This window comes from Paracoccus sp. (in: a-proteobacteria) (genome assembly GCF_030538695.1).
Lineage (GTDB): Bacteria > Pseudomonadota > Alphaproteobacteria > Rhodobacterales > Rhodobacteraceae > Paracoccus.
Genome location: NZ_JAUNTN010000015.1, coordinates 56520 through 97165, shown reverse-complemented (window position 1 = coordinate 97165; position 40646 = coordinate 56520). Strand labels below are relative to the sequence as shown.

Genomic DNA, 40646 nt, shown 5'->3' with positions numbered 1-40646 from the left:
GGCTTCGGCCGCGGCGACGGCAGCGGCCTCGGCCGCTGCGACGGCTGACATTCCGGTGTCTGGCCCCGTGCGGGCCAGCATCCAGAACGACAGTAGACAGGATCAGAGCAATGACCATCCACCCCCGCACCGCCGCCGACGCTTTGGAGGTCGGCATCATCCGCCAGCGCGGCTATCCGCTGACCGCTGACGATCAGGCCGATTTTGCGGCCTTTGACGACCCATGGGCTTACGCCCGCGCCGAAATGGTCCGCGCCCATCAGGCGCAACACGAGGTCCAGCAATACCACGCCGAGGCGGGACGCCAGACCCATGCCAACGACCCGACCGGGCTGGACTGGGTGCCGGGCAACGGCTGGCTGGCAAAGGCGGGCTACATCGCCGCCGGGATCACCCTTGGCCTGCTGTTTTTCCCGGCACTGACCGTCCTGTTCGCGGCGCTGGAACTGATCCGGAGTGCGCAATGACCACGGACCCGATTGCCCTGATCCTGATCAGCACCGTCGCCGCATCGCTTGTCGTGATGCTGCTGATGGTCCTGACGGACCGAGATTAACGGACCCTGCGTGGATCACCCGGCCTGTCCTGTGCCGCACTGCCCCACACAGCACCTGCCGCCCCGGCGCACCCCTCAATCAGCCGGGGCGGCCCTTTGAAACACCCATTCGCCGCACGGTGCGGCGGATCGTGGGGCGCAGCGGTCAGGTTGCAGGCTGCGTCCCGCGCGGAAATCGAGAGGATCGAAAGATGAATGATCAGACGCCAGTGCAAGAGGTCGATGCCGCAGAGGCACCGCGTCACGCGTCCATTGCCGCTGCGCTTGCGGCTGACCCGGCTTTATTCAACCGGCCTGTTGGCCGTGAAAGGAGAACCACAATGACCGACAGTTACAGCATCCCCGCCGATGAGTTGCGCCAGTTCATCGAACGATACGAACAGCTTGAGGCTGAAAAGCAGGACATTGCCGAGCATCAGAAAGAGGTCATGGCCGAGGCGAAGGCGCGCGGGTTTGATGCCAAGGTGATCCGCAAGATCATCGCCCTGCGCAAGCGCGACGGCGACGACATCGCAGAAGAAGAAGCGATTCTGGAAGTGTATAAAGCCGCCTTGGGGATGGAATGGTGACCCGCCACCCTGAACGCATATGGCTCCTGCCGGGCGCAGGCGGTGAGACGCTTTGGTGCGACAATCCGGCCCCAGGCATCGAAATGGATGAAGCTGACGCCGTCGAGTATGTGCGGGCCAATCTCCAAGCCACCCTCCGCGGATTGCAAGCCAAGAACAACCGCCTGCGCGACCTGATGCGGCAGGCTCATGCCGTGATGCGCGCAACCGGCTAGCACGAGGCCAGCCAGCACCAGACGTCAGAGGATGGCGTGATCGAGGCCGCCGCGACCGAGACCGAAACAAAGTTTGCGGCGGAATTGGATGGTAAAGATGACAAATAACCCCGAGACCAAAGCCATACAACTTGCACACGCCAATGCAAACCTGACCCTATGGTGTGTCCATGTTTTGGGCGAGGACGGCGTTTATGCAACAACCAGCTACGAAGCTGCGGTGGATCAAGCCGCAAAAGCTAATGCGATTTTGTTTAACCACATCCGCCGAAAAACGGACGTCCTGTGCTTTGCCTACGCGGCCCCATGGCCGCACAGCAAAGAAAGCCACGCGCAAGACCTTAAAAAACACCACCGCGAATGGCGCGAAGAACAGATAAAAGCGGCTACTGGTCCTTATCCCCGCTTTTGCGATCTGTGCGGCAACCCCGTCACGCCAGATAATTTAGCTGGATGGGACGATGACGGCCACCTGTATTGCACCTGCCACGGCCCCCTTATCACCCCGGAGATGGTCAATGATTGATTACTGCCGCTGCCCCTACTGCAACAAAAAGCTGCCTTTGCCCCGCATCAGCCTGTCGTGGGCGCTATACCTATGCGGGGCCGCTTGCGGGGCGCTGGCCGCATGGATTGGTTATGGGGCCACAACCGGGCTTGGCGTGGCGGCAGTAGAACTCATGGGCGCGGCTTTTTTTGCGGCGATTGAGGGGGTGTGATGACCAAAATCGACCTGACATTCGCGCCGCGCCTGATGGGCGCGACGGACGCCGCAGCATACATCGGCGTCAGCACCAGCACCTTGCGCGGCCTGCCGATCCCGCGCAAGGTCATGGGCGGGCGGCGGCTGTTTGATCGGCTGGACCTTGACGCCTACGCCGCAGCCCTGCCCTATGAGGGCGGGACCGAGGACGAGGCGGCATCATGCGACAAGGCGTTTGGGCTGTGAGGCTAAAGGGGATCAGGCGGCAAAAGCGCGGCGGGACGGTGATCCGCTATCACCGCGCGACCGGCATCCGCCTGCCGGACGGGATCCCCGAGACCCACCCCGATTTTGTCGCCGCATGGGCCAAATGCGAGGCCGGGACTTACCACCCGCCCGCCAAGCCCGGCACCGTCGCCCGCGGATCGCTGGCCGCCGCCTGCATCGCGTTCAAGGGGTCAGCCGCGATCCGGGGGCAATCACGATCCCATCGCGCCGCCCTGATCCGGCATACCGAGGCGATCATGACCGATTACGGCCACGTCTCGCTGCAAAGCATCAAGGCGCGGCACATCGCCGCCGATCTGGCAAAGCTGGCCGGGACACGCCCGCTGGCACGGCTCAACGCGTGGAAACGGATCATGCGCCATGCGGTCGCAATCGGGCTGATAAACGACGACCCGACCGCCACCGTAAAACGCCCGACCCTGCCAAAAACATCAGGATACATCGTCTGGTCAGCCGACGATCTGGCCCGATACCGCGCCCGCTGGCCGATCAGCAGCGTCCAACGCGCGGGCTTTGAATTGCTGCTCTGGACCGGGGCGCGGACGGTTGACGCGGTTAAAATTGGCCGCCAGCACATCGACCGCGACGGCATCCTGACGTTCCGCCAATCCAAGACCGGAGGTCCCGCCTACATCCCGTGGACCGCCCCCCTGCCTGCATGGGCAGAGGCATGGGCGGATGAGCGCCGCCAGATGATCGAGGCGTTGCAATGCCTGACCGGCGGACTGACATTTTTGCACACCGCCCAAAATCGCCCCCGGACCCCGCAGGGCCTATCCCGCATCATCAGCCTTGCCGCCCGCGCCGCCGGACTGACCGACCGCACCGCGCACGGCCTGCGCAAAGCCCGGCTGACGATGATCGCCGAGGCGGGCGGGTCTGCGCACGCAATCATGGCATGGGGCGGCCACGCCAGCCTGACCGAGGCCCAGCATTACACCCAAACCGCCGATGCAAAACGTCTGGTTACGGGGGCGGAACAAGAACAGAACAGTGTATCACCCGCAAGTCATGATACAAAAACGGCGAAAAACTAAATAAAATCAATTGCGAAAATAGCGGGCGCAAGTTTGCGCTGAACTTCTGCCGGGGCAGCATTATCGGCATTTGGGATGCCGAGGACCGGCCCGAGCCGGACCAGCTTCACAAGGTCGCCCACCGCTTTGCCGAAGCCCCCGCAGATGTCGCCTGCCTGCAAGGTGTGCTGGACTATTACAACCCGCGCACCAACTGGCTGGCGCGCTGTTTTACCGTCGAATATGCATCATGGTTCCGCGCCTGGCTGCCCGGCGTGGCGCAATTGGGGCTGGTGGTTCCGCTTGGTGGCACGACGTTGTTTTTCCGCCGCCCGATGATCGAGGCGGCAGGCGGCTGGGATGCGTGGAACGTGACCGAGGACGCCGATCTTGGCGTGCGTCTGGCCCGTATGGGCTGGCGAACCGAGATCCTCGACACCACGACCCACGAAGAAGCCAACTGCCGCACCCTGCCATGGATCAAACAGCGGTCGCGCTGGATCAAGGGTTATGCAATGACATGGGGGGTCCATATGCGCGACCCCGTGCGACTGTGGCGCGAGATCGGGACCAAGCGTTTCATCGGCTTTCAGCTTCAGTTTCTTGGTGCGCTCAGCCAGTCCCTGCTGGCCCCGACCATGTGGAGCTTCTGGCTGATCGCCTTTGGTCTGCCGCATCCGTTGTCCCCTGCCGGCGACTGGGGGCAAGTGGCGCTGCTTGGCCGGGTGGGTTAACAGGCTGCGCCGGTGGTTAGCCGCCCTCACCCGGCGCATCATCGCCCGGCGCGGCCTCGGGCAGCAGCGCCGCAATCAGATCTGCGGCCTCAGTGATGCGCTGGTGCAGCGTGGCGGCCAGCATCTCGATACTGTCCGCGCCGGTCTGGCGCAGCAAAAAGTCGCAACCACCCCGGCCCAGCGTTTCAGGTGTCAGGGCGCGGTCGCTCAGCAGACGTGCTGCAGCCTGAACCTCCCACAACTGGCGGCGGGTAGCGGCAAGCTGATCCGCTGTCGCCGCTTCCATCAGGCCGTGGCGCTTGCCTGCACGAAGCTGCGCATTGGCGGCGCGGGCAGGCTCGCCCCCGATCAGGGCGCAAGCCTGTGCCAACAAGTCAATGTCTTGCAACCGGCCCGGCCCGATCTTGACCTCGAACGGGCCTTCCGGCGATTTCGCCGCAAAAATCCGTGCCCGCATCTCGGCCAGATCAGGCAGCACCCGCTTATCCCCCCCGCGTGTGCGCAGAACCTCGACCCGCAACGCTTCCAGATCATCGGCCAGCGTGTCGCCATCAGGGCCGCAAACCGCCACCACACGGGCGCGGGTCAGGGCCAGATGTTCCCATGTCCAGGCCTCATCCATCTGATAGGCGCGGAAAGATTGCAGCGAGGTCGCCACCGGCCCCTGCCGCCCCGAAGGGCGCAGGCGCATATCCACCTCGAACAGGCGGCCTTCGGCGGTCGGTGCCGACAGGGCCGTAATGATCGCCTGCGTCAACCGGGCATAGTAAACCCGCACCGACAAAGGCTTTTTCCCATCCGATTCGGCGCTGGCATCGGCATCGTAAATCACGATCAGATCAAGGTCCGAGGCCGCATTCAACTGCCGCGCACCCAGCGAGCCCATCCCCACGACCACCGCCCCACGACCTGGCGGGGTGCCGTGGCGTTCCGCAAAATGATCGCTGACCAGCGGCAGCAGCGCCCTTATCGCGGCATCGGCAATATCGGCATATTGCCCACCCGCCTCCTCGGCCCCGATAAGCCCGCGAAGGTGGTGAACCCCGGTGCGAAACTGCCATTCATGCGCCCAGCGCCGGGCCGCATCCAACGCCTGTTCATAACCGCCGCCCGCACTGTTCAGCGTGGTTTGCAAAACCTGCGCCAGAGCTTCGGTCAACGCCGCGACACCGGGCCATGCGTCAAAGAAACTGCCGCCCAGGACGGCATCCAGAACCCCCGGATGGCGCGACAGATAGCCCGCCAGCCCCGGCGCAGTTCCGCATATATCAACAAGCAATTCAACCAGTTGCGGGTTCGCTTCGAACAGCGAGAAAAGCTGCACCCCGGCAGGCAGACCAGCCAGAAAGGCATCAAACCGCGCCAGCGTCTCATCCGGGTTGGCGCTGGCGGCAATCCGCCCCAGCAGGCTGCCCTCGATCCGGCGGAAAATCTGCTGCGCCCGCGCCGAGCGCAGCGCCGGATAGCGCAGCCAGCCGGTGATGATTTCCTCGCCATGCGCATCAAATTGCGGCCGTTCCGCCACGCTGTCTTCGGGGGTGAAAAAGTCGCTGGTCAGCGCCTCGACCTCGGCCAGCCTCTCACGCAGGCGGGTGGCCCAAGCGGCCGTATCGGCCTGCCCCATCATCCGGGCAATGCGGTCCAGCCCCTCGGACGAAGTCGGCAGCAGATGGGTTTGCGCATCATTTACCATTTGCACGCGATGCTCGATCTCGCGGTGTTCGACATAATGATCGGTCAGCCGGTCCGCGACCTCTTGTGGAACCCAACCCTTGCGGGCCAGCACCGCCAGCCCCTCGACCGTGCCGCGCAGGCGCAATTCCGGGTCGCGCCCGCCCGCGATAAGCTGGCGGGTTTGGGTGAAAAACTCGATCTCACGAATACCACCCTGCCCCAGTTTCATATTATGTCCGGGGATATCCAGCCGCCCATGCAGGCCCTTATGGTCACGGATGCGCAGCCGCATGTCATGGGCGTCCTGAATCGCCGCGAAATCCAGATGACGGCGCCAGACAAAGGGGCGCAGCTCGTCCAGAAACCGCTGCCCGGCCTCAATATCCCCGGCGCAGGGGCGGGCCTTGATATAGGCGGCACGTTCCCAGGTGCGGCCCTCGGCTTCATAATAGGCCAGCGCGGCGCTGGCCGAAATACAGACCGGCGTCACCGACGCATCCGGGCGCAGCCGCAGATCGGTGCGGAACACATAGCCATCTGCCGTAATATCCGACAACGTTGCCGCCATTTTGCGGGTGGCACGGATCAGCGCGGCGCGGGCTTCCATCCGGTCGGCTGCGTCATAGGCCGCATCGTCAAACAGCACGATCAGGTCAATGTCGCTGCTGTAATTCAGCTCATAGGCACCCATTTTGCCCATCGCCAGCGCAAAAATCCCGCCAGCATCGGCATCACTGGCGGGCAGCTTGCCGCGCCGCGTTTCGGCGGCGACATGCAGGCGCAGCGCCAGATCGGTGGCCTGCTCCCCCAGCAAGGTCAGCGCAGTCGTGACCTGATCCAGCGACCAGACGCCGCCAAGATCAGCCAGCCCGGCAAACAGCGCGACCCGCCGCTTTGCCTGCCGCAACAAGCGGCCAAGCGCATCCGCATCTTCTGCATCGCTGGCCGCAGCAAGGCTTTGCGCCACCAGCCGCCGGGCTGCGGCCGGCCCGATCAGCGCCGGATCGGCCAGAGCGTCGCGCAGCCAGTCGGCCTCCCGCTCGGCCAGACCCGACAGATAGGGGCTGCACCCACCCATGCCCTGAACCAGACCACGCAAGCTCGGGTCAAGGTCGGCAAACAGCGCAGCCAGATGCTGACCGCGTTCGGTATCATAGGGAATCGGCTGGCGGGTGATCTGATCGGCAAAGCTCATGGTAATAGGGTTAACGCAGCCATTTGCGCCGTCAATGGCGTAAAATACTGTTTCAACAGGCGCTAACAATGCTTGGCGCAGGTAAAATCGGCTGTTACCTTTTGAACAAACAGTCCAGCCAACCGAAAGTCAGCGATGCTTCACCCTACCGCCGCAATGCGCTGGAAAAAAGGTTAACGGATGCGCCACAGCCTGCCTCATGCGCCGCAATTCTATGTCACCGCGCCGCAGCCCTGCCCCTATCTGCACGGCCGGGCCGAGCGCAAACTGTTCGCGGCCCTTCAGGGCGAAGGCGCGGCGGCGCTGAACAATGCGCTGTCACGGCAAGGATTCCGGCGCTCGCAGAACGTGGTGTATCGGCCAAGCTGCGAAAGCTGCATGGCCTGCATGTCAGCCCGAATCCGGGTAGCAGATTTTCAGCCCAACCGGGGGCAGCGCCGGATCATGCAGCGCAACGCCGATCTGCACCGCCTGACCACCAGCGCCTGGGCCACCGAGGAACAATACGACCTGTTCCGCGCCTATCTGGGCCAGCGCCACGCCGATGGCGGCATGGCAGATATGGATGTGTTCGAATTTGCTTCGATGATTGAGGAAACCCCGGTGGTCACGCGGGTGGTCGAATACCGCCGCCCCGATCCGGTCCGCGACGCAGACTGCCAGCCACCCCCCGGCGGAGGCGCATTGCTGGCGGTCTGCCTGACCGATGTTCTGGATGACGGGCTGAGCCTTGTTTACAGCTTTTATGACCCCGATCAGGCCCGGCGCAGCCTTGGGACACATATCATTCTGGATCACATCCGCATGGCACAGGAAAATGGCCTGCCCTATGTCTATCTGGGCTATTGGGTGCCGGGCAGCCGCAAGATGGACTATAAGGCCCGGTTTGACGCGCTGGAAATCTATAAGGGCGGCGTCTGGCGCGACATTGGCAATCCGGCAGATCACGCGGGCGAAACGCACCCGCTGGCGGTGGACCCGATCGTTGAGCAGGTGGCCCGGATCAGCCTGCCGAAATAATTTATTGCGACATTCTGTCCGTTAGGGAAATATAATTTCAATTTTTGTGATTTTTCTTTCGGAAATTACGAAAACCCCCCGTTGACGCTGCGGCGCTGCCAGCCTAGTAAGCTGCGATGCGGCATGGTTTTTGCGCCATGCCGGGATGTCGCAACAGGTGGAGAAGTCGGATGTCCCCAGAGATGACGGGTGCAAGAATTGTGATCGAGGCGCTGCGCGATCAGGGCGTCGATACCGTATTCGGCTATCCGGGCGGGGCGGTTCTGCCGATCTACGATGAGATTTTCCAGCAGAACGACATCAAACATATTCTGGTGCGCCATGAACAAGGCGCGGTGCATATGGCCGAGGGCTACGCACGCTCGACCGGGAAACCGGGGGTGGTGCTTGTGACCTCTGGTCCCGGCGCGACCAATGCCGTGACCGGGCTGACCGATGCATTGCTGGACTCGATCCCGCTGGTGGTGCTGTCGGGGCAGGTGCCAACCTTTATGATCGGCACCGACGGCTTTCAGGAGGCCGACACCATCGGCATCACCCGCCCCTGCACCAAGCACAACTGGCTGGTGAAGGACACCGACAAACTGGCCGAGACCATTCACAAGGCATTTCACGTCGCCGTAACGGGCCGCCCCGGCCCGGTGCTGATCGACATTCCCAAGGATGTGCAATTCGCCACCGGAAAATATATCGCCCCGCGCCAGCTTGAAGCGCCGCGCTATCAGCCCGCGAAAAAGGGGGATCTGGCGGCCATTACGCAACTGGCCGAGCTGATCGAAAAGGCAGAACGCCCGATTTTCTATACCGGCGGCGGGGTGATCAACTCTGGCCCCGGTGCCAGCCAGCTTTTGCGCGAACTGGCCGATGCAACGGGTTTTCCCGTAACGTCGACCCTGATGGGGCTTGGTGCCTATCCGGCCAGCGGCAAGAACTGGCTGGGGATGCTGGGGATGCATGGGCTGTATGAAGCCAACATGGCCATGCACGGCTGTGACCTGATGATTAACGTCGGCGCACGTTTCGACGACCGGATTACCGGGCGGGTGGCGGATTTCAGCCCCGGCTCGATCAAGGCGCATATCGACATTGACCCCTCCAGCATCAACAAGGTGATCCACGTTGACCTGCCCATCGTGGGCGACGTCGGGCATGTGCTGGAGGATTTGCTGAAAGTCTGGAAGGCGCGCGGGCGCAAGACCAACAGCGCCGCGCTGGCGCAGTGGTGGGCGCGGATCGAGGAATGGCGCAAGGTGAATTGCCTTGCCTATCAGCCCTCTGGCGACACCATCAAACCGCAATATGCGCTGGAACGGCTGGAGGCGCTGACCAAGGGCCGCGACCGCTATGTGACAACCGAGGTCGGCCAGCATCAGATGTGGGCGGCCCAATTCCTGCATTTCGACGCACCGAACCGCTGGATGACCTCGGGCGGGCTTGGGACCATGGGCTATGGCCTGCCGGCCTCAATCGGGGTGCAGGTCGCCCATCCCGATGCGTTGGTGATTAACGTCGCAGGCGATGCAAGCTGGCTGATGAATATGCAGGAAATGGGGACAGCGGTTCAGTTCCGCGCCCCGGTCAAGCAATTCATCCTGAACAATGAACGGCTTGGCATGGTCCGTCAGTGGCAACAACTGCTGCATGGCGAGCGTTACAGCCAAAGCTGGTCCGAAAGCCTGCCCGATTTCGTCAAGCTGGCCGAGGCTTTCGGCTGCAAGGGCCGCGTGGTCAGCGATCCGGCGGAACTGGACGCCGCCATTCAGGAAATGCTGGATTACGACGGGCCATTCATTCTGGATGTGCTGGTGGAACGGCATGAAAATTGCTTCCCGATGATCCCCTCGGGCAAGCCGCATAATGAGATGCTGCTTGGCGATGCCTCGACCGAGGGCGCGATTGAATCGGGCGGCGCGGTGCTGGTGTAAGCGGGGGTGCGGCCCCCGCGCCTTTGGGATATGTTTGGATAAAAGATAAGGGACGATCATGGCACTGACGATTGACAAGGGCGCCTCCAGCCATTCCGCCTATGATCTGCGCGACCCCAATGCCGATGTGGCCGAGCGGCACACGCTGGCGGTTCTGGTCGATAACGAGGCCGGGGTTCTGGCCCGCGTGATCGGGTTGTTTTCGGGGCGCGGTTACAACATCGACAGCCTGACCGTGGCCGAGGTCGATTACACCGGCCACCGCTCGCGTATTACCGTGGTGACGCGCGGCACGCCCGAGGTGATCGCACAGATCAAGGCGCAGCTTGGCCGCATCGTGCCGGTGCATGAGATCCACGACCTGACCGTAGAGGGACCAAGCGTCGAGCGTGAGCTGGGGCTGTTCAAGGTTGCAGGCGCGGGCGACAAGCGGGTCGAGGCGCTGCGCATTGCCGAGATTTTCCGCGCCAATGTCGTGGATTCAACGCTGGAAAGTTTCGTGTTCGAGATTACCGGCGCGCCTGAAAAGCTGGACGCCTTTGCTGATCTGATGCGCCCGTTGGGGCTGGTCGAGATGGCCCGCACCGGGGTCGCAGCACTGGCGCGGGGGCTGTAAGCCCCCTCCTGTGCCTGCGCCTCTCACTATGCGCTGGCAGCGACAGCCCGGCGGTGAATAGGCTCCTGCCATTCGTTATCCGCGATTTCGGTGCGGCTGCTGACCACACGCAGGTGGCCACCGCCTTCTTGCGGAGCATGACGGCGCAGGAATTGCGGCAAATCCGGGCAAGAGCTTTCCCGATACATCCGCACTTGATGCGCAATGCGCAAACCATCCTGAAAATGCGTGTCCAGTTCCAGCATATCCCCCGGTTGTGGCCAGCACGCATGATCCAGCAGGCCGTCTTGCCCGCGCAGATAGGCCAGCGCCCCCTGATCTTCACACCAGATCACCGCCTTGTGCCGACGGTCACAACTCCAAACGACCACACCGATCATTCAGTCCTCTCAGTCTTTCGCCCGAACCACAGTGCGGGAATATCAATTGGCGGATTTCCGCTTAACTGACGTCAACCATAGGTGGTTAACTGCCTGTGGCAAGCACGAATTAGCAGAAAACGGAACCGTGGCGGAAAAGGCACAATTATCCATGAAAATCAAACGGTCTGGTATAAAATAAAGTAACAACGCATAGAAACCCGAGGCATACCGTTCGATAGCACATTCACAAATCTGGAATATTCAAGAGCGCCAATCCTGAGAGGGTAAAAACAGAATCCGGGCCTGTCGGACAAAGCAGCCCACCGCCGAATCTTGGCAGGCGGATTTGCGCCACAACCCTTAGCTGATCCGACCGCTGCGGTAGTCCTCGACCGCACGGCGGATTTGCATTTGCCGCTGCGCCCGCGACGGGTGGGTGCCAAGCATATGTTCGCCCGGATCGGGGATGCGATCAAAGAAGCGTGACCCGTTCACCGGATCAAAGCCCGAGTTCAGCACCAGAATCGCACCCAGATAGTCGGCCTGAAGCTCCCAGTCCTTGCTGTAATAGCGGGTTGCGAACTCGGCTCCCATGTTCTGCACACCCCGCACGGTGCGCTCATCCGCCCCGCCAGCCGTCGCCAGACCGCCCAGGATAATCGCGCCCATGCTGGCGGCACTGGATTTCTGGTCAAGGTGATTCAGGATGTGATGCGCAGCCTCATGCCCGACGACCAGCGCCATTTCATCGGCATTGCGGGCCTCGGCAATCAGGGCCAGCGTAAAACCAATCACCGGACGACCGCTGGAATCGAGTGACTGGAAGGCGTTGACGCCCTGCCCCGGACGGTCATCAACGACGAACTGATAATCGCAGTTGATCGCCTGCGTGCGGCGCTGAAGGCATTGGCGTTCAATGATCGGTTCCATATGCCGGACCAACTGCGCAAAGGACTGCGCCTGTGCGCGCGGCGTCGCCTGAACATTCGGCGAAGGCTGCGGCATCGGCACCGTGGCTGGCGTTGGCGCGGGGGTCGTTGCAATCGGACGCCCGGCTTCATCCACCGGCACGATCACGCAGCCCGACAGGGCAAATGCCATCACAACCGCTGCAAGACGTGCTTTCATAGCCAGAACCTTTCCTGTAACCGCGCCAATTTAACGGCAGCGGCGTGCAGATGCTACCGCCAGCCGCGCCGGTCACGCAAAGTTTGTCACAAGATGGTAAATACCTTGTCCCGCCCGGTCTCGCCCCGGATCAGGCGCAGCCGCGATTTGGCGATACCCAGCGATTTCGCCAGCAGCTTTTGCACCGCCGCATTGGCTTTGCCACCTTCAGGAACCGTTGTGACATAGACGCGCAGCCCGTCCTCGCCTGCCTCGACAGCATTGCGTGAGGCTTTCGGCGTCACCCGCACCCGGATTTCTGCGCCGGACGTGGCCATATGTGACAGATCAACCATACCCTTCTGTCGACGAAAGGGGCCGGGTGGTCAAGCGGGGGTGCAATCGGCGCCTGTCGCGCTTATCTGGTAGGCGTATAACCGTTACGAGGCCGCCATGACCCAATCCGCGTTCGATTTTCTTGCCAGCCGCCGCTCGGTTCCGCCCAAGATGCTGGCCGCGCCCGGCCCCGAAGGCCCCGCCTTGCGCGATTTGTTACGCCGGGCCGTGCGCGTTCCCGATCACGGCAAGATGGAGCCATGGCGGCTGATCGTGCTTGGGCCACAGACCCGCGCCGCACTGCAAGCACCGCTGCGCGAACATGCGCTGGCCCTTGGCGCCGACGCAGCCAAGGCGGATAAGGCGGCCGATGCGCTGAACTCTCCGACCATCGTGGCGGTGGTCTCGGCCCCGCGCCCCGATACCAAAGTGCCGGAATGGGAACAGGTGCTGTCGGCCGGGGCGGTCTGCCTGTCGCTGGTCAATGCCGCGCTGGCCGATGGCTGGGGCGCCTGCTGGCTGAGCGGCCCTGCAACCGCTGGCGATTTCGCGCAGGTCCACCTTGGGCTGAGCGCCGGGGAAAAGCTGGTCGGGCTGGTCCATATCGGCACCCGGACTGGCGATGTGCCAGACCGCCCGCGCCCGGATGTCGGGGCAATCACCACGGCTCTGCCTTGATCCTGCGGGCGATTTCCCGCGCCCTTGCCGATATGCTGCGGCCCCGGCTCAGCGGCACGGTTGCGCTGGCCGCCGGGCTGACCTTTTTGCTGTTTGCTGCATTCATGCAGGGTTTCTTCTTTTTGTTCGGGGAAATCATCCCGAACACGATCAACCTGCCGTTCCTTGGCGAAACCTCGCTGGCAGGTGGCCGGGTGCTGATCTGGCTGGCCGGGTTGCTGACATTGCTGCTGTTCCTGTGGGCACCCGTTGCCGCCGCCATCTGCGGGCTGTTCAGCGACCGCATCGCGCGTGAGATCGAGGCCGTTCATTACCCCTCCCGCCCCGGCAGGGATCTGCCGCTGGCCGCCAGCCTGCGCGAGACGCTGCAACTGGTGGCAATGCTGCTGGCGGTGTCGGTCTTTATGCTGGTGGCAACACCCGCACTTGGGCTGCTGGCACCGCTGATCGGCATGGCGCTGAACGGCTGGCTGCTAGGGCGAGAGTTCTTTCAGATGATCGCCCTGCGCTATCTGCCCCGCACACAGGCCATCGCGCTGCGCAAATCGCACAGCGTTACCCTGACCCTGACGGGCATCGCGGTGACGGCTATGCTGTTCGTGCCGTTAATGAATATCGCCATGCCCGTCTTCGCGACGGCGGTGTTCACCCATCTTGTGCAGATGGCGCTGATGCAGGACGGCCAAAGTTCAGAATATCGTCGCGCGTAATGATCCCGCTTTGCAGGAACCAGGCCGCGCCCAGCCAGATCAGCGCCGAAATCACCGTGGCCCAAAGCGCCTGTTTGCGCAGCCAGGTCCGCGCCGGGGCGCCCGCAGGGGTGCCCGGTGTGACCTCGCCCATGTCCGCCTGACTCTGGCGGCCAAAGGGAATCAGCAGGAACATCACCAGAAACCAGACGGTCGCGTAAAGGACGATGGCCCCGGTTATCGTCATCAGGCTTGCTCCAGCTCGATCAGGCAGCCATTGAAATCCTTGGGATGCAAGAACAGCACCGGCTTGCCATGCGCACCGATTTTCGGTTCGTCATCGCCAAGGATACGCGCACCTTCGGCCTTCAGCTTGTCTCGGGCAGCCAGAATATCATCAACCTCATAGCAGATATGATGAATCCCGCCCGAGGGGTTCTTGTCCAGAAACGCCCGAATCGGGCTGTTTTCCCCCAGCGGATACAGCAACTCGATCTTGGTATTGGGCAGTTCGATGAACACCACCGTCACGCCATGATCCGGCTCGTCCTGCGGGTCGCGGACGGTTGCGCCCAAGGTGTTGCGATATTGCGCGGCGGCTGCCTCAAGGTCCGGCACGGCAATGGCAACGTGATTCAAACGACCAATCATCAGATTTCCCCTCTCCTGTTAACCGCTTCTTAGGACATCTGCGCTTAGGTGGAAAGCGAGGTGATTCCTTTTGGATGGGACGGAAACATGAACGGCACTGAAGAATTCGCGCTCGATACAGCCACCCCGGTGTGGAAAGGCGCCCCTGCAACACGCCCGCTGACCGGGCTGACCGTGCTGATGGTCGAAGATTCCCGCTATGCATCCGAGGCCGTGCGCCTGCTCTGCCTGCGTTCCGGCGCACGCATCCGGCGGGCCGACAGCCTGCGCACGGCGGCACGACATTTGCAGACCTATCGCCCGGCGGTGATGATCGTCGATATGGGCCTGCCCGATGGCGACGGTGCGGAACTGATTCGACAGGTGGCGCAAGCCGCCCCGCGCGTGCCGGTGATCCTTGGCATCTCGGGCGACCCCATGCGCGAGGATGAGGCGATTGCCGCCGGGGCTGACGGCTTTCTGACCAAACCGCTGGAAAGCCTCGCGGCCTTTCAACAGGCAATCCTAGCCGCGCTGCCCGAACAGGCCCGCCAGCTTGGCCTGCGCGCCCTGCCCGACGACCTGATCGCGCCGGACACCACGGCCCTGCGCGACGATCTGACCCATGTGGCGCAAGTTCTGGACGCGATGGAGGATACTTCTGCCGTCGATTACATCGCCCGGTTTCTGGCCGGGGTGGCACGGTCCAGCCATGATCACGGGCTGGCCGATGCGGCGGAAACGCTGGCCCGCGATCATGCCGAGGGTCGGGCGCTGGCAGCCGATCTGGCCCGGATCAGCGGACTGGTTCAGGATCGGCTGATGGCCGCTGGCGGCAGCGCCTGACCCCACGCCCCGGCAGGGCAGCATCCGTCAGCGCCGACAGGCTGCGGCGCTGCTGACCGCTGGCGTCGAAATTATCCGGCGCCAGCCATGCGTCATAGGCATCCCGCAAGGCAGGCCATTCGCTGTCCAGCATCGAGAACCAGGCCGTATCCCGGTTGCGGCCCTTATAGATCATATGCTGACGGAAAACGCCTTCGAACGTGAACCCCAACCGCTGCGCCGCCCGACGCGACGGCCCATTGAGCGCATCACATTTCCATTCCAGCCGCCGATAGCCGGCCTCCATGGCCCAACGCACCATAAGAATCAACGCCTCGGAAGCCTCAGGCGTCCGCTGCAAGGGCGGGGTCATCAGCACGTGGCCGATCTCGGTGCTGCCATTGGCGGTATCCGTGCGCAAAAGCGACACGACTCCAAGCGCCGCCCCGGCTTGCGGGCGGATCGCATAGAAACAGGGATCAGCACCGGCCTGCATCCGCGCAACCCATTCCGCATAAGCCGCAGCTTCAGGAAACGGGCCATAGCCCAGATAATCCCAAATCCAATCCGCCCCCTGCGCCGCCTGCCAGATGGTTTCGCCATGACGCGCCGCATCCAGCCGCTCCAGCACGACAAACTGTCCCGCAATCCGATCGGGGCCGGGCGCCGACGGCGCGACATACCCGACGGCCTCACCAACAGGCCGCAAATCATTCTGGTTCATCCATCCCACTCCACGCAAACCGCCGTTACACACGCATCAGAGCAAACCGCCAGCCCCTTACCTATAGGGCGCTCTGCCCCCGTGCCATTACCGACCGAATATCGCACCGCAGGACGGCGCGCACCAATCCCCCGGTCACAACACCATCCCCCGCATCACCACCTTCACCGGGACGTCATGCAGCGCCTCAAAATGCAACGCTGCAAGACTCCAAACACCAGCCCCAACGCCCTAAACCCGCGCGACGCCCCCACCGGCGGCCCGAGGCTGCATATCCCGCATCTTTTGTCCATAAATATCCCGGGGGAATTGTCCGGCACGGACAATGGGGGCAGCGCCCCCAAACAACGCCCCCCCAAAAGCAACGGGCGGCCCATCGGACCGCCCGCAACCATTATTCCTTGGGCATCGCCCGCAGCCGCAACTCCCGCAACTGCTCATTCGTGGGTTCGGACGGCGCGCCCATCATCAGATCCTCGGCCCGCTGGTTCATCGGGAACATGATAACCTGCCGGATATTCGCCTCATCGGCCAGCAGCATCACGATCCGGTCGATCCCTGCCGCGCAACCACCGTGGGGCGGCGCACCATAGCGGAACGCCTTGACCATGCCACCGAACCGCTTTTCGACCTCATCCGCGCCATAACCGGCCAGCTCGAACGCCTTGAACATGATGTCGGGCTGGTGGTTGCGGATCGCGCCCGAAACCAGCTCATAACCATTGCAGGCAAGGTCATACTGATAGCCTTTGACCGCAAGCGGATCGCCGTTCAGCGCCTCCAGCCCGCCTTGCGGCATCGAGAACGGGTTGTGGCTAAAGTCAATTTTGCCCTCGTCGGTCTTCTCATACATCGGGAAATCGACGATCCAGGCGAACTTGAACTGGTCCTCATCGGTCAGCCCAAGCTCGCGCCCGATCTCATTGCGGGCGCGACCGGCGACAGCCTCGAACGCCTCGGGCTTGCCGCCGAGGAAGAACACGGCATCGCCTTCGCCAAGGCCGAGTTGTACACGGATGGCCTCGGTCTTTTCTTCGCCCAAAGCCTTGGCGATGGGGCCGGCGGCTTCCATCCCCGCGTCAGCCTTGCGCCAGAAAATATACCCCATCCCCGGCAGGCCCTCACGCTGGGCAAAGGCGTTCATGCGGTCAGCAAACTTACGCGAACCACCCGTCGGCGCGGGGATGGCGCGGATTTCGGTTCCTTCCTGCTCCAGCAGTTTCGCGAAAATCCCAAAGCCCGAGCCGCGGAAATGGTCGCTGACCACCTGCATCTCGATCGGGTTGCGCAGGTCGGGCTTGTCGCTGCCGTATTTCAGCATCGCCTCGGCATAGGGGATGCGCGGCCAGTCGGCATCAACGCGGCGGCCACCGCCGAACTCCTCGAACAAGCCCTGAATGACCGGCTGAATGGTGCGGAAAATGTCCTCTTGCTCGACAAAGGACATTTCGATGTCGAGCTGGTAAAAGTCGGTTGGCGAGCGATCAGCGCGCGGGTCTTCGTCGCGGAAGCAGGGCGCAATCTGGAAATACTTATCGAAACCCGCAACCATGATAAGCTGCTTGAACTGCTGCGGGGCCTGCGGCAACGCATAGAACTTGCCCGGATGCAGGCGGCTTGGCACCAGAAAGTCGCGCGCCCCTTCGGGGCTGGACGCGGTGATGATCGGGGTCTGGAACTCGGTAAAGCCGCTGTCCCACATCCGGTTGCGCAAGGACCGCACCACCTGCGACCGCAGCATGATATTATTGTGCAGGCTTTCCCGGCGCAGGTCGAGGAAGCGATAGGTCAGGCGGGTTTCCTCGGGGTATTCCTGATCGCCAAACACCGGCAAAGGCAGCTCATCCGCAGGGCCAAGAACCTCGAGATCGGTGGCGTAAACCTCGATTTCGCCGGTCGGCAGCTTGGGATTCACCAGCGCCGCGTCGCGCAGCTTCACCCGCCCGTCAATGCGGATCACGGTTTCCGCCCGCAGCTTTTCCATCGCCGCAAAAGCCGGGCTGTCGCTGTCAGCCAAGACCTGCGTCATGCCGTAATGGTCGCGCAGATCGACGAACAGCACACCGCCGTGATCGCGGACACGGTGAACCCAGCCGGCAAGACGGACGGTTTCCCCGGCATGGCCGGCGTTCAGATCGGCGCAGGTATGGCTGCGATAGGCGTGCATGGTCAGATCCCCTTGGTTCAGGCCCTGCATCAACCGCGCGGGCCGCGCAAAGTCAAGCGATCAGAACGGCCGCACGACATTGCCGGAATAGAAATAAATCCCCATACCGACCAGAAACAACATGTTCCCGGCCAGCGCATGAGCCAGAAAGGCCGATGGAAAACCACGCATCAGATAGGCCCGCGCAAAGATCAGCCCGCCCGCAAAGGTCAAGACTGCGACGATCAGGTTCCAATACATCAGATGCGCCAGCGAAAACATCGCCGCATTGGTCACGACCGCCGCGCGGCGGCTGTTGAACAGAATCCCATAGCGGTAAAAGAACAGCGCCCGGAAGATCAGCTCTTGCGGCAGCGCCGACAGGATCGGGTAAAGCAGCCAGACCATCAGCATCATGCCGGGATTGCTGCGGGCGAATTGGAAAATCTGATCCGGGGCGGTGAACCACAGGATCACCAGACTGACCGCACCAACCGACAGCGCAAAGGCAATCTGTTCAGGCCAGCGCACCAACTGCCGCCCGCGCCACAGCCGCCGCCAGTCGAACCCGCCGGTGCGGAACAGCAGGATGATGCCAACCACGGTAAACCCGGCCAGCGCCCGGAACATGGCGCTGGACGGCAGACAAAGTGCCACAAACAGCGGCGCACCGATGAACAGCACCGTGAACTCGGCCCACAGCAGCGGGCGGTTTATTGCAACCGTCGGTTCAGCCACTGGCGCCATTGCAACTGGTTCCCCGCAAATGCGTTCAGATCAACGTCACCCTTGATGCCCGGCACGATGCCGGTGCCGCTGTATTGCCAGAAGGTCCAGCGTTGGCCCGGATAGACCTCACGCGGGTGGCCCGCCACGCTGCGCAGCCAGAACTCCTCGGGCCAGGACCCCAGGTTGTTGTCACGGTAGAAGTCAACCGTCGTGTAGATGATCGGGCGCTGGCCATAATGCTGGTGCAGCATATCCTTGAAAATCTTGGCTTCGCGCAGGACTTCATGGCTGGGCGGGCGGCGCGGGCAGGTTTTGGACGCCGTCCATTCCAGATCCAGCACCGGCGGCAGGGCGCCACGTTCGCGCGGCACATTGGCGATAAACCAGCGCGCCTGCTGCGCCCCCGAGCGGCAGAAGTAGAAATAATGATAGGCCCCGCGCGGGATACGGGCCTGCGCGGATTCGGCCCAATAGCGGCGGAAGCTGGGGTCGGAATGGTCCGCGCCCTCGGTCGCCTTGATGAACACAAAGCTGACGCCCGAGCCGCGCACCTGCGCCCAGTTGATGTCCCCTTGCCAGCGCGAGATGTCGATGCCGTGGACCTGATGACCATAGGGATGCCCGCCAGTCCATGTATGGGGCGCACGATCCCCGAAGCGGGTCGGGCCGCCGCCGAAATCGGCCGAGGTCACACCGCCGCCACCCCGGTATCCACCACCACAAGCCGCCAGAGCCGCCACCGCCAGCACGGAAAGAAGTTTCGTCAGCCGTTTCATCCTGCCCTCGCAAGCCCGTTTTGTGCGCCTTATGCCAGCATCTTGCGGCAAAGTCACGAAACCGCGACGGGTTCAGACGCGGGCAGCGGTCACGAATCTGTCAGCCGGGGACAATCGGCGGCAGGTCGCACGGGTTGACCGGCAATTGGTCCAGAACCTGCGCGGCAGCCGGATCAAGGATACAGTATGACGGCTGGCCCGCATCCTCATGCGCGTTCCGATAGCGGATGGCCGTCAGCCCAAGGTGCGAGATTGCAGCCAGAACCATGCCCCGCGCCTCTGCCTCATTTTGCCGGGCCGCGTCATTGATACGACGCATCAGCAGATAGTATTCGTCATCCTCCAAAGACAGCCGCCCGTGCTTACGCAACGCCAGCACACCCCCGACGCGGATGCTGCGTGCCAGTCGGGCAGGTCGATCACATGCACCCCACAATCGACCCGGCAGCGATACAGCATCCAATCCTGCTGTTCCCACGGCAGGCTGTCCTCATACATCTGCCGGATGCGGTGCAGGGCCGCCCGACGCGAGCCGAAATGCGTCAGGGGCCAGAACTGCGTCTGGCCCCGCAGATTGCCGCCGTGGAACAGGATCAATTCCGGTCCGGCACCAGCTTGCCGGGGTTCAGGATGTTGTTGGGGTCCAGCGTCGCCTTGATCGCGCCCATCAGCGCCCAAGCCTCGCCATGCTGCTGCTCCATCAGGTCGCGCTTGCCGATGCCGATGCCATGTTCGCCGCTGATGGTGCCGCCAACGGCCAGCGCACGTTCAGCCATGCGGCGGGCAACCGCCTTGGCCTGCGCCAATTCCTGCGGGCTGTCGGGGTCGATCAGCAGCAGCGTGTGGAAATTGCCGTCGCCCACATGGCCAACGATGTCACCAATAATCCCGGCCTCGGCCATATCCTTGGCGGCGGCGCTGACGGCGGCGGGCAGTTCGGACATCGGCACGCAAATATCGGTGACAACGCCGGTCGCGCCGGGGCGCAGGCGCAGCGTGGCCCAATAGGAATTGTGCCGTGCCTCCCACAATTTCTTGCGCTCGGCCTCGGATGTGGCCCAGGCGAAGCCTTTGCCACCACATTCCGCCGCCAGTTCGCCAAAGGCTTCGGCATCCGCCTTGACCGAAGCAGGTGCGCCGGTGAACTCGACCATCAGATGCGGTTCTTCGGGATAATCGGTGCCTGCGAACTGGTTCACGGCACGCATCGCCATCGGGTCCATGAACTCGATCCGGGCCATGGGGATGCCAGTCTGCATGGTCATGGCGACACATTCCACCGCCGATTCCAGCGTGGGAAAGGCACAGACGGCGGCGGCGACCTCCTCGGGCTGACCATGCAGGCGCAGGGTCAGCTCGGTGATGATGCCCAGTGTCCCCTCGGACCCGACCATCAGCCCGGTCAGGTCATAACCGGCGCTGGATTTCGCGGCACGGGTGCCGGTGCGGATGATGCGGCCATCGGCCAGAACCACCTCCAGCGCCAGAACATTGTCGCGCATGGTGCCATAGCGCACCGCCGTCGTGCCGCTGGCCCGCGTCGCCGCCATGCCGCCCAGCGTTGCATTCGCGCCGGGATCAATGGGGAAAAACAAGCCCGTCGCCCGCAGATCGGTGTTCAGTGCCTCTCGGGTGACGCCGGGCTGGACAATGGCCAGCATATCCTCGGGGCGGATGTCCAGCACCCGGTCCATGCGGGTCAGATCCAGCACAAGACCACCTTTGACCGCCAGCGCATGACCCTCCAGCGAGGTGCCGGCCCCCCAGCCAATCACCGGCACACCATGGCTGTTGCAGATTTTCAGGATGGCCGAGACCTCCGTCGTATTCAGCGGCCAGGCCACCGCATCGGGCGGCGGTGCGCGGTGGAAGGTCTCGGATGCCGCATGTTGGCTCAGATCACCCGGCTTTTGGGAAAAACGCTCGCCCAGCAACGCGGTCAGGTCGGCAAGAGCAGTTTCGGGCAGCGGCATGGCAGGCGTCCTTTGCAATGGTTCCGGCGCAGGTTAAGCTGGCGGCGCGTCCCCTGCAACGGCAGGATGATGGCGTGGGCAGATGCCTCCGGCGGGGATATTTGGGGACAAAAGGTGCACTGGTTCGAAAGAATCGCCAACCGTCAGATTGACGCCGCCGAAGCACGGGGCGAGCTGCGCGGGCTGGCCGGAGAGGGCAAGCCGCTGGACCCCGAGCGCCTGCGCGAGACGGCGGATGATGTGCTGCATCGGCTGATGGCGGATGGCGGCTATCTGCCGCCGGAAATCGAAATCGCCAAAGAGGTCGCCGCCATGCGCGCCGCCTTTGCGCAGATCGAAGACGAGGACGAACGCCGCGCCTTGCAACGCCGCATCGCCATGGCCGAGTTGAAGCAGAACATTGCCGCCGACGCGCGGCGGCGGTTCATGCGTTAGGTCGCATCGTTCAGGTCGTCGCGCCAGCGGTTGACCAGCGGATAGCGCCGGTCCAGCCAGAACGCCTTGGTGCTGATCCGCGGCCCCGGCGCGGCCTGATAGCGTTTCCATTCGCTGATATACAGCAGGCGCTCGACCTTTTTCACCGTATCGGGATCAAAGCCCTGCGTCACCAGCTCCTTTAGCCCGAGGTCTTTTTCGACCAGCCCTTCAAGGATAGCGTCCAGCACCTCATAGGGCGGCAGGCTGTCCTGATCTTTTTGGTCGGGGCGCAGTTCGGCGCTTGGCGGCTTGTCGATGATCTGCTGCGGGATGACCGCGCCAGCAGGCCCGGCCATCCAGTTGCGATGGTTTTCGTTGCGCCAGCGGCAGGTTTCGAACACCCGCGTCTTATACAAGTCTTTCAACGGATTATAGGCCCCGGCCATATCGCCATAGATGGTGGCGTAGCCCACCGCGACCTCGGATTTATTGCCTGTCGTCAGCAGCAATTCACCAAACTTGTTGGAAATCGCCATCAGCAGCAGCCCGCGCAGGCGGGACTGGATGTTTTCCTCGGTCGTGTCGGGTGCAGTGCCGGCCATCACCCCGGCCAGCGCCGCACCAACGGCATCTTTCGGGCCGTCAATCGGGATCGTATCCATACCACAGCCCAGCAGCCGGACCAGTTCCGCCGCATCGTCCAGCGAGCCTTGCGAACTGTATTCCGAGGGCAGCCGCACACAGCGCACGTTCTGCGGCCCCAGCGCATCGGCCGCAATCACCGCCACCAGCGCCGAATCAATCCCGCCGGACAGGCCCAGCACGACCTTGGAAAAGCCCGATTTGCGGACGTAATCGCCAAGCCCCTCGCACATGGCGCGGTAGTCCTGTTCCCACACGTCAGGCTGCGCCGCGATCGTGCCGGGGGTGCAGCGCCAGCCGTCAGCAGTCCGGGTGAAATCCAGATGCACCACCGCCGGATCAAAGGGCGCAAGTTGTGCCGCCACCTGACCGTCCGGGTTCAGCACAAAGCTGGCGCCGTCATAAACCTGATCGTCCTGCCCGCCGATCATGTTCAGATACACCAGCGGCAGGCCCGTTGCCCGCACCCGATCCTGCATATGCCGCATCCGCAGCGCCAGCTTGTCGCGGTGATAGGGGCTGCCATTCGGCACCAGCAGGATCTGCGCCCCACGTCCCGCCAGCGTCTCCGCGACCCGAGGCCACCACGCATCTTCGCAGATAGGCGAGCCGATCAGCACCGGGCCAATCTGATAGGGCTGGCCGATCTCGCCCGCCGCAAACAGGCGCATTTCGTCGAACAGTTGCACATGGGGCAGTTCGTGTTTCAGCACCCGCGCCTTGATCGCGCCACCTTCCAGCACGAAATAACAGTTATACAGCTTGCCATCCTGCATCAGCGGCCCGCCGATCCCAAGCGCGGGGCCGTCAGCGGTCTGCGCCGCCAGCGCCTGAACCGCCGCCGCGCAATCAGCCTGAAAGGCGGGTTTCAGCACCAGATCCTGCGTCTGGTATCCGGTCAGGAACATTTCCGGCAGGGCCACCATCTGCGCCCCCGCCGCGCGGCCCTGCTGCCATGCCTCCAGCGCCAGTGCCGCATTGCCGGGCAGATCGCCCACGGTGGCGTTCAGTTGCGCGATGGTCAGGCGAAACGTATCGGTCATGGCGGCCTCTGCTGCGGTTTACGGCAACATTAAGCCAGCCGCCACGAAAGGAAAAGCAGCAGGCTTTGCGCAAACCGCCCGCATAGGGTAAGCAGGCAAAAAACAGGCAGGTGGCGATGATGAAACCGGCAAGCATCCTGACGGCATTGGTCCTGACAGCCTTTGCACAAGGCGCGACAGCGCAGGTTGTCACCAAGGAATATGACGATGGCGGGGTTTATGAAGGCACCTTCCGCAACGGTGTCCAGCACGGGCGCGGCACCTATCGCCTGCCGTCCGGGTTCAGCTATGAGGGCGACTGGCTGGACGGGCAGATTCAAGGCACCGGACGGGCCAGCTATCCCAACGGATCGGTCTATGAAGGCCAGTTCAAGGCGGGCAAGCCGGACGGGCGCGGCAAGATCACCTATGCCGACGGCTCGACCTATGAGGGCCAGTGGGCCGCGGGCGAGATGACCGGCGAGGGCGCGGCCACCTATGCCAATGGCAGCAGCTATACCGGCGGGTTCCAGCGGGCCTTGCATCATGGCAGGGGCGTGCTGACGCAGCCAAACGGCTATCGCTATGATGGCGACTGGGTGCAGGGCCAGAAAGAGGGTCAGGGCAAGATCACCTATCCCGATGGCTCGGTCTATGAAGGCGGGATGCTGGCCGGACAACGCGCGGGCAAGGGACGCCTGACCATGCAGGACGGGCTGGTTTATGACGGGATATGGGCATCCGGGCAGATGAATGGTGCCGGGCGGCTGGCCCAGCCCGGTGGCGACATCTACGAAGGCGGAATGCAGAACGGCCAGCGCCACGGGCAGGGCCGCGCATCCTATGCCAATGGTGACGTTTACGACGGCCAGTTCCGCGCCGACAAGCGCCACGGTCAGGGGACGTTCACCGGTGCCGATGGCTATGTCTATACCGGCGAATGGGCCGATGGCCGGATGCAGGGACAGGGCCGGATCACCTATGCCGACGGTTTGGTTTATGAAGGCCAGCTTGCCGCTGATCTGCCAGAAGGACGCGGCAAGATCACCTATCCCGACGGGGCCAGCTATGATGGCGAATGGTCAGGCGGGGTGATCTCGGGTCAGGGCCGCGCCACCTATGCCAACGGGATGGTCTATGAGGGCGGCTTTGCCAATGCCCGCAACGAGGGTCAGGGGGTTATGACCTATCCTGACGGCTACAGCTATGACGGTGCGTGGAAGGACGGTCAGCGCGAGGGCGAGGGCCGTGCCACCTATGCCGATGGCACGCTCTATGAGGGCGGCTTTGCCGGTGGGCTGCGGCAGGGTCAGGGGGTGCTGACCACGCCGGACGGGTTCCGCTATGAGGGCGGTTGGTCGGGCGGCGAGATCGACGGCGAAGGCGTGGCGACCTATGCCAATGGTGATGTTTACGAAGGGTTCTTCAAGGCAGGCAAGCGACAGGGCCAGGGCGTGATGCGCTATGCCACCGGCGAGGTGGCCAGCGGCGAATGGGACGACAACCGGCTGGCGACGGAAGCCCCGGCACCGGGCGACACGGATGCGGATGCCGCCCCCGCACCTGCGCCCGCCGAACCCGAGGCCCCGCAGGCGCAGACCCCTCCGCCCGCACAGGCCGCACCGGATGAGACGTCCGCAGCGGATGCAGAAGATGGGGCGGGCAACTGATGCGCGTGATTTTCATGGGAACGCCGGACTTCTCGGTTCCGGCGCTACGGGCGCTGGCCGCGCAGCATGAGGTGGTGGCGGTCTATTCGCAGCCACCCCGCGCCGCCGGTCGCGGCCAGCACCCCCGCCCCGGCCCGGTCCATGCCGCCGCCGAGGCTTTGGGGATCGAGGTCCGCACCCCCCTGCGCCTGCGTGATGCGGATGAACAGGCCCGCTTTGCCGATCTGCACGCCGATGTGGCGGTGGTTGCCGCCTATGGGCTGATCCTGCCGCAGCCGGTGCTGGACGCGCCACGGCTGGGGTGCCTGAACATCCATGCCTCGATCCTGCCGCGCTGGCGAGGTGCGGCCCCGATCCATCGCGCGATCATGGCAGGCGATGCGGAAACCGGCGTGGCGATCATGCAGATGGAGGCCGGGCTGGACACCGGCCCGGTGCTGGCCGAGGCCCGCACCCCCATCGGCCCGACCGACACCACCGGCGACCTGCATGATCGGCTGGCGGCAATGGGCGCTGATCTGATGCTGGATGTGCTGGACCGCCTGCCCCTGCCCGCTCTGCCGCAGACCGAAGATGGCGTGACCTATGCCGCCAAGATCGACAAGGCCGAGGCCCGCATCGACTGGACCCGTCCCGCTGTTCAGGTGGACCGCCAGATCCGGGGCCTGTCGCCCTTTCCCGGCGCGTGGTGCGAGATTGCAGGGGAACGGGTCAAGCTGATCCGCTCGCGCCTCGTGGATAGTGCGGGACAGCCGGGGCAGGTGCTTGGCGGGTTCACCGTGGCCTGCGGCGAAGGCGCAGTCGAGGTGCTGGAGGCCCAGCGCGCCGGCAAACGCGCCATGCCTGCTGATGAGGTTTTGCGCGGCCTGACCCTGCCCGATCGGCTGACATAGCAGCGGGGGCTTCACACCCCCGCACCCGCAGCTTTTTGTGGGGGTTTCACACCCCCACACCCGCAGCTTTTTGGGGGGGTTTCACACCCCCACACCCCCGTGGGATATTTAAGTGAAGAAGAAATCGCCGGAAGGTCAGGGCTTAGGCCCCTTTGGGGCGGAACGCCTTGATCCTTGCCGGGTCAGTCTCGATCCGCGCCGCGCCGATCAGGTCAAGGCAATAAGGCACCGCCGCAAAGACCGCGTTCAGGCAGGTGGCGATGGCCGAGGGTTTGCCGGGAATCGTGATCATCAGGCTGGTATCACGGATCGCCGCCGTCTGGCGCGACAGGATCGCCGTCGGCACCTCGGCCAGCGAAGCGCGGCGCATTTCCTCGCCAAAACCGGGCAGTTCCTTGTCCATCACATCGGCCACGGCTTCGGGGGTCTGGTCGCGCGGAGCGGGGCCGGTGCCGCCGGTAATCAGGATCAGGTCAGCGCCCTGCTCGGTCAGTTCGATCAGCTTGGCGGCCACGACCTCGCGTCCGTCGGGTATGATATGGCGGGTAATCTGCATCGGGCTGGTGATGGTGTCACGCAACCACGCCTCGGCACCGGGGCCGCCCTTATCCTCATATTCACCGCGGGCAGCACGGTCGCTGACGGTAACGATGGCGATGCGGGCGGAACGGTCGGTCATGGCATTTGTCCTTTGAGGGGGTCCGCGAAGGCTATACCGGATTCATCAGATCCTCAACAAACCAAGCGGCGAATTGGGCGCGGCCCGACACCCCCGCCTTGGCATAAATCCGGGTCAACTGCGCCCGCACCGTGCCATGCGCCGCCGGGCGATGTCAGCGCCACGTCACGCTCGGCCGGGGTCAAACCCCAGCGTTCGAACTGATCCTGCGCCGTGGCATTCCTTTTGTGTCGCGGTCCGGGCGAAATGCGCGGGCCATGACCGGAACATGAGGTTATCCGTAGCGCCGGTTGACTGCAGCAACGCTTACGGACGATTTGCTGCGGTTGGGCATGTTCCAAGCCGGACGCCCCCCAACGACGCACCCATGGCTTCGGCAGCGGCGGATTCGGAGATCAGCACATCCATAAGATTACTGCGCGGGCACCAGTGGATCAGGGCCTGAGGCCCCCCTCAGACCACGGCTTCAGGCTGCTGAAATCCTTGTCCATCGGCCGGATAAAGGACCAGGTGGAATGGATGACGCTCCATTCACCATCGGGTTCCTTCTGGAACACCTCAATGACATTATATTCCATGTCGATCAGGTTCGTTTTGGCAAAAAGCTGATAGGTCAGCACCGCCATATCCGTGCCAAACTGCACACGCGGATGGCGAAGATCGTAGCTGTCGGCATGAAGCGCCCCGTCGATGGATTGCAGAAACCTGCCGATGCTTTCATGGTCGTCCGTGCGCGTCTCTACCGCCGCGTCGAAATAGGAAAAGCTGCGTCTGGACCAAAGCTGCGCATAGCCCGACGTATCGCCCCGGAACCATTTGTCCAGCGCGGCTTTTTCAAGCCCGATCAGGTCATCGGCAAGCGCGCGTTCGTCGTCACTATAGTCACGTTCATATTGCGGTTCAGTCATCGGTTCGTCCTTTCGTTTTCCCCCACCCAGATGTGCAGCAGGCCGCCCAAGCGCAACGGCTTAGCGGGCATGGCAGGTTCCCAGAGGGTTCAGCACGGTCAGCGGCTCAGCGCGCGCAGTGGCGGCGGCTGTCTGGGAAATGACCCCATCTTCCAGCAGGTTTCTCAGAACATAATTGCGTCGTTCCAAAGCCTTTTCCGGGTTTCGCCTTGGATTGAGGTCGGCTGGCGCAACTGACAAAGAGGCCAGCAGTGCAGCCTCTGACAAAGAAAGCTGCGTCATGTCCTTGCCGAAATAGGCCCCTGCCGCGCCCTGGACGCCGTAGCAGCTTTGGCCAAGGAAAACCCCGTTCACGAACCAGTTCAGGATCTCATCATGGCCAAGCGCCTGCCCAAGCGCCATTGTCGCGGGAAGGCTGGCGGCCGGAACCTGATTATGCGCTGGCGAATACCAGCGCGTGATCTCGCGCGTCAGCGTCGAGAAACTGGGGGAACGACGGTAAAAACCACGATCCTGAGCGACCATGAACGCCTGAAGCACAACCTCTGGAACCGGCCGCCAATCCTTGCTGGCGGCCTGATAATCCGCGCGAATGCTTTCGCGGGACGGAAGTTCCTGCGCCCCCGCCGAAAGGGCTGAAAATATCAGCCCGGCAAGGGCGAACCACCTGCCGGGCCGGGGTTTCATCACTTCACCCGCGCGTTGCGGTTCGCCACCAGTTTCAGGCGCAGGGCGTTCAGGCGGATAAAGCCTGCCGCGTCTTTCTGGTCATAGGCGCCGGCGTCGTCCTCGAAGGTCACATGGGCTTCGCTGTAAAGCGAATGATCCGACCAGCGGCCTACGCAATTCACGCTGCCTTTATAGAGTTTCAGCCGCACGGTGCCGGTCACATGCTCCTGCGATTTGTCGATCAGGGCTTGCAGCATCTCGCGTTCGGGGCTGAACCAGAAGCCGTTATAGATCAGTTCGGCGTAACGCGGCATGATGCTGTCTTTCAGGTGGCCCGCGCCGCTGTCCAGCGTGATCTGTTCGATCCCGCGATGTGCTTCCAGCAGGATCGTGCCGCCGGGGGTCTCGTAAATCCCGCGCGACTTCATACCGACAAAGCGGTTCTCGACGAAATCCAGCCGCCCGATGCCGTGACGCCCGCCATATTCGTTCAGCCGCGTCAGGATGGTCGCGGGCGACAGCGCCTCGCCATTGATCGCCACCGCATCGCCGCGCTCGAACGTCACCTCGATATATTCGGGCGTGTTGGGCGCGTCCTCGGGGTTGACGGTTCGCTGATAGACGTAATCGGGGGCCTGTTCGGCGGGGTTTTCCAGCGCCTTGCCCTCGGACGAGGTATGCAGCAGGTTCGCATCGACGCTGAACGGGGCCTCGCCGCGCTTGTCCTTGGCGATGGGGATCTGGTTCTGTTCGGCAAACTCGATCAGCTTGGTGCGCGAGGTCAGATCCCATTCGCGCCAGGGCGCAATGACGCGGATCGCCGGGTCCAGCGCATAGCAGGACAGTTCGAACCGCACCTGATCGTTGCCCTTGCCGGTCGCGCCATGGGCCACGGCATCGGCGCCATGTTCATGCGCGATCTCCACCAGACGCTTGGAAATCAAGGGCCGCGCAATCGAGGTGCCCAGCAGATACAGCCCCTCATAAACCGCATTGGCGCGGAACATCGGAAAGACGAAATCGCGCACAAATTCCTCGCGCAGATCGTCGATATGGATGTTTTCGGGACGTATCCCCAGCAGCTCCGCCTTGTGACGTGCCGGTTCCAACTCCTCACCCTGCCCCAGATCGGCGGTGAAGGTAATGACCTCGCAGCCATATTCGGTTTGCAGCCATTTCAGGATGATCGACGTATCAAGCCCCCCGGAATAGGCGAGGACAACTTTCTTTGGCGCGTCGGACATGCGGACCCCCTTTGGATTTTGCGCAGGGATAGGACGGAAACGCGGTTGTCACAAGGGTTTCCCGGCGGATAATAGGCAAAACCCGAGCCAAGGCTGCAATCTTGACCAATCCGCCCCTGATCCGCGAAACCCTGCGCCAGATTTGCCTCTATCGCTGACAGATTCTGCCGGTTGCCGGGCTGATCTGGCTGGCACAATACCCGTCACGCCGCAGCGAGCGGGACTTCTATTGATGCGATGGCCTTGTCCGGCGGGCATGGCACCGTCGTCTGGCTGGCGGCGGTGATCGTCGAGGTCGCAGTTTACCCTGGGACCGCGTGTATGGCGGTCGGCTGGCGCTGATGGATGAGGCACCGGGGCGCTGACTGGCGCGCTGGCATTGGCGGCCGATATTGTCCTGTTTTACCCTGTCGCGGCTCCTGCCAATGCTGACGGTGGACCAATGCTGACGGGGGCTGCCAGCCTTGGGCTTTTTTCTGAGCGTCAACCTGCTGCGGCCTTGATCGCCACATAGCTGTTCCTGCGCCTGTCGCCCATACAGGTCAGTCGGACGCTGGGCCGCAATATGGCTAACCGAAGCGTGGCGGGCAACTGCTCCCTTCTCGCGCCCGTTCCAGCGGCTGAGCCTTGTCATTCAGCTTGCAATCGCCCTGCTGATTGGGGCAGGCGCACCTATCAGTATGATGCTGACCGATGACCAAGGCTATTATATCAGCACCCCTGCCCCTTTCATGGCGGCCCTGCTGTCCTGCCTGATGATGCTGCGGTTCGAACGGTTGATCCTGTCGGCCATGAACAGCGTTTATCACCGCGCAAACCTACTGCGGGTATGATTCCATCAACGGCCCCTTGCTTGCCTGCGCATTTCCCGGCATGGCTGGGGCATGAAAAACTTCACCGCCTCTGTCCGTGACGCCGAACGCGCCCTGCGCGAGCTGTTTCAGCCTACGCCGCTGCAACGCAATGATTTCCTGTCCACACGTTATGGTGCCGACATCTGGCTGAAACGCGAGGATCTGACCCCGGTGCGCAGCTATAAGCTGCGGGGGGCGTTCAACGCCATGCGCAAGCTGGAGGGCGGGCAGCAGCATGTCGTCTGCGCCAGCGCCGGGAACCATGCGCAAGGCGTGGCCTATGCCTGCCAGCATTTCGGCGCGCGCGGCACGATCTTTATGCCGGTGACGACGCCGGGGCAAAAGATCGACAAGACGCGGGCCTTTGGGGGCGATGCGGTCACGATCCGGCTGGTCGGCGACTATTTCGACCAGACCCTTACAGCCGCGCAAGAGTTCGCACGGGCCGAAGGCGCGGTATTCCTGCCGCCCTTCGATTCGCTGGACGTAATCGAAGGTCAGGCCACCATTGCACAGGAAATCATGGAACAGATGGGCGGCGCACCCGACCTGATCGTGCTGCCGGTGGGCGGCGGCGGTCTGGCGGCCGGGGTGACGGCATGGTTCGCGGAAAACGCCCCTGCGACCCGTTTCGCCTTTGCTGAGCCAGAGGGCGGCGCCAGCCTGATGGCCGCGCTGCGGCAAGGCGGGCCAGTCACCCTGCCCCGCGTAGACAGTTTCGTGGACGGTGCCGCCGTGGCCCGCATCGGTGATCTGCCCTTTGCGCAACTTGCGGGTTTCAAGCCCGGACAGGTGTTTCTGGCCCCTGAGGACCGCATCTGCATCACCATGATCGAGATGCTGAACACCGAAGGCATCGTGCTGGAACCCGCCGGTGCGCTGGCCATCGACGCCCTGCGCGACATCCCCGATCTGGAGGGGCGCCGCGTCGTTTGTCTGTGTTCGGGCGGCAATTTCGATTTTGAACGGCTGCCCGAGGTCAAAGAGCGCAGCCAACGCTTTGCCGGGCTGAAGAAATATTTTATCCTGCGGATGCCCCAGCGTCCCGGTGCATTGCGCGAGTTTCTGGCCATGCTTGGCCCGGATGATGACATCGCCCGGTTTGAATATCTGAAGAAATCAGCCCGCAATTTCGGCTCGGTGCTGATCGGAATTGAAACCAGCGACCCGATGAACCTGCACAGGCTGATGAACCAGCTGGAAGCCGCCGGTTTCGCATATCGTGACATCACCCAGGACGCGATTCTGGCAGAGTTCCTCATTTGACCGCAACCAGAGGCGCAAGCCCAAGCTCTTGCCCCATGGCCGCCTGCATCTGCTGTTTGCTGGCGGCATAAAGGTCGATCACCGCGGAAACCGTTGCCTGATCTGCGGTGCCAGCAGTTGCCAGCCGCTCGCCCGCCTCACACAAGGCGGCGAAATCCCGAAAACCAAGGTTCAGCCCGCTGCCTTTCAGCCCATGAAACTGTCGCCCCAACGCCGCCGGATCATCCAGGGACAGGCGGTAAAGGCCGCTTTCGACCTCATCCAGAAACAGCTCCAGCACCATAAAGAAATCATCCCCGCCAAGGTCGCCATAAAGTTCCCGCAAACGCGCCCAATCAATCATTGCAACCACCCCGAATCGCTTCGCATCCCGGTTTAGCAGACAGGGCTTTCCCAAAGATTAACGGCGGCCATTAACGGCCTGTTCAGCTTTGCCTGTTATGCAGGCGGCATGACATTGACGAATCGCCCCCTTGAAGCCTCAGCCCCCGCGCCGCAACAGCCGCGGCTGGTTCTGGTCGTTGACGACAGCCCAGCACAGCGCCGCGTGGTAACGCTGCAACTGGCCCGCGCGGGTTATCAGGTCACAGAGGCCAGCAGCGGAGAGGAGGCTTTGCGGTTGTGCGCCACGCAGGAACCGGACTTCATCCTGTCGGACTGGGTGATGCCGGGGATGAGCGGGCCGGATTTCTGCCGCGCCTTTCGCGGGCGCAAGCGCAAGAAATACGGTTATGTGATCCTGCTGACCTCACGCAGCGGCACGCAGGACATCGTGCATGGGCTGCAAAGCGGGGCGGATGATTTTCTGGCCAAGCCGGTTGCAACCGCCGAACTGGTCGCCCGGCTGGCCGCTGGCGAACGTATCCTGTCCATGGAGGAGCGCCTGCGCGCCAGTAACGCCCGGCTGAAAGAAACGCTGGAGGATCTGCGCCGCTCACAAGAGCTGATCGACCGCGACCTCAAGGACGCACGCGCCCTGCAAGAAGGACTGATGCGCCAGCGCAAGGGCCTGATGGGGCAATTGTCGATCTCGTTGCTGCTGCGGCCTGCGGGGCAGATTGGCGGCGATCTGGTCGGGTTCTTCCCCATCGACAGCCGCCGCGTCGGGATTTTCGCCACCGACGTCTCGGGACATGGCGTTGCTGCGGCACTGTTGACGGCGCGGCTGGCAGCTTATCTCAGCGGCGCGGGCGAACAGAACATCGCCCTGCGTATGACGCCCATGGGGCTTTATGATGCGCTGCCCCCCGCTGAACTGGTCAGCTATCTGAACCGCTTGCTTATCAAGGACATGCGGACGGACACTTACCTGACCATGCTTTACGCCGAGGTGAACTTCCTGACGGGTGAAGGCCGCTTGGTGCAGGCCGGGCATCCGCATCCGCTGATCCAGCGTCAGAATGGCTCGGTCGAGGTGGTCGGCCATGGCGGTTTGCCGGTCGGCGTATTCGAAGGCGCCAGCTATGATGAGGTGCCGTTCCGTCTGGCCCCCGGTGATCGCATGTTCATCGCCTCGGACGGGATCACCGAAGCCACGTCGCCGCATGGAACGCTGCTCGGGGAACAAGGGCTCATGGATATTCTGCGCACCAATGCCAGCCTGCATGGTGACGGGCTTCTGGAATCGTTGTCCTGGTCGGTATCCAATTTTGCCCAAGGCAGACGTGATGATGATATCTCTGCTGCGCTGCTGGAATATGGTGGTTCGGGCTGGCCCCTTGGGCCGGGCGGGAAAATACCTATATAGGGCGGCAAACGCGGCCGTTTCCGGCCGCAGACATCCCGAAAGGACACCCATGCCCACCTCCAGCCAGATCACTTGGGACGACACCGTTCTGCCGTTCCAGCTTGACCGTTCCAGCATCCGGGGTCGCGTTGCGCGGCTTGACGGCGTTCTGGATCACATCCTCAGCCGCCATGACTACCCGGCCCCTGTCGCCGCGATGGTTGCAGAACTGGCGCTGCTGGCGGCGCTGATCGGCCCGACCGTCAAGCTGCGCTGGAAGCTCAGCCTGCAAGTGCGCGGCAAGGGCGCGATCCGAACCATTGCCGCTGATTATTATGCCCCGGCCTCGGAAACCGAACCGGCCCGCATCCGGGCATGGTCCAGCTTTGACGCCGACCGGCTGGATCTGAACCAGCCCGGCTTCGACCAGATTGGAGAGGGTTATTTCGCCATCCTGATCGACCAGGGCGAAGGCAACCTGCCCTATCAGGGCATCACCCCGCTGGCGGGTGGTGCGCTGGCGGCCTGTGCGCAGGCATATTTCGCGCAATCGGAACAGCTTCCGACCCGGTTCGCCCTGTCTTATGGCCATTCGCAGATGGCAGGCGGCGCGGCAGGCTGGCGGGCGGGCGGCGTCATGCTGCAAACCCTGCCCGCGCAACCGATGGCCCCGGCCGAAGGCGGCAGCGGCACGGACGGGCTGATCGAGGCCGCAGACATCCTGCAAGGTGCGGAATCCGAGGATTGGAACCGCGCCAATCACCTGCTGGACACGGTCGAGGAGATTGAGCTGATCGGCCCTTCGGTCTCGCAGACCTCGTTACTGACACGGCTGTTCCACGAGGAATCGCCCCGCGTCTTCGACCCTCAGCCGGTGCGCTTTGGCTGTTCCTGCTCGGAAGATCGGGTGCGCGGCACCATGTCGATCTATTCGGCCAAGGACATCGCGCATATGACCACGCCCGAGGGCAAAGTCACCGCCGATTGCCAGTTCTGCGGCGCCCATTACGAGATGGACCCGGCAAGCCTGGGATTTGAGGCAACCGTGGACGCGGACGGCAACCCTCTGCCGCAAGAGGCCGGTTGAACGGGCTGCGCGACAAGCTGCTGGCTGCGCTGAACCAGCCGTCCGGGGACAGTTCGGATTTCGACCTGAACCCCGGCGTAACACCGCCCGGCACACCCCTGCGCGACGCGGGGGTGCTGGCGGCATTTTACCCGGACGGGCAGCTGATCCTGACCAAACGATCCAGCGCGCTTCGCCACCATCCGGGCCAGATCGCGCTGCCCGGTGGCAAGGTCGAACCCAGCGACGGCGGCGTGATTGGCGCGGCGCTGCGCGAGGCGCATGAGGAAATCGGCCTGCCCCGTGATGGCGTTGAAATCCTTGGCACCCTGCCCGCGCATCGCACCGTGACCAGCTTTCGCATGGTGCCTGTTCTGGCGCTGGTGACAGCCCCATTCACGCCCATGCCCGAGCAGGGCGAGGTGGACGAAATCTTCACTCTGCCCTTTGCTCATATCGCGGATCCCGCGCGCTATCGGATCGAGCGGCGGATGTGGGGCGGACAATGGCGGGCCTATCGCGCCGCGCCTTTCGGGCCTTATTATCTGTGGGGCGCGACGGCACGGGTGCTTTACGGGCTGGCGGAAAGGCTAAACCGATGACCGACCGGATCAACGCTGATTTCCTGACACGCCCCGGCTTTCGCGCCTTGGCCGCACTGTTTGCGGCGCAGGGCTGGCGGTTATGGGCCGTCGGCGGTTGCGTGCGCGATGTGCTGCTGAACCGCCCCGTCGGGGACATCGACCTGTGCAGCGACGCGGCCCCCGATCAGGTTATCGCGGCGGCGGAAACCACCGGGATGCATTGTATCCCAACCGGGCTGGCGCATGGCACGGTAACTGTTATTTTTGGTGATGAACCCTATGAAATCACGGCGCTGAGGCAGGACACCGAAACCTTTGGCCGCCACGCCACCGTCACCTTTACCGATGATCTGGCCCAAGACGCGGCACGGCGCGACCTGACCATGAACGCGCTCTACCTGACGCCCGACGGCCTGCTGGTGGACCCGCTGAACGGACTGCCGGACCTGTTGGCGCAGCGGGTGCGCTTTGTGGGCGACCCCGCGCGGCGTATTGCCGAAGATTACCTGCGTATCCTGCGGTTTTTCCGCTTTTTCGCATGGTATGGCCGCCCCGGTCAGGCCGATGCCGCCGCGCTGACCGCCTGCGCCAAGGGGCGCGCCGGGCTGGCACAACTGTCGCGCGAACGGATCGGACAGGAAATCCGTCGCCTGCTGGCCGCGCCGGACCCTGTGGAAACCCTGAATCTGATGCAGGAAACCGGAGTCCTGCAAGACATTCTGCCCGGTGCCGACCCTGCCCCGGTGACGCAGCTTGGCGCAGCAGGCTGGCAGGCGCGACTGGCCGCACTGGCACCGTTTTCCGTGACCGACGCCCTGCGTCTGTCCAAAGCAGAATCGCGGCACCACGATCAGATTTTGCGGGCGGCAGAACAGGGCTGGTCGCTGGACCGGATCGGCTATCACCTGCCCCCTGACACCGCTGTGGATGCCGCCGCGCTTGCCGGTCTGCGCGAACCGGGCTGGCAGGAGCGGCTGACCCGCGCCGCAGCCGCGCGGCTGCCGATCAGTGCCGCCGAGCTGCCCGACCTGTCCGGCCCCGCGATCGGCACCGGGCTGCGCGCTGCTGAAACCGAATGGATCGCTTCGGGGTTTAACATATCGAAACAGGCACTTATCCAAATCGCAAAAGGGCAGACATGAGCATCCATCACCGCTTTGGCCGCATGATTGACGCCTTTGCCCCGGCCGAAGGCGACCCGCCGCGCAGCTTGCTGGCCTTTATCGCCTGGTGCCTGCGTGGCGCCTGGGGCGGGCTGGCGGTGGCCGGCGCGACCTCGGCGCTGGCCGGGGTTGCAGATGTGATCTCGGCGGTTTTGCTGGGATGGGTGGTGGATGCCGTCACCAATTCCGCCCCTGCAACGTTGCTTGGCGATGCAGGCTGGCTGATCGCAGGATTCGTGCTGTTTTTTGTCGTCGTCCGGCCAGCGATTTTTGCCCTGTCCACGGCCAGTTCCAACGTCATTATCGGGCCAAATGTCCTGCCGCTGGTGCTGTCGCGGCTGCACCGCTGGACGATGGGCCATTCGGTGACGTTTTTCGACAACGACTTCGCAGGCCGCATCGCCCAAAAGCAGATGCAGACTGCGCGGGCCGTGACCGATGTGGCTTCTGAAATGGTGAACGTGGTCGCATTTGCACTGGCCTCGATCCTGGGATCAGCAGCGTTTTTGCTGATGGTGGACGGATGGGGCGCGGTGGCGCTGATCGTCTGGATGTTTGCCTATCTGGCGCTGATCCGCTTTTTCCTGCCGCGTATCCGCTCGCGCTCCAGGGAACGGGCCTCGGCACGGGCGATGGTGACGGGGCATGTCGTTGACACGATTACCAATATCAAGACCGTCAAGCTGTTTGCCCATGCCGCGCATGAGGATCGCTCGGCACTGAACGCCATGTCCGGCTTCCGCAACGCCGCGCTGGAGTTCGGGATTACCTCGACCCATTTCCGCCTGACGCTGATGTTCATTGCCGGGCTTTTGCCGGTGATTCTGGTCGGCGGCAGCATCATGCTGTGGCAGGATGGACGCGCCACGGTGGGCGATATTGCCGCCAGTGGGGCAATTTCGATGCGGCTGGCGCAGATGACCGGCTGGGTTTCGATGGCGCTGATGGGCCTTTGGGGCAGCGTGGGTGAGATTGAGGACGGGATGCAAACCCTTGCGCCGCCGCATGACCTGACCGATGCCCCCGACGCGGTGGCCCTGCCCCCGGTCGCCGGGCGGGTGGATTTCGACGATGCCGGCTTTGCCTATGGCCGGGGCGCGAGCGGGTTGCAAGGCATTGATCTGCATATCGCACCGGGCGAGAAAGTCGGGATCGTAGGGGCCTCGGGTGCCGGAAAATCGACACTGGTAGCACTGCTGCTGCGGCTTTACGACGTGGAAAAGGGCGCAATCCGCATCGACGGGCACGATATTCGCGGCGTCACGCAGGAATCCCTGCGCCGTCAGATCGGCATGGTCACGCAGGAAACCGCGATGTTCAACCGCTCGGCCCGCGACAATATCCGCTATGGCACGCCCGACGCGACCGAGGATCAGATCATCGCCGCCGCCAAAGCCGCCGAGGCACATGAGTTCATCCTGAACCTGCGCGACCATCAGGGCCGGACCGGCTATGACGCGCATCTTGGCGAACGCGGCGTCAAGCTGTCGGGAGGTCAGCGCCAGCGCATTGCCCTGGCACGTGCCTTCCTGAAAGACGCCCCTATTCTGGTGCTGGATGAGGCCACCAGCGCGCTGGACAGCGAGGTCGAGGCCGCGATCGGGGACGCGCTGACCCGTGTCATGGCTGGGAAAACCGTGCTGGCGATTGCGCATCGCCTGTCCACCATCGCAGAACTTGACCGCATCATCGTGCTGGAAGATGGCCGCATCGCGGAACAGGGCAACCATGCTGACCTGTTGGCGAAAGGCGGGCTGTATGCGCGCTACTGGAACCGCCAGTCGGGCGGATTCCTTGGCACCGAGGATGACGAATGACGCTGACGATTCAACGGCTTGGCCGTCGGGGCGATGGCGTGACTGACGGCCCGGACGGTCGGGTTCTGGTGCCGCTGACCCTGCCCGGCGAGGTGATCGACAGGGCAATTGCAGATGGTCGCATTGCTGCCCCGCGTATCCTGACACCCTCACCGCAGCGGGTGCGCCCGGCCTGCCCACATTACAGCGCCTGCGGCGGCTGTCAGCTCCAACACGCCAGCGATGATTTCGTCGCCCGCTGGAAGGCCGGGGTGATCGAGACCGCACTGGCCGCGCAGGGAATCACGGCGCAGGTCGCCACCGTGCAGACTTCGCCCGAACGCTCACGCAGGCGGGCGGTGATCTCGGTGCGGCGCACGAAAAAGGGGGCGCTGGCAGGGTTTCACGCACGGGCCTCGGATCAGGTGATTGATGTCAGCGACTGCCCGGTGATCCGCCCCCGGATTCAGGCGGCGCTGCCTGCGCTGCGGGCCATGGCGGGGATTGGGGCATCACGTCAGGGGGAATTATCGGTGGTGGTGACGGACAGCGCCGCCGGGCTGGATCTGTCCGTGCGCGGCGGCAAACCGGCAGATGCGGCGCTGTTGCAAGATATGGCGGCGCTGGCTGCGGAACAGGATTGGGCGCGGCTGGTGTGGGGCGACACACCGCTGACCCGCCGCCCGCCCGCGCAGGTCTTTGGCCGGGCGCAGGTCACGCCGCCTCCCGGTGCTTTCCTGCAAGCCACGGCCGAGGGCGAGGCCGCGCTGTTGGCCGCCGTGCGCCATGCCGTCGGGGATGCGGCCCGGATCGTCGATCTGTTCGCAGGCTGCGGCACCTTTACCCTGCCACTGGCCGAGCAAGCCGAGGTCCACGCCGTCGAGGGCTTGCCCGAACCCTTGGCCGCACTGGATGCAGGCTGGCGGCAGACCAAAGGACTGCGGCGGGTCACGACCGAATCGCGCGACCTTGCCAAACGCCCGCTGATGGCGGACGAATTGAACCATTATGACGCCATCGTGATCGACCCGCCCCGCGCCGGGGCCGAGGCACAAGCCCGCGAAATTGCTGCCAGCCAAGTGCCGCGCGTGGGGTTTGTGTCTTGCGATCCGGTAACTTTTGCCCGCGATTGCCGGATTCTGACCCAAGGCGGCTATGTTCTGGATCAGATTCTCGCCGTCGATCAGTTCCGCTGGTCGGCGCATGTGGAAATTGTCGCCAGCCTGCGCCGAAATCTGGCCTGATTAACGGTTTCGTGGTAATTCCCTGCTAAATTGCGTGAACAGCAATAATGAGGCAGAGATGATTCGAGCAATGCGCGCCCTCGCGGCGACAATTCTGGTGGCTGTTGTGGCGTCCTGCGGCGCACCGCCGAGCAAGTTCAAGACTTATGACGGCCCCCCGATCACTCAGGTGGTGATCGAAAAGGGCAAGCGTGAGATGTATCTGCTCAGCGGCAATCAGGTTGTGAAGGCATATCAGGTCGGACTTGGCACCAATCCCGTCGGCCATAAGCAGTTCGAGGGTGACGGCAAAACGCCCGAAGGCATTTATTATATCGACCGGCTGAACCCGAACAGCCGCTATCACCTGTCGCTTGGGATTTCTTATCCCAACCCGCTGGATCGCGCTGCAGCAGAACCCTACGGCATCAGCGCCGGCAGTGACATCATGATTCACGGTCGTGGCCCCGAGGGCAACGTGCTGGCCAAACAAAAGCGCGACTGGACGGTGGGCTGCATCGCTGTGACCGACAAGGAAATCGAGGACATCTTTGCCATGGTTCCCGTCGGCACCCCGGTGATTCTGCGCCCGTAACCGGCAACCTTAACGAAGGCCCTGCCTGCGCGGGGCTTTCGTCATCCGCACGGGCGGATATTTTGGGATCGCCGCGAAGCCAAAACTGTCCGTGATGCAGGGTTGGAATTGAACCAACATCGCCTCCCCATACGGCAAGCAACCTTTTCCAATCGGGCGACACCACATCACGGACGCAAAATCATGCGCATCCGCCAAGCTGAAATCAAGACTGTTCAGCCGCCCGGCACCCCGGCGGCGGTCTGAAAACCGCCAGCCGGATTTCTTTTACACCCAGCCCGCAAGGTTCTCGGCAATCACCGAAACCAGCGTGTCGATATGCGCCTGATCGTCATTCAGGCAGGGGATATAGATGAATTGCTGACCGCCCGCATCCTCGAAGGCGTGGCGGATCTCGCCGTTGATTTCCTCCAGCGTTTCGATGCAATCGGCTGCAAAAGCGGGGGAAATCACGGCAATATCGGTGATGCCGCGCTGTGCCAGATCGGCCACATGCTCAACCGTATAGGGGCGCAGCCATTCCTCGGACCCGAACACCGACTGGAAGGTGGTGTCGATGGCATCTTCGGGCCAGCCAAGCCGCTCGCGCAGCAGGCGCGTGGTTTTTTGGCATTGGCAATGATACGGGTCGCCTTCCATCAGATAGCGGCGCGGCATCCCGTGATAGCTGGCGACCAGCTTTTGCGGACGGTGACCATTCAGCTTGCGCAACACCGATTGCGCCAGCGCCTCGATATAGTCGG

44 protein-coding genes and 1 pseudogene (1 of these 45 only partly in view) are annotated in these 40646 nt (G+C 63.3%); 25 read left to right on the top strand and 20 right to left on the bottom strand.

The genetic code is table 11. From position 1 onward, the window contains the following. Positions 1-110 precede the first annotated feature (110 nt). The 7 genes and pseudogenes from Q4G24_RS10195 to Q4G24_RS10165 all read left to right on the top strand — a co-directional run. Positions 111-467 carry a hypothetical protein gene (locus tag Q4G24_RS10195; RefSeq protein ID WP_303366420.1) on the top strand — a complete coding sequence of 119 codons (357 nt, stop codon included), beginning with the start codon at positions 111-113 and terminating at the stop codon, positions 465-467. Positions 468-876: 409 nt separating this feature from the next. After that, positions 877-1125: a DUF2312 domain-containing protein gene (locus tag Q4G24_RS10190; protein ID WP_303366425.1), complete on the top strand. Its 249-nt coding sequence runs from the start codon at positions 877-879 to the stop codon at positions 1123-1125. Next, complete coding sequence (locus Q4G24_RS10185; protein WP_303366419.1) at positions 1119-1340, top strand: hypothetical protein; 222 nt, start codon at positions 1119-1121, stop codon at positions 1338-1340. Before Q4G24_RS10190 ends, Q4G24_RS10185 begins: the two co-directional genes overlap by 7 nt. A gap of 97 nt (positions 1341-1437) precedes the next feature. Then, positions 1438-1866, top strand: coding sequence for a hypothetical protein (locus Q4G24_RS10180; RefSeq protein WP_303366418.1), 429 nt, complete (start codon positions 1438-1440; stop codon positions 1864-1866). A gap of 192 nt (positions 1867-2058) precedes the next feature. Further along, the gene (locus tag Q4G24_RS10175; RefSeq protein WP_303366417.1) at positions 2059-2289 is read left to right on the top strand and encodes an AlpA family transcriptional regulator; all 231 of its coding nucleotides are present in this window, start codon (positions 2059-2061) and stop codon (positions 2287-2289) included. 38 nt (positions 2290-2327) lie between these two features. After that, positions 2328-3368 (top strand): tyrosine-type recombinase/integrase, encoded by a 1041-nt coding sequence (locus tag Q4G24_RS10170; protein WP_303366416.1) that lies wholly within the window; start codon positions 2328-2330, stop codon positions 3366-3368. A gap of 35 nt (positions 3369-3403) precedes the next feature. Continuing rightward, positions 3404-4036 (top strand): annotated as a pseudogene (locus tag Q4G24_RS10165) (glycosyltransferase family 2 protein); the annotation flags it as partial. A 61-nt stretch (positions 4037-4097) separates the two neighbouring features. On the opposite strand, the gene Q4G24_RS10160 reads toward Q4G24_RS10165, so the two are convergent. Then, positions 4098-6950 carry a bifunctional [glutamine synthetase] adenylyltransferase/[glutamine synthetase]-adenylyl-L-tyrosine phosphorylase gene (locus Q4G24_RS10160; protein WP_303366415.1) on the bottom strand — a complete coding sequence of 951 codons (2853 nt, stop codon included), beginning with the start codon at positions 6948-6950 and terminating at the stop codon, positions 4098-4100. 180 nt (positions 6951-7130) lie between these two features. Here Q4G24_RS10160 and Q4G24_RS10155 point away from each other — a divergent pair, with 180 nt between their 5' ends. From Q4G24_RS10155 to ilvN, 3 genes are all read left to right on the top strand, one after another. After that, the gene (locus tag Q4G24_RS10155) at positions 7131-7970 is read left to right on the top strand and encodes an arginyltransferase (RefSeq protein WP_303366414.1); all 840 of its coding nucleotides are present in this window, start codon (positions 7131-7133) and stop codon (positions 7968-7970) included. A gap of 170 nt (positions 7971-8140) precedes the next feature. Next, positions 8141-9895 (top strand): acetolactate synthase 3 large subunit, encoded by a 1755-nt coding sequence (locus Q4G24_RS10150; RefSeq protein WP_303366413.1) that lies wholly within the window; start codon positions 8141-8143, stop codon positions 9893-9895. A gap of 55 nt (positions 9896-9950) precedes the next feature. Further along, entirely contained in the window at positions 9951-10511 is a 561-nt protein-coding gene (gene ilvN, locus Q4G24_RS10145) for an acetolactate synthase small subunit (RefSeq protein WP_303366424.1), read from the top strand. Positions 10512-10537: 26 nt separating this feature from the next. On the opposite strand, the gene Q4G24_RS10140 is transcribed toward ilvN, so the two are convergent. The 3 genes from Q4G24_RS10140 to Q4G24_RS10130 all read right to left on the bottom strand — a co-directional run bounded on the left by Q4G24_RS10140 (position 10538) and on the right by Q4G24_RS10130 (position 12336). After that, complete coding sequence (locus tag Q4G24_RS10140; protein ID WP_303366412.1) at positions 10538-10891, bottom strand: hypothetical protein; 354 nt, start codon at positions 10889-10891, stop codon at positions 10538-10540. Between the two features lie 342 nt (positions 10892-11233). Next, the gene (locus Q4G24_RS10135) at positions 11234-12001 is read right to left on the bottom strand and encodes a M48 family metalloprotease (protein ID WP_303366411.1); all 768 of its coding nucleotides are present in this window, start codon (positions 11999-12001) and stop codon (positions 11234-11236) included. A gap of 86 nt (positions 12002-12087) precedes the next feature. Continuing rightward, positions 12088-12336 (bottom strand): DUF167 domain-containing protein, encoded by a 249-nt coding sequence (locus tag Q4G24_RS10130; protein ID WP_303366410.1) that lies wholly within the window; start codon positions 12334-12336, stop codon positions 12088-12090. Positions 12337-12433: 97 nt separating this feature from the next. Here Q4G24_RS10130 and Q4G24_RS10125 point away from each other — a divergent pair, with 97 nt between their 5' ends. Continuing rightward, entirely contained in the window at positions 12434-12994 is a 561-nt protein-coding gene (locus Q4G24_RS10125; protein ID WP_303366409.1) for a nitroreductase, read from the top strand. Next, the gene (locus Q4G24_RS10120; RefSeq protein WP_303366408.1) at positions 12991-13704 is read left to right on the top strand and encodes an EI24 domain-containing protein; all 714 of its coding nucleotides are present in this window, start codon (positions 12991-12993) and stop codon (positions 13702-13704) included. The genes Q4G24_RS10125 and Q4G24_RS10120 overlap by 4 nt, the downstream gene beginning before the upstream one ends. On the opposite strand, the gene Q4G24_RS10115 is transcribed toward Q4G24_RS10120, so the two are convergent. After that, a complete protein-coding gene (locus Q4G24_RS10115; protein ID WP_303366407.1) occupies positions 13640-13930 on the bottom strand; it encodes a DUF1467 family protein in 291 nt (96 codons plus the stop codon). The genes Q4G24_RS10120 and Q4G24_RS10115 overlap by 65 nt on opposite strands. After that, complete coding sequence (gene mce / locus Q4G24_RS10110; protein ID WP_303366406.1) at positions 13930-14334, bottom strand: methylmalonyl-CoA epimerase; 405 nt, start codon at positions 14332-14334, stop codon at positions 13930-13932. Before mce ends, Q4G24_RS10115 begins: the two co-directional genes overlap by 1 nt. A gap of 87 nt (positions 14335-14421) precedes the next feature. On the opposite strand from mce, the gene Q4G24_RS10105 reads away from it, so the two are divergent. Beyond that, positions 14422-15159, top strand: a complete 738-nt coding sequence (locus Q4G24_RS10105) for a response regulator (protein ID WP_303366405.1) — start codon at positions 14422-14424, stop codon at positions 15157-15159. Here the strand turns inward: Q4G24_RS10105 and Q4G24_RS10100 are convergent. The 7 genes from Q4G24_RS10100 to Q4G24_RS10070 all read right to left on the bottom strand — a co-directional run bounded on the left by Q4G24_RS10100 (position 15110) and on the right by Q4G24_RS10070 (position 21486). Beyond that, the gene (locus Q4G24_RS10100; RefSeq protein ID WP_303366404.1) at positions 15110-15862 is read right to left on the bottom strand and encodes a GNAT family N-acetyltransferase; all 753 of its coding nucleotides are present in this window, start codon (positions 15860-15862) and stop codon (positions 15110-15112) included. The genes Q4G24_RS10105 and Q4G24_RS10100 overlap by 50 nt on opposite strands. 394 nt (positions 15863-16256) lie before the next feature. Next, complete coding sequence (aspS, locus tag Q4G24_RS10095) at positions 16257-18029, bottom strand: aspartate--tRNA ligase (RefSeq protein ID WP_303366403.1); 1773 nt, start codon at positions 18027-18029, stop codon at positions 16257-16259. Between the two features lie 60 nt (positions 18030-18089). Then, positions 18090-18755, bottom strand: a complete 666-nt coding sequence (locus Q4G24_RS10090; RefSeq protein ID WP_303366402.1) for a CPBP family intramembrane glutamic endopeptidase — start codon at positions 18753-18755, stop codon at positions 18090-18092. Further along, entirely contained in the window at positions 18722-19513 is a 792-nt protein-coding gene (locus tag Q4G24_RS10085; RefSeq protein ID WP_303366401.1) for a GH25 family lysozyme, read from the bottom strand. Before Q4G24_RS10085 ends, Q4G24_RS10090 begins: the two co-directional genes overlap by 34 nt. A 100-nt stretch (positions 19514-19613) precedes the next feature. Beyond that, positions 19614-19859 (bottom strand): hypothetical protein, encoded by a 246-nt coding sequence (locus Q4G24_RS10080; protein ID WP_303366400.1) that lies wholly within the window; start codon positions 19857-19859, stop codon positions 19614-19616. Beyond that, entirely contained in the window at positions 19832-20110 is a 279-nt protein-coding gene (locus tag Q4G24_RS10075; RefSeq protein WP_303366399.1) for a hypothetical protein, read from the bottom strand. The genes Q4G24_RS10080 and Q4G24_RS10075 overlap by 28 nt, the downstream gene beginning before the upstream one ends. Further along, a complete protein-coding gene (locus Q4G24_RS10070; protein ID WP_303366398.1) occupies positions 20107-21486 on the bottom strand; it encodes an FAD-binding oxidoreductase in 1380 nt (459 codons plus the stop codon). The genes Q4G24_RS10075 and Q4G24_RS10070 overlap by 4 nt, the downstream gene beginning before the upstream one ends. A gap of 114 nt (positions 21487-21600) precedes the next feature. Between Q4G24_RS10070 and Q4G24_RS10065 the strand changes: the two genes are divergently transcribed. After that, positions 21601-21921, top strand: a complete 321-nt coding sequence (locus tag Q4G24_RS10065) for a DUF1992 domain-containing protein (RefSeq protein WP_303366397.1) — start codon at positions 21601-21603, stop codon at positions 21919-21921. On the opposite strand, the gene Q4G24_RS10060 is transcribed toward Q4G24_RS10065, so the two are convergent. Further along, the gene (locus tag Q4G24_RS10060; RefSeq protein WP_303366396.1) at positions 21918-23588 is read right to left on the bottom strand and encodes an NAD+ synthase; all 1671 of its coding nucleotides are present in this window, start codon (positions 23586-23588) and stop codon (positions 21918-21920) included. The two genes, Q4G24_RS10065 and Q4G24_RS10060, sit on opposite strands and share 4 nt — an antisense overlap. A gap of 119 nt (positions 23589-23707) precedes the next feature. On the opposite strand from Q4G24_RS10060, the gene Q4G24_RS10055 reads away from it, so the two are divergent. Together Q4G24_RS10055 and fmt are read left to right on the top strand one after the other, a co-directional pair. Continuing rightward, the gene (locus tag Q4G24_RS10055) at positions 23708-25237 is read left to right on the top strand and encodes an MORN repeat-containing protein (RefSeq protein ID WP_303366395.1); all 1530 of its coding nucleotides are present in this window, start codon (positions 23708-23710) and stop codon (positions 25235-25237) included. Further along, positions 25237-26130, top strand: coding sequence for a methionyl-tRNA formyltransferase (gene fmt / locus Q4G24_RS10050; RefSeq protein WP_303366394.1), 894 nt, complete (start codon positions 25237-25239; stop codon positions 26128-26130). The genes Q4G24_RS10055 and fmt overlap by 1 nt, the downstream gene beginning before the upstream one ends. Positions 26131-26272: 142 nt before the next feature. Here fmt and mog read toward each other — a convergent pair whose 3' ends face one another. The 4 genes from mog to Q4G24_RS10030 all read right to left on the bottom strand — a co-directional run bounded on the left by mog (position 26273) and on the right by Q4G24_RS10030 (position 29630). After that, positions 26273-26809 (bottom strand): molybdopterin adenylyltransferase, encoded by a 537-nt coding sequence (mog, locus tag Q4G24_RS10045; RefSeq protein WP_303366393.1) that lies wholly within the window; start codon positions 26807-26809, stop codon positions 26273-26275. A 434-nt stretch (positions 26810-27243) separates the two neighbouring features. Continuing rightward, positions 27244-27717: a DUF4440 domain-containing protein gene (locus tag Q4G24_RS10040; protein ID WP_303366392.1), complete on the bottom strand. Its 474-nt coding sequence runs from the start codon at positions 27715-27717 to the stop codon at positions 27244-27246. A 60-nt stretch (positions 27718-27777) separates the two neighbouring features. Next, positions 27778-28404, bottom strand: a complete 627-nt coding sequence (locus Q4G24_RS10035; RefSeq protein ID WP_303366391.1) for a transglycosylase domain-containing protein — start codon at positions 28402-28404, stop codon at positions 27778-27780. Further along, positions 28404-29630 (bottom strand): argininosuccinate synthase, encoded by a 1227-nt coding sequence (locus Q4G24_RS10030; protein WP_303366390.1) that lies wholly within the window; start codon positions 29628-29630, stop codon positions 28404-28406. The genes Q4G24_RS10035 and Q4G24_RS10030 overlap by 1 nt, the downstream gene beginning before the upstream one ends. Positions 29631-30310: 680 nt before the next feature. Between Q4G24_RS10030 and Q4G24_RS10025 the strand changes: the two genes are divergently transcribed. Then, positions 30311-30463, top strand: coding sequence for a hypothetical protein (locus Q4G24_RS10025; RefSeq protein WP_303366389.1), 153 nt, complete (start codon positions 30311-30313; stop codon positions 30461-30463). 51 nt (positions 30464-30514) lie between these two features. Beyond that, complete coding sequence (ilvA, locus tag Q4G24_RS10020; RefSeq protein WP_303366388.1) at positions 30515-31750, top strand: threonine ammonia-lyase IlvA; 1236 nt, start codon at positions 30515-30517, stop codon at positions 31748-31750. Here ilvA and Q4G24_RS10015 read toward each other — a convergent pair. After that, positions 31743-32093: an Hpt domain-containing protein gene (locus tag Q4G24_RS10015; RefSeq protein ID WP_303366387.1), complete on the bottom strand. Its 351-nt coding sequence runs from the start codon at positions 32091-32093 to the stop codon at positions 31743-31745. The genes ilvA and Q4G24_RS10015 overlap by 8 nt on opposite strands. A 108-nt stretch (positions 32094-32201) precedes the next feature. On the opposite strand from Q4G24_RS10015, the gene Q4G24_RS10010 reads away from it, so the two are divergent. The 7 genes from Q4G24_RS10010 (at position 32202) to Q4G24_RS09980 (ending at position 39903) form a co-directional block, all read left to right on the top strand. Continuing rightward, positions 32202-33497, top strand: coding sequence for a PP2C family protein-serine/threonine phosphatase (locus tag Q4G24_RS10010; RefSeq protein ID WP_303366386.1), 1296 nt, complete (start codon positions 32202-32204; stop codon positions 33495-33497). Positions 33498-33546: 49 nt separating this feature from the next. Next, positions 33547-34563 (top strand): Hsp33 family molecular chaperone HslO, encoded by a 1017-nt coding sequence (locus Q4G24_RS10005; RefSeq protein ID WP_303366385.1) that lies wholly within the window; start codon positions 33547-33549, stop codon positions 34561-34563. Next, positions 34560-35144 (top strand): CoA pyrophosphatase, encoded by a 585-nt coding sequence (locus Q4G24_RS10000; protein ID WP_303366384.1) that lies wholly within the window; start codon positions 34560-34562, stop codon positions 35142-35144. The genes Q4G24_RS10005 and Q4G24_RS10000 overlap by 4 nt, the downstream gene beginning before the upstream one ends. After that, a complete protein-coding gene (locus Q4G24_RS09995; protein WP_303366383.1) occupies positions 35141-36268 on the top strand; it encodes a CCA tRNA nucleotidyltransferase in 1128 nt (375 codons plus the stop codon). Before Q4G24_RS10000 ends, Q4G24_RS09995 begins: the two co-directional genes overlap by 4 nt. After that, entirely contained in the window at positions 36265-38106 is a 1842-nt protein-coding gene (locus Q4G24_RS09990; protein WP_303366382.1) for an ABC transporter ATP-binding protein, read from the top strand. The genes Q4G24_RS09995 and Q4G24_RS09990 overlap by 4 nt, the downstream gene beginning before the upstream one ends. Next, a complete protein-coding gene (locus Q4G24_RS09985; RefSeq protein ID WP_303366381.1) occupies positions 38103-39329 on the top strand; it encodes a class I SAM-dependent RNA methyltransferase in 1227 nt (408 codons plus the stop codon). Before Q4G24_RS09990 ends, Q4G24_RS09985 begins: the two co-directional genes overlap by 4 nt. A gap of 70 nt (positions 39330-39399) precedes the next feature. Then, positions 39400-39903: a murein L,D-transpeptidase family protein gene (locus Q4G24_RS09980; RefSeq protein ID WP_303366380.1), complete on the top strand. Its 504-nt coding sequence runs from the start codon at positions 39400-39402 to the stop codon at positions 39901-39903. 267 nt (positions 39904-40170) lie between these two features. Here Q4G24_RS09980 and hemH read toward each other — a convergent pair whose 3' ends face one another. After that, a protein-coding gene (gene hemH / locus Q4G24_RS09975; protein ID WP_303366379.1) for a ferrochelatase crosses the window boundary here: on the bottom strand, positions 40171-40646 show its 3' end. Its footprint extends 547 nt past the window's final position; the window shows 476 of its 1023 coding nt (coding positions 548-1023); its start codon lies beyond the right edge, outside the window — the gene reads right to left on this strand; its stop codon occupies positions 40171-40173.

Coding starts and splice junctions, on each gene's coding strand:
- Q4G24_RS10125 (WP_303366409.1), top strand. CDS start 12,434: ATGACCCAATCCGCGTTCGATTTTCTTGCCAGCCGCCGCTCGGTTCCG.
- Q4G24_RS10150 (WP_303366413.1), top strand. CDS start 8,141: ATGTCCCCAGAGATGACGGGTGCAAGAATTGTGATCGAGGCGCTGCGC.
- Q4G24_RS10135 (WP_303366411.1), bottom strand. CDS start 12,001: ATGAAAGCACGTCTTGCAGCGGTTGTGATGGCATTTGCCCTGTCGGGC.
- Q4G24_RS10160 (WP_303366415.1), bottom strand. CDS start 6,950: ATGAGCTTTGCCGATCAGATCACCCGCCAGCCGATTCCCTATGATACC.
- Q4G24_RS10130 (WP_303366410.1), bottom strand. CDS start 12,336: ATGGTTGATCTGTCACATATGGCCACGTCCGGCGCAGAAATCCGGGTG.
- Q4G24_RS09980 (WP_303366380.1), top strand. CDS start 39,400: ATGCGCGCCCTCGCGGCGACAATTCTGGTGGCTGTTGTGGCGTCCTGC.
- mce (WP_303366406.1), bottom strand. CDS start 14,334: ATGATTGGTCGTTTGAATCACGTTGCCATTGCCGTGCCGGACCTTGAG.
- Q4G24_RS10015 (WP_303366387.1), bottom strand. CDS start 32,093: ATGATTGATTGGGCGCGTTTGCGGGAACTTTATGGCGACCTTGGCGGG.
- Q4G24_RS09995 (WP_303366383.1), top strand. CDS start 35,141: ATGACCGACCGGATCAACGCTGATTTCCTGACACGCCCCGGCTTTCGC.
- aspS (WP_303366403.1), bottom strand. CDS start 18,029: ATGCACGCCTATCGCAGCCATACCTGCGCCGATCTGAACGCCGGCCAT.
- Q4G24_RS10105 (WP_303366405.1), top strand. CDS start 14,422: ATGAACGGCACTGAAGAATTCGCGCTCGATACAGCCACCCCGGTGTGG.
- Q4G24_RS10055 (WP_303366395.1), top strand. CDS start 23,708: ATGAAACCGGCAAGCATCCTGACGGCATTGGTCCTGACAGCCTTTGCA.
- Q4G24_RS10090 (WP_303366402.1), bottom strand. CDS start 18,755: ATGGCGCCAGTGGCTGAACCGACGGTTGCAATAAACCGCCCGCTGCTG.
- Q4G24_RS10100 (WP_303366404.1), bottom strand. CDS start 15,862: ATGAACCAGAATGATTTGCGGCCTGTTGGTGAGGCCGTCGGGTATGTC.
- Q4G24_RS10035 (WP_303366391.1), bottom strand. CDS start 28,404: ATGAAACCCCGGCCCGGCAGGTGGTTCGCCCTTGCCGGGCTGATATTT.
- Q4G24_RS10140 (WP_303366412.1), bottom strand. CDS start 10,891: ATGATCGGTGTGGTCGTTTGGAGTTGTGACCGTCGGCACAAGGCGGTG.
- Q4G24_RS10025 (WP_303366389.1), top strand. CDS start 30,311: ATGATGCTGACCGATGACCAAGGCTATTATATCAGCACCCCTGCCCCT.
- Q4G24_RS10005 (WP_303366385.1), top strand. CDS start 33,547: ATGCCCACCTCCAGCCAGATCACTTGGGACGACACCGTTCTGCCGTTC.
- Q4G24_RS10085 (WP_303366401.1), bottom strand. CDS start 19,513: ATGAAACGGCTGACGAAACTTCTTTCCGTGCTGGCGGTGGCGGCTCTG.
- Q4G24_RS10190 (WP_303366425.1), top strand. CDS start 877: ATGACCGACAGTTACAGCATCCCCGCCGATGAGTTGCGCCAGTTCATC.
- Q4G24_RS10155 (WP_303366414.1), top strand. CDS start 7,131: ATGCGCCACAGCCTGCCTCATGCGCCGCAATTCTATGTCACCGCGCCG.
- Q4G24_RS10175 (WP_303366417.1), top strand. CDS start 2,059: ATGACCAAAATCGACCTGACATTCGCGCCGCGCCTGATGGGCGCGACG.
- ilvA (WP_303366388.1), top strand. CDS start 30,515: ATGAAAAACTTCACCGCCTCTGTCCGTGACGCCGAACGCGCCCTGCGC.
- Q4G24_RS10010 (WP_303366386.1), top strand. CDS start 32,202: ATGACATTGACGAATCGCCCCCTTGAAGCCTCAGCCCCCGCGCCGCAA.
- Q4G24_RS10185 (WP_303366419.1), top strand. CDS start 1,119: ATGGTGACCCGCCACCCTGAACGCATATGGCTCCTGCCGGGCGCAGGC.
- Q4G24_RS09990 (WP_303366382.1), top strand. CDS start 36,265: ATGAGCATCCATCACCGCTTTGGCCGCATGATTGACGCCTTTGCCCCG.
- Q4G24_RS10060 (WP_303366396.1), bottom strand. CDS start 23,588: ATGACCGATACGTTTCGCCTGACCATCGCGCAACTGAACGCCACCGTG.
- Q4G24_RS10070 (WP_303366398.1), bottom strand. CDS start 21,486: ATGCCGCTGCCCGAAACTGCTCTTGCCGACCTGACCGCGTTGCTGGGC.
- Q4G24_RS09985 (WP_303366381.1), top strand. CDS start 38,103: ATGACGCTGACGATTCAACGGCTTGGCCGTCGGGGCGATGGCGTGACT.
- fmt (WP_303366394.1), top strand. CDS start 25,237: ATGCGCGTGATTTTCATGGGAACGCCGGACTTCTCGGTTCCGGCGCTA.
- Q4G24_RS10115 (WP_303366407.1), bottom strand. CDS start 13,930: ATGACGATAACCGGGGCCATCGTCCTTTACGCGACCGTCTGGTTTCTG.
- mog (WP_303366393.1), bottom strand. CDS start 26,809: ATGACCGACCGTTCCGCCCGCATCGCCATCGTTACCGTCAGCGACCGT.
- Q4G24_RS10040 (WP_303366392.1), bottom strand. CDS start 27,717: ATGACTGAACCGCAATATGAACGTGACTATAGTGACGACGAACGCGCG.
- Q4G24_RS10030 (WP_303366390.1), bottom strand. CDS start 29,630: ATGTCCGACGCGCCAAAGAAAGTTGTCCTCGCCTATTCCGGGGGGCTT.
- Q4G24_RS10180 (WP_303366418.1), top strand. CDS start 1,438: ATGACAAATAACCCCGAGACCAAAGCCATACAACTTGCACACGCCAAT.
- Q4G24_RS10195 (WP_303366420.1), top strand. CDS start 111: ATGACCATCCACCCCCGCACCGCCGCCGACGCTTTGGAGGTCGGCATC.